This is a genomic window from Clostridium cylindrosporum DSM 605 (genome assembly GCF_001047375.1).
Taxonomy (GTDB): domain Bacteria; phylum Bacillota; class Clostridia; order Clostridiales; family Caloramatoraceae; genus Clostridium_AB; species Clostridium_AB cylindrosporum.
Genome location: NZ_LFVU01000028.1, coordinates 403700 through 461370, shown reverse-complemented (window position 1 = coordinate 461370; position 57671 = coordinate 403700). Strand labels below are relative to the sequence as shown.

General features: G+C 30.3%; 55 protein-coding genes and 4 riboswitches (2 of these 59 running past the window's edge). Of the genes, 40 read left to right on the top strand and 15 right to left on the bottom strand.

What is annotated here, in order from left to right; genetic code table 11:
- On the top strand, positions 1–71 hold the 3' portion of the coding sequence (locus CLCY_RS12980) for a histidinol phosphate phosphatase (RefSeq protein WP_200899986.1). It extends 730 nt beyond the left edge of the window; the window shows 71 of its 801 coding nt (coding positions 731–801); the start codon falls outside the window, past its left edge; the stop codon is at positions 69–71.
- 256 nt (positions 72–327) lie between these two features.
- Here the strand turns inward: CLCY_RS12980 and CLCY_RS12975 are convergent, their stop codons facing one another.
- A complete protein-coding gene (locus CLCY_RS12975) occupies positions 328–1329 on the bottom strand; it encodes a hypothetical protein (protein WP_048571558.1) in 1002 nt (333 codons plus the stop codon).
- Positions 1330–1544: 215 nt separating this feature from the next.
- On the opposite strand from CLCY_RS12975, the gene cdaA reads away from it, so the two are divergent.
- From cdaA to CLCY_RS12930, 9 genes are all read left to right on the top strand, one after another.
- Positions 1545–2378: a diadenylate cyclase CdaA gene (gene cdaA / locus CLCY_RS12970; RefSeq protein WP_082141829.1), complete on the top strand. Its 834-nt coding sequence runs from the start codon at positions 1545–1547 to the stop codon at positions 2376–2378.
- Positions 2351–3577 carry a CdaR family protein gene (locus CLCY_RS12965; RefSeq protein ID WP_048571557.1) on the top strand — a complete coding sequence of 409 codons (1227 nt, stop codon included), beginning with the start codon at positions 2351–2353 and terminating at the stop codon, positions 3575–3577. The genes cdaA and CLCY_RS12965 overlap by 28 nt, the downstream gene beginning before the upstream one ends.
- A 106-nt stretch (positions 3578–3683) precedes the next feature.
- A complete protein-coding gene (locus CLCY_RS12960; protein ID WP_048571556.1) occupies positions 3684–4349 on the top strand; it encodes a response regulator transcription factor in 666 nt (221 codons plus the stop codon).
- Positions 4342–5805, top strand: coding sequence for a HAMP domain-containing sensor histidine kinase (locus tag CLCY_RS12955; RefSeq protein WP_048571555.1), 1464 nt, complete (start codon positions 4342–4344; stop codon positions 5803–5805). Before CLCY_RS12960 ends, CLCY_RS12955 begins: the two co-directional genes overlap by 8 nt.
- An 85-nt stretch (positions 5806–5890) precedes the next feature.
- The gene (locus tag CLCY_RS12950; RefSeq protein WP_152668168.1) at positions 5891–7108 is read left to right on the top strand and encodes a S1C family serine protease; all 1218 of its coding nucleotides are present in this window, start codon (positions 5891–5893) and stop codon (positions 7106–7108) included.
- A 79-nt stretch (positions 7109–7187) separates the two neighbouring features.
- Positions 7188–7847 (top strand): carbonic anhydrase, encoded by a 660-nt coding sequence (locus tag CLCY_RS12945; RefSeq protein ID WP_242844982.1) that lies wholly within the window; start codon positions 7188–7190, stop codon positions 7845–7847.
- 110 nt (positions 7848–7957) lie between these two features.
- The gene (locus CLCY_RS12940; protein WP_048571554.1) at positions 7958–9556 is read left to right on the top strand and encodes an NAD(P)/FAD-dependent oxidoreductase; all 1599 of its coding nucleotides are present in this window, start codon (positions 7958–7960) and stop codon (positions 9554–9556) included.
- A gap of 27 nt (positions 9557–9583) precedes the next feature.
- Positions 9584–10726, top strand: a complete 1143-nt coding sequence (locus CLCY_RS12935; RefSeq protein ID WP_048571553.1) for an acyltransferase — start codon at positions 9584–9586, stop codon at positions 10724–10726.
- Between the two features lie 37 nt (positions 10727–10763).
- Positions 10764–11900, top strand: coding sequence for a (Fe-S)-binding protein (locus CLCY_RS12930; protein WP_048571552.1), 1137 nt, complete (start codon positions 10764–10766; stop codon positions 11898–11900).
- A 66-nt stretch (positions 11901–11966) separates the two neighbouring features.
- Here CLCY_RS12930 and CLCY_RS12925 read toward each other — a convergent pair whose 3' ends face one another.
- Positions 11967–12488, bottom strand: coding sequence for a peroxiredoxin (locus tag CLCY_RS12925; RefSeq protein ID WP_048571551.1), 522 nt, complete (start codon positions 12486–12488; stop codon positions 11967–11969).
- Between the two features lie 247 nt (positions 12489–12735).
- Here CLCY_RS12925 and CLCY_RS12920 point away from each other — a divergent pair, with 247 nt between their 5' ends.
- Positions 12736–13116 (top strand): GntR family transcriptional regulator, encoded by a 381-nt coding sequence (locus CLCY_RS12920; RefSeq protein ID WP_048571550.1) that lies wholly within the window; start codon positions 12736–12738, stop codon positions 13114–13116.
- Positions 13116–14579 (top strand): DUF5808 domain-containing protein, encoded by a 1464-nt coding sequence (locus tag CLCY_RS12915; protein WP_048571549.1) that lies wholly within the window; start codon positions 13116–13118, stop codon positions 14577–14579. Before CLCY_RS12920 ends, CLCY_RS12915 begins: the two co-directional genes overlap by 1 nt.
- Positions 14580–14619: 40 nt before the next feature.
- Here the strand turns inward: CLCY_RS12915 and CLCY_RS12910 are convergent, their stop codons facing one another.
- The 3 genes from CLCY_RS12910 to CLCY_RS12900 are packed head-to-tail and all read right to left on the bottom strand — an operon-like array spanning position 14620 to position 17166.
- Positions 14620–15456, bottom strand: coding sequence for a MetQ/NlpA family ABC transporter substrate-binding protein (locus CLCY_RS12910; protein WP_200899985.1), 837 nt, complete (start codon positions 15454–15456; stop codon positions 14620–14622).
- Positions 15457–15479: 23 nt separating this feature from the next.
- Positions 15480–16139, bottom strand: coding sequence for a methionine ABC transporter permease (locus tag CLCY_RS12905; protein WP_048571548.1), 660 nt, complete (start codon positions 16137–16139; stop codon positions 15480–15482).
- Between the two features lies 1 nt (position 16140).
- Positions 16141–17166, bottom strand: coding sequence for a methionine ABC transporter ATP-binding protein (locus tag CLCY_RS12900; RefSeq protein WP_048571547.1), 1026 nt, complete (start codon positions 17164–17166; stop codon positions 16141–16143).
- 81 nt (positions 17167–17247) lie between these two features.
- Positions 17248–17346: riboswitch (SAM riboswitch) on the bottom strand.
- Positions 17347–17408: 62 nt separating this feature from the next.
- Positions 17409–17510, bottom strand: a riboswitch (SAM riboswitch).
- Between the two features lie 251 nt (positions 17511–17761).
- On the opposite strand from CLCY_RS12900, the gene glmM reads away from it, so the two are divergent.
- The 5 genes from glmM (at position 17762) to CLCY_RS12875 (ending at position 24074) form a co-directional block, all read left to right on the top strand.
- Entirely contained in the window at positions 17762–19108 is a 1347-nt protein-coding gene (gene glmM / locus CLCY_RS12895; protein ID WP_048571546.1) for a phosphoglucosamine mutase, read from the top strand.
- 109 nt (positions 19109–19217) lie between these two features.
- Positions 19218–20153, top strand: coding sequence for an L-lactate dehydrogenase (locus tag CLCY_RS12890; RefSeq protein ID WP_048571545.1), 936 nt, complete (start codon positions 19218–19220; stop codon positions 20151–20153).
- 85 nt (positions 20154–20238) lie between these two features.
- Positions 20239–20982 carry an N-acetylmuramoyl-L-alanine amidase gene (locus tag CLCY_RS12885; protein WP_048571544.1) on the top strand — a complete coding sequence of 248 codons (744 nt, stop codon included), beginning with the start codon at positions 20239–20241 and terminating at the stop codon, positions 20980–20982.
- Positions 20983–21425: 443 nt separating this feature from the next.
- Positions 21426–23255 (top strand): glutamine--fructose-6-phosphate transaminase (isomerizing), encoded by a 1830-nt coding sequence (gene glmS / locus CLCY_RS12880; RefSeq protein ID WP_048571543.1) that lies wholly within the window; start codon positions 21426–21428, stop codon positions 23253–23255.
- A gap of 174 nt (positions 23256–23429) precedes the next feature.
- Entirely contained in the window at positions 23430–24074 is a 645-nt protein-coding gene (locus CLCY_RS12875) for a cupin domain-containing protein (protein WP_048571542.1), read from the top strand.
- 124 nt (positions 24075–24198) lie between these two features.
- Here CLCY_RS12875 and CLCY_RS12870 read toward each other — a convergent pair whose 3' ends face one another.
- Positions 24199–25380 (bottom strand): diguanylate cyclase domain-containing protein, encoded by a 1182-nt coding sequence (locus CLCY_RS12870; protein WP_048571541.1) that lies wholly within the window; start codon positions 25378–25380, stop codon positions 24199–24201.
- A gap of 302 nt (positions 25381–25682) precedes the next feature.
- On the opposite strand from CLCY_RS12870, the gene CLCY_RS12865 reads away from it, so the two are divergent.
- The 7 genes from CLCY_RS12865 to CLCY_RS12840 all read left to right on the top strand — a co-directional run bounded on the left by CLCY_RS12865 (position 25683) and on the right by CLCY_RS12840 (position 30932).
- Positions 25683–26894: an NAD(P)/FAD-dependent oxidoreductase gene (locus tag CLCY_RS12865; RefSeq protein ID WP_048571540.1), complete on the top strand. Its 1212-nt coding sequence runs from the start codon at positions 25683–25685 to the stop codon at positions 26892–26894.
- 19 nt (positions 26895–26913) lie between these two features.
- Positions 26914–27132 carry a YuzB family protein gene (locus CLCY_RS12860; RefSeq protein ID WP_048571539.1) on the top strand — a complete coding sequence of 73 codons (219 nt, stop codon included), beginning with the start codon at positions 26914–26916 and terminating at the stop codon, positions 27130–27132.
- A 121-nt stretch (positions 27133–27253) separates the two neighbouring features.
- Positions 27254–27670: a hemerythrin domain-containing protein gene (locus CLCY_RS12855; RefSeq protein ID WP_048571538.1), complete on the top strand. Its 417-nt coding sequence runs from the start codon at positions 27254–27256 to the stop codon at positions 27668–27670.
- A 54-nt stretch (positions 27671–27724) separates the two neighbouring features.
- Positions 27725–28423 (top strand): iron-sulfur cluster repair di-iron protein, encoded by a 699-nt coding sequence (ric, locus tag CLCY_RS12850; RefSeq protein ID WP_048571537.1) that lies wholly within the window; start codon positions 27725–27727, stop codon positions 28421–28423.
- Between the two features lie 14 nt (positions 28424–28437).
- Positions 28438–29628 (top strand): anaerobic nitric oxide reductase flavorubredoxin, encoded by a 1191-nt coding sequence (locus tag CLCY_RS12845; protein WP_048571536.1) that lies wholly within the window; start codon positions 28438–28440, stop codon positions 29626–29628.
- 65 nt (positions 29629–29693) lie between these two features.
- Positions 29694–29855: a rubredoxin gene (rd, locus tag CLCY_RS13545; RefSeq protein ID WP_082141824.1), complete on the top strand. Its 162-nt coding sequence runs from the start codon at positions 29694–29696 to the stop codon at positions 29853–29855.
- A gap of 231 nt (positions 29856–30086) precedes the next feature.
- Positions 30087–30932, top strand: coding sequence for an Mrp/NBP35 family ATP-binding protein (locus tag CLCY_RS12840; protein WP_048571535.1), 846 nt, complete (start codon positions 30087–30089; stop codon positions 30930–30932).
- A gap of 109 nt (positions 30933–31041) precedes the next feature.
- Here CLCY_RS12840 and CLCY_RS12835 read toward each other — a convergent pair whose 3' ends face one another.
- From CLCY_RS12835 to CLCY_RS12820, 4 genes are read right to left on the bottom strand one after another with little or no spacing between them, the layout of a single operon-like run.
- Positions 31042–32673, bottom strand: a complete 1632-nt coding sequence (locus CLCY_RS12835; RefSeq protein ID WP_048571534.1) for an amidohydrolase — start codon at positions 32671–32673, stop codon at positions 31042–31044.
- A 22-nt stretch (positions 32674–32695) separates the two neighbouring features.
- On the bottom strand, positions 32696–33487 hold the full coding sequence (locus CLCY_RS12830) for an ABC transporter ATP-binding protein (RefSeq protein WP_048571533.1): 792 nt from the start codon (positions 33485–33487) through the stop codon (positions 32696–32698).
- Between the two features lie 11 nt (positions 33488–33498).
- Positions 33499–34281, bottom strand: coding sequence for an ABC transporter permease (locus CLCY_RS12825; protein ID WP_048571532.1), 783 nt, complete (start codon positions 34279–34281; stop codon positions 33499–33501).
- Between the two features lie 27 nt (positions 34282–34308).
- Positions 34309–35310, bottom strand: a complete 1002-nt coding sequence (locus tag CLCY_RS12820) for an ABC transporter substrate-binding protein (protein ID WP_048571531.1) — start codon at positions 35308–35310, stop codon at positions 34309–34311.
- A gap of 262 nt (positions 35311–35572) precedes the next feature.
- Here CLCY_RS12820 and CLCY_RS12815 point away from each other — a divergent pair, with 262 nt between their 5' ends.
- The 7 genes from CLCY_RS12815 (at position 35573) to trhA (ending at position 42867) form a co-directional block, all read left to right on the top strand.
- On the top strand, positions 35573–36178 hold the full coding sequence (locus CLCY_RS12815; RefSeq protein ID WP_341372106.1) for a DUF1847 domain-containing protein: 606 nt from the start codon (positions 35573–35575) through the stop codon (positions 36176–36178).
- Between the two features lies 1 nt (position 36179).
- On the top strand, positions 36180–36923 hold the full coding sequence (locus CLCY_RS12810) for a DUF5714 domain-containing protein (RefSeq protein WP_152668167.1): 744 nt from the start codon (positions 36180–36182) through the stop codon (positions 36921–36923).
- 118 nt (positions 36924–37041) lie between these two features.
- Positions 37042–37806, top strand: a complete 765-nt coding sequence (locus tag CLCY_RS12805; RefSeq protein ID WP_048571530.1) for a SagB/ThcOx family dehydrogenase — start codon at positions 37042–37044, stop codon at positions 37804–37806.
- A 122-nt stretch (positions 37807–37928) separates the two neighbouring features.
- On the top strand, positions 37929–40229 hold the full coding sequence (helD, locus tag CLCY_RS12800) for an RNA polymerase recycling motor HelD (RefSeq protein ID WP_048571529.1): 2301 nt from the start codon (positions 37929–37931) through the stop codon (positions 40227–40229).
- Positions 40230–40413: 184 nt separating this feature from the next.
- Positions 40414–41154 (top strand): hypothetical protein, encoded by a 741-nt coding sequence (locus CLCY_RS12795; protein WP_048571528.1) that lies wholly within the window; start codon positions 40414–40416, stop codon positions 41152–41154.
- A 128-nt stretch (positions 41155–41282) separates the two neighbouring features.
- The gene (locus CLCY_RS12790) at positions 41283–42179 is read left to right on the top strand and encodes a DUF6612 family protein (RefSeq protein ID WP_048571527.1); all 897 of its coding nucleotides are present in this window, start codon (positions 41283–41285) and stop codon (positions 42177–42179) included.
- Between the two features lie 49 nt (positions 42180–42228).
- Entirely contained in the window at positions 42229–42867 is a 639-nt protein-coding gene (gene trhA, locus CLCY_RS12785) for a PAQR family membrane homeostasis protein TrhA (protein WP_048571526.1), read from the top strand.
- A gap of 51 nt (positions 42868–42918) precedes the next feature.
- On the opposite strand, the gene feoB is transcribed toward trhA, so the two are convergent.
- The 3 genes from feoB to CLCY_RS12770 form a co-directional block, all read right to left on the bottom strand.
- On the bottom strand, positions 42919–45027 hold the full coding sequence (gene feoB / locus CLCY_RS12780; RefSeq protein ID WP_048571525.1) for a ferrous iron transport protein B: 2109 nt from the start codon (positions 45025–45027) through the stop codon (positions 42919–42921).
- 27 nt (positions 45028–45054) lie between these two features.
- Positions 45055–45276: a FeoA family protein gene (locus CLCY_RS12775; protein ID WP_048571524.1), complete on the bottom strand. Its 222-nt coding sequence runs from the start codon at positions 45274–45276 to the stop codon at positions 45055–45057.
- Between the two features lie 275 nt (positions 45277–45551).
- A riboswitch (Lysine riboswitch) is annotated at positions 45552–45726 on the top strand.
- 448 nt (positions 45727–46174) lie between these two features.
- On the bottom strand, positions 46175–46402 hold the full coding sequence (locus CLCY_RS12770) for a hypothetical protein (protein ID WP_048571523.1): 228 nt from the start codon (positions 46400–46402) through the stop codon (positions 46175–46177).
- Positions 46403–46598: 196 nt separating this feature from the next.
- On the opposite strand from CLCY_RS12770, the gene CLCY_RS12765 reads away from it, so the two are divergent.
- Together CLCY_RS12765 and CLCY_RS12760 are read left to right on the top strand one after the other, a co-directional pair.
- Positions 46599–47153 (top strand): helix-turn-helix domain-containing protein, encoded by a 555-nt coding sequence (locus tag CLCY_RS12765; RefSeq protein ID WP_048571522.1) that lies wholly within the window; start codon positions 46599–46601, stop codon positions 47151–47153.
- A 194-nt stretch (positions 47154–47347) separates the two neighbouring features.
- On the top strand, positions 47348–48718 hold the full coding sequence (locus tag CLCY_RS12760) for an aldehyde dehydrogenase (RefSeq protein WP_048571521.1): 1371 nt from the start codon (positions 47348–47350) through the stop codon (positions 48716–48718).
- A gap of 47 nt (positions 48719–48765) precedes the next feature.
- Here the strand turns inward: CLCY_RS12760 and CLCY_RS12755 are convergent, their stop codons facing one another.
- Positions 48766–49791 carry a branched-chain amino acid aminotransferase gene (locus tag CLCY_RS12755; RefSeq protein WP_048571520.1) on the bottom strand — a complete coding sequence of 342 codons (1026 nt, stop codon included), beginning with the start codon at positions 49789–49791 and terminating at the stop codon, positions 48766–48768.
- A gap of 162 nt (positions 49792–49953) precedes the next feature.
- Between CLCY_RS12755 and CLCY_RS12750 the strand changes: the two genes are divergently transcribed.
- The 7 genes from CLCY_RS12750 (at position 49954) to CLCY_RS12720 (ending at position 56923) form a co-directional block, all read left to right on the top strand.
- On the top strand, positions 49954–50892 hold the full coding sequence (locus CLCY_RS12750; protein WP_048571519.1) for a dipeptidase: 939 nt from the start codon (positions 49954–49956) through the stop codon (positions 50890–50892).
- A 337-nt stretch (positions 50893–51229) separates the two neighbouring features.
- Complete coding sequence (lplA, locus tag CLCY_RS12745) at positions 51230–52216, top strand: lipoate--protein ligase (RefSeq protein ID WP_048571518.1); 987 nt, start codon at positions 51230–51232, stop codon at positions 52214–52216.
- A gap of 18 nt (positions 52217–52234) precedes the next feature.
- Positions 52235–53107 (top strand): lipoyl synthase, encoded by an 873-nt coding sequence (gene lipA / locus CLCY_RS12740; protein ID WP_242844981.1) that lies wholly within the window; start codon positions 52235–52237, stop codon positions 53105–53107.
- Between the two features lie 66 nt (positions 53108–53173).
- A riboswitch (SAM riboswitch) is annotated at positions 53174–53277 on the top strand.
- A gap of 240 nt (positions 53278–53517) precedes the next feature.
- Positions 53518–54435 carry a homoserine O-acetyltransferase MetA gene (metA, locus tag CLCY_RS12735; RefSeq protein ID WP_048571517.1) on the top strand — a complete coding sequence of 306 codons (918 nt, stop codon included), beginning with the start codon at positions 53518–53520 and terminating at the stop codon, positions 54433–54435.
- A 162-nt stretch (positions 54436–54597) separates the two neighbouring features.
- Positions 54598–55110 carry a phosphodiesterase gene (gene yfcE, locus CLCY_RS12730; RefSeq protein ID WP_048571516.1) on the top strand — a complete coding sequence of 171 codons (513 nt, stop codon included), beginning with the start codon at positions 54598–54600 and terminating at the stop codon, positions 55108–55110.
- A 13-nt stretch (positions 55111–55123) separates the two neighbouring features.
- On the top strand, positions 55124–56419 hold the full coding sequence (locus CLCY_RS12725) for a M18 family aminopeptidase (protein ID WP_048571515.1): 1296 nt from the start codon (positions 55124–55126) through the stop codon (positions 56417–56419).
- An 87-nt stretch (positions 56420–56506) separates the two neighbouring features.
- Entirely contained in the window at positions 56507–56923 is a 417-nt protein-coding gene (locus tag CLCY_RS12720) for a hypothetical protein (RefSeq protein WP_048571514.1), read from the top strand.
- Positions 56924–57182: 259 nt separating this feature from the next.
- On the opposite strand, the gene CLCY_RS12715 is transcribed toward CLCY_RS12720, so the two are convergent.
- On the bottom strand, positions 57183–57671 hold the final stretch of the coding sequence (locus CLCY_RS12715) for a hypothetical protein (protein ID WP_048571513.1). Its footprint extends 1041 nt past the window's final position; only the last 489 of its 1530 coding nucleotides appear in the window; its start codon lies off the right edge, out of view; its stop codon occupies positions 57183–57185.

The following is a 57671-nucleotide window of genomic DNA, read 5'->3' as shown; positions in this document are numbered from 1 at the left end:
AAATAGCAGAGCATGCAGAGCTTACTCCAGTGTATTTTAAGGAAAGAAAAATAAAACTATTAAATATATAAATTTTTCTCCGCTGTTATTTTATTAAAGAATTTAGAATATATCTATATATAGACATTTTCATAGTCTAATATGCAGTTAGGAGAGGGTAAAATGAAAAGATTTTTATTGTTACTAGTAATAGTAACTATGTGTATATTTGTTTTATTTGCAGGAAAAGCCACATTTATAGAAAGTGAAAGTGTTTTAAAATATATAGATAAGAAGTAAAAGGGAGCTAGTCTAGGTGTAATCTAGATTAGCTCTTTTGTGATATTGTTATCTAAATGAATCTTCCTTTTCGGTTATAAGTGATAATAGGTTATCTTCACTTGTTTTAAATAACTTAAGCTTTTCGCTACTGATATTAATACTTGAGTTAACTATTGATATATTATCTGTTTCTTTTGAGGATTCAATAGAAGACCTTAAGGTATTTAAGTAATCCTCATATAGAACACCAGTTGAAATGAAAAGAGTTTTAAGTTCATTTAAATCATTAGGTGAAGATAGATTATCAACTTTATCTATTACAGATGATAGGTCGTTTTTATTACTAGAAAGAGATATCATAAGCTGCTTTGTTGACATTTTTCTGTTTTTTGTAAGAGTGATATCCTTTTCTACATTTGAGCCTATAGAATTTATCATGTTTAGGTTTGTTTTAATATCATTAAGAAATACTATCTTAGCATTAGTTTCAGCAGAAAGTGTTGATTCATTTTTTCTAATATTACTTAGATAAATAGTTAGTTTATCAGGGTAATCCAAAAATTTCTTAGATAATAATATTTTATTTTTTTTAGCATTGAAGTTCTCATAATATCCTACTGTGGAAGAAAGGTATTTGTAAAGAGTGCTTGTAGATGAATTTATAGTATCAGAAGTATAGTTATCAAGTGATGCAATAGATTGAATATATAGTAATTTGTTTGAGTTAATTCCATTTAGCAAATTAGAATGTTTTAATTTTAATTTATCAGGTGGAGTGAGAGGTTTCACAATGTTAACTGCACTATCTAAGTCTTTTTTAGATGTTTCAAGAGCCTTTTTTATCTTGTCTAAACCTTCTTTACCATCTTCTATGTAACTGTATGTAGAAGTAGCTTTTTCATTACTATTATTTATAAGTGATATAGCTTTATTAACACTCCTATTATACTTAGCTTCACTTGAACCATACATAAGGTAATATATTACTCCGGTAATGATAATAATAAATAGGATAACAGACAGTATTATTTTATTTTTAAATGTAGGAAGTATATTTGAGTTTGACAAAGTAATCCCCTCCAATGAAAGTATATTATAGATAATTATATAGCCCCTCTATTCCTAAAACAAGAAAAAAAGGGATTTAGTAACTACTAATAGTAATATTATAATATATCCCTTTATTTTAAAAATTAATCCCTATATAGATGTTTTATATCGATATTTTTTGTTATATAATTAAAGCAATAAGCAGTTAAGGGGTGGAGATAGTGCTGGCAGATATGAAAAACATATTAACTATACTTCAGAATATAAGTATATGGAATGTAGTAGATATTCTGATTGTAGCTTATATATTTTATAAGCTATTTACACTAATAAAGGAAACAAGAGCAGAGCAGCTTATTAAGGGTCTTGTATTTATAGTAGTTATAATGAAGTTAAGTGATGTGTTAGGTCTTATGGCACTTAATTATCTACTACAAAGTACACTTACAGTTGGGTTAATTGCGTTAATTGTAATATTTCAGCCTGAACTTAGAAAAGCCCTTGAGAAATTAGGAAGAAGTAAAATAATAACAAGAAAGTTATTTGACACAGAAGAGGAAATAGAAGAGGTAACTAAGGAAATTTCAAAGGCTGTACAAAATCTATCAAATACAAAAACTGGTGCTCTGATAGTTATAGAAATGGAAACTGGACTTGTAGAGTATACTGAAAACTCTACAAAAATAGATGGACTTTTATCATCCCAATTATTGGAGAATATATTTGTCGAGAATACACCACTTCATGATGGAGCAGTTATAATTAGAAGAGATAGAATAATGGCGGCAGCGGCTGTACTTCCATTGACGCACCAACATGTTAATAGAAGTCTTGGAACTAGACATAGAGCAGCCCTTGGGGTAAGTGAGGCATCTGATGCTATTGCTATAGTTGTTTCAGAGGAAACAGGTAATATATCCCTTGCTGTCAACGGAAGGCTTACTAGAAACTACAATGAAGAAAAATTAATAAGCGTTCTTTCAAAGGTATTAAAACAAAATTCAAGTCCTAATACAACTATGTTTAAGAAGGTGAAGCTATGGTTCAAAAAGATAATCACAAGGTAATGGCCATAGGGATATCTATCTTTTTATCTCTAATGCTATGGATATATGTTATGGGTGAAAAAAACCCAGTACAAACAAGAGTAATTGATAATGTTAAGGTAAGTCTTGAAAATACGGATAATATTACTAGAAGTAATCTTGTGCTTCTGCCAAAGCAGGACTTTACGATTAGTATATCTATAACAGGAAGGGTAAAAGATCTTATAGGGGTTAGAAGTGAGGAATTGAACTTTATAGCTGATATGAGTGGATACCTTAAAAAAGGTGATAATGATATACCGGTTATTGTAAAGTCACTTCCAAATGGAATTAATATATCGGATAATGAACTTCCTAAGGTTAAGGTTAAATTAGATACATTATCTACAAGATTTGTTCCAGTTAGAATAATTTCAAAGGGAACGGCTAAAGTAGGATATGAACATATTAATCCCATTACAACTCCAACAGGGGTTATGATATCGGGACCTAAGTCCTATGTAGATGAAGTAGAAAAAGCAGTAGGTAGGATAAATATAGAAGGCTCACAAACTAAGTTCACAAAGACTATACCTGTAGAACCTATTAATAGTGAAGGAAAAATTGTTACAAACGTAAGTATAGAGCCAAAATTTGTAGATGTAACAGTAGACATTGCACCATCTAAGGAGGTACCTATTATAGTTAAAACAACAGGTACTCTCAGAGAAGGTCTTATTCTTGAACAAATAACTTCAAAGGTAAGCACTGTTAGAATAGTTGGAAGTAAAGAAGTTTTAAGCAAGATAAAAGCTATTGAAACAGAAAGCTTTAATTTAACTGATATTACAGAAACTGTTACCAAGGAAATAAAGCTACTTATACCAAGAGGAGTATCAATACAATCTGATATAGAATCAGTTGGAGTTGAAGTTAAAGTTAATAAAAAAGGTGAAAAAGATTTTGTAGTGCCTTTAAGTATAACTGGCAAGGTAGATGGATTTAAATATGAGATTAATACTAAAAATATAAATGTTAAAGTAAATGCAGTAGAGGATGCTTTAAAGAATATTAAAGAAGAGGATATATCCTGTGTACTTGATGTTAGTACTTTATCCGAAGGAGAAAATACGATTCAGGTTAAAGCTCTATTAAATAAACCAGGGGAAATATCAGGAATAACTCCAGATAAAATAGTAGTTAAAGTAATCAAAGTAACTGAGTCTAATGCTCAGGAGTAACTAATTGGCTTGTATAATAAGTTTTTATTATATGAGCCTTTATTTAATACAAAAACTTTACACTAAGTACACTTAAGTATTATATATTTATGCTAGGAGGGATAATATGAAAAACATTAATATATTAGTAGTTGAAGATGATATTGATATACAAGAGCTTATTAAGGAATTTCTTCTAAGTGAAGAATATAGTGTAGATACTGCAAGTGATGGACTTGAAGGAATTGAAAAATTCAATAAGGGAAATTACGAACTTGTTATATTAGACATAATGTTACCAAAGCTTGATGGTTATGGAGTATGTAAAATGATAAGGAGTAAGTCAAGTACTCCAATAATTATGCTTACAGCTTTAAATGAAGAAAGTGATGAGTTAAAGGGATTTGAACTTAAAGTAGATGATTATATAACAAAGCCATTTTCATTTAATATACTTATAAAAAGAGTTGAAGCAGTATTAAGACGTGTATACGGAAGTGAAAATGAAAATATAATTGAATTTAAAAATATAAAATTAAACTGTGACTCATATGAGGCCTATGTTGATGATGAATTAATTGAGCTTACAACTAAAGAATTTGAAATGCTTAAAATACTAATGAAAAATAGAGGCAATGTTATAAAAAGGGAAGTTTTTTTAGACAAGCTTTGGGGATATGACTTTTATGGTGATACAAGAGTTATAGACACACATATTAAAAACATACGAAAAAAAATCAAAACAGATTATATTAAAACAGTTAAAGGAGTAGGGTATAAAATTGATGATTAAGTTTAAAAATAAAAGCATAAGGCAAAAGCTTTTTATTATAACAAGTATATCCTTATTTCTATCCGCATTTGTAATATATTTAATAGTATATGCAGTATTACCTAGCTATTATTATAAATACAAAAGAAATACAATAGATAGTGAAATTCAAACTCTTATAGCTAAGGTAAGGAAAGAAGAATTTCAAAATGCAAAGTTATATATAGATAATTTTGCAAATAGAAATAACGTTTCTCTTAGTATTCATGATAATCTAGGACGCATTATATATATTCCAAGTAGTTATATAACTGTAATAGATAAGGATACTAATACTCAATTTATATTAGTTCCTGGTAAGTATAAAAATATAGAAAATACATTTGGATTTCCACAAATGAATTATTCATCAGGATTTTATACTTCCTCTCAAAGTATACAATTTAAAGATTCAGCATTTCCCCTTATTCTAACTGTTAGTGCTGCCCTTCAACCAATAGATGAGGCATCTAAAGTAATTTTAAATTTAGCACCTTATATATTATTTATTATTCTTGGAATATCATCAGTAGGTGCATATATATATTCAAGGTTTATAGCTGACCCACTTATAAAGGTACATAAAACAGCTAAAAAAATGGCGAAATTAGATTTTGAAACAATATGTATAGTAAAATCAGATGATGAAATAGGTGAACTTGCTAGTAGTCTAAATGAATTATCTAAGAACCTTAAAAAGACTATGGATGAACTTGAAAATACGAATAAACAGTTAAAAAGCGATATAGAAAGAGAAAGGGAAATAGAATCTAAAAGACGTGAGTTTGTAGCAACTATTTCCCATGAGTTAAAGTCTCCAATTGCAGCAGCTAAGGGGCAAATAGAAGGTATGATTAATAATATAGGAGTGTTTAAAGATAGGGAAAAATATCTTAGAAGATCTTATAGCATAATTAATAACATGGAAAAGTTAGTAAATGAAATATTGTATATGTCAAGAATTGAAAACTATGATTTTAGTCCAAAACTTGCAGAGGTTAATCTATCAAACTTGATTAAGAAAATTGTTGGATCAGAGGAGTATCTTAGTTTTTCAAAGAAGTTAACCCTAGAGGTTGATATTCAAGAGGGAATAATCATTTTAGCAGATGAAAAGCTTATCTTAAAAGCATTATCAAATATAATAAATAATGCTATGAAATACTCTCCAGAGGGAGAGAAGATTATTATAAACCTTAAACTAATTGATAATAATGCTAATTTTAGTGTTATAAATACTGGAGCGCAAATTGATGAAAATGATATTAAGGAAATATTTAAACCATTTTATAGAGTTGAAAAGTCTAGAAATAGAAGCACCGGTGGAAGTGGACTTGGACTTTATATTGTTAAAGGTATACTCGAAACCCACGGTGTTGAGTACAACTTAAAGAGCTATGATAACAAAGTTGAATTTACTGTAAAGTTTCACTTATAATACATTTTTGCTTCACATTAAATACACAAAAATAACTTAATATAACTATAAGTTATCAATAAGACAAAATAGGAGGTAAGCTTTAATGAATAATGATAATAATTCAAAGGATAATATAAATGAATCTAAGGAATATATAAATGATTTTGGAAATACTATGAATTTTAGAGTAAATGAACATGAAAAAGGTACTAGAAAAGAAAAATCTAAAAGATTACCTACACTAGGACTTGCTCTTATGATATTAGTATCATCAGTTATTGGTGGGGTTGTAGGAGCATATTCAATTAGTTATATATCCCCAAGGGAAAGTGCTAATCAAGGTATAACTAAAGATATTAACTTAAATAATAAAGTGATAACAACATCCCTACCTAAAAATTCTATAACTAGGGTTGCAGAGGAAGTAGGGCCAGCTATTGTTGGTATATCAACTACAAAAAGTAGTTGGCTTGATGCAACATCCTCTGAAAGTGCAGGTTCAGGTATAGTATTTGATAGCAATGGTTATATAGTAACAAATCAACATGTTATATCCGGTGGCACAAAAATAATGGTAAGTCTTCCAGGAGGGAAAAAGGTTCAAGCTAAAGTTATAGGTCAAGATGCTAAAACGGACATTGCTGTACTTAAAGTAGAAGAAAAAGGGCTTAAAGCAGCAAAGTTTGGTAGTTCAAAGGCTATTAGAGTAGGTGATAGTGTAATTGCTATAGGAAATCCACTTGGAGAAGAATTTGCAGGAAGCGTAACATCAGGAATCGTTAGTGCAAAGGAAAGAAATATGAGTATAAAAGAAGAGAGCTACAGTAGAACATATAATGTAATCCAAACTGATGCATCAATAAATCCAGGAAGTAGCGGAGGGGCACTACTAAATGAAGTAGGAGAGGTTATTGGTATTAATACTCTTAAAATTAGTTCCGCTGAAGGTATGGGATTTGCTATACCAATCGATGAAGTTAAAGTAATAATTAAAGAACTTATAAAATCAGGATATATTAAAAGACCATTTCTTGGAGTTGCAACTATATATTTAGATAATGAAACTGCTAAAATGTATGGTATACCAAGTGGTATGGGTGTTCAGCAGGTAGTTGCAGGTTCTGCAGCTGAGAAGGCAGGTATTGTTCCAGGAGATATTATAGTAGAGATTGAAGGTAAAAAAGTTGAAAAAGAAAATCAACTAACAGATCTAGTGAATGGTAAAAAAGTAGGAGACACTATAACCTTAAAAATTACTAAGGAAAATGGTAATACTAGAACAGTTAAGGCGACTTTAAGCGAAAGTAGAAATGAGCAATAGTAAAAAAGTTTTACTTGATAAAATAAATTTGTCTGTGATATTATAGAACTTATAATTAAAATTTGTAGGGGTGAATGGTATGAGCAAAATGATTAGCTTAGGCCAATTAACAAATCAATGTGGGAATAAATTAAGTAGAAATGATCAATCTTCTCACACTACAAAATGTTCACTTGGGTTAAATGAGGCAGTAAACAAAAATAAACTTACTATTGTTTTAAGTGAAGAGGATATTCCATCAAGATTTAAAAATACACCAATAGAACTTTTACTTAGATATCACAATTTAAGACAAACATTTGATAAGTACGATAAGGCAAAAATCTTAGTAGGAATGTGTATGGATAATAGAAAGCATCTACATATTCCTGATAACTTTGCTTATATAATTAGAAGTGCAGGCGGAAATCTAAGATATAGTGAGTTTAAGGTATCATACTCTATATCTGTAGGTGATGTTGAAGCAATAGTACTAATTGGACATAATAACTGTGGAATGACTAATCTAATATCCAAGGAACAAAAATTTGTTAATGGTCTAGTTCAAAAATGTGGATGGGAAGAAGAAACTGCAAAGCAGCATTTTAGAAGTTATCTTCCAATGTTCGAAATTGGAAATGAAATAGACTTTGTTATTGGTGAAGCAAAAAGACTTAGGGAAAAATATAAAAGTATGCTAGTAGTTCCTTTATTCTATAATGTAGAGGATAACCTATTATATATAGTAGAAGAAGACTAGTATAAAAGATCAGGAAATTATAGGTGCTTAATGTAAACATAGAATATACATTAGGCACCTGTTTTTGTGATATAATTTTATAATAAACAAAAGAACATAGGAGGGTATTTATGCCTATTAGAATAAATAATATAAAAATTGGACTTGATGATGATATAAATAAATTAAATAATGAAGTAGCTAAAAGACTAAAGATTTCAATTAATAGCTTAAAGGATATAAGAATACTTAAGGAATCAATCGATGCAAGAAAGGAAGATATAAAACTTTGTTATCATGTTGAGGTTGATGTAGAAAGTGAAGATAAAGTATTAAATAAGACAAAAACAAAGGATGTATTTAAAGTAGAAAAGTCAGAGGAATTAGTAGTTGACTATGGAGATGAAGTTTTAAGTTCAAGACCTATTGTTGTTGGTAGTGGACCATGTGGTATGTTTGCGGCACTGCTACTTGCGGAAAATGGATATAAGCCTATACTTCTAGAGCGAGGATGTGAGGCTAAAAAAAGAAAAGAAAAAATAGACTTCTTTTATAAAACAGGAGTACTTGATTTAGATTCAAATGTGCAGTTTGGTGAAGGTGGAGCAGGTACATTTTCAGATGGAAAACTTACAACTAGAATAAAGGACCCAAGATGTTCATTTGTACTAAAGGGATTTACTGAAAGTGGTGCACCATCTGAGATTATATACTCTGGAAAGCCTCATATCGGAACAGATATACTTATAAATGTAGTAGAGAATATTAGAAAAAGAATTATAGAACTTGGTGGCGAAGTTAGGTTCTCATCTAAGGTTACAGATATTATAGAAAAGGATGGAAGTGTTAAGGCACTTAAAATAAATAATAATGAAGAAATAGAGGCGGAAGTTGTAATACTAGCAATAGGTCATAGTGCAAGGGATACCTATGAAATGCTTCTAAAATCTGGAATTAATTTAAATCAAAAAGCATTTGCAATAGGAGCTAGAGTTGAGCACTTACAAAGTATGATAGATGAAAATCAATATGGAAAACAATGTACTCATCCAAAACTTAAGGCTGCTGACTATAGATTAACACATAGAAGTGAGATAACAGGAAGACCATGTTATAGCTTTTGTATGTGCCCAGGTGGAGTTGTTGTTGCAGCATCAAGTGAGGAAAATAGATTAGTTGTAAATGGAATGAGCGAATATAAAAGAGATGGAGAAAATGCTAATAGTGCTATAGTGGTTGGAGTATATCCAGAGGACTTTGAATCGAGTCATCCATTAGCTGGAATGGAATACCAAAGACACTATGAATCACTTGCATATAATCTAGGTGGAGGAAGCTATACTGCACCGGTTCAAAATACTAAGGATTTTATAGAGGGAAAAGTTAGTAAACACTTTAATGATGTTAAACCGAGTTATACAAGAGATACGGTATTTAAAGACCTTAATGAATGTCTTCCAGACTACGTTACAACTACTATGAGGGAGGCTCTTGTCTCATTTGATAGGAAAATTAAAGGGTTTTCACAAAATGGGATATTAACAGGTATTGAAACAAGAACATCAGCACCTGTAACCATGCCAAGAGGAGAGAATTTAGAATCTCACGATATAAAAGGTATATATCCAGCAGGTGAAGGAGCAGGTTATGCAGGGGGCATAATGTCAGCAGCTGTTGATGGACTTAAAGTAGCTGAAAAAATAATGGGTAAATATAAACCTTTAGATTAAAGCAAATTTATAAAAGAGGATAATTTTATGGGGAAAAAAAGAATATATGAAGTTGATATATTAAGGGGAATAGCCTTTTTAGCTGTAGTACTTCAACACTCACTTGCAGGGTTTATATATGATAGTAACCTTAAAGTATATGAAAGTATTACGTCTTCACTTCTTCTAAATATTATTAGGTTTGCAGTACCACTATTTGTGGTAATGACAGGATTTTCCCTTTATTATAGTGATAAGGGAAATGGATATTTAGAATTTATAAAAAAAAGGTTTAATCAAATAATACTGCCATATTTACTTTGGACTGTTGTCTATGATTTATTTATGTTCCTGATTACAGGAATGAAGGTAAAGGGACTATATGATACATTAATTGAGTATCTAAAATATGTATTTACAGGTACCGCATCATATCATCTATGGTATATGGTAATGATAATACAATTTTATCTAATATATCCTATATTTAAGAAGCTAATAAATAAAAACAATACTAAGAAAATTAATACTTTAGTTCTTGTAGCGTTTTTTGTAATACATGTTGGGTTGTTATATTGGTATAATTTTTATTCTGGAGGATTATATGAATCTCTAACTGGATTATTAAAGGATGTATTAGCCTATAGAGATAGATTATTTATAATGTGGATGTTTTACTTTGTTATAGGTGCATATTTTGCAATATATTTTGATGACATAAGGTGTCTACTTTGGAAAATAAGATATATAACTACTGCTTTATTTATTTTCTCATTAACATATGTAATGATGAATATGGTTGAATCAGGCAGCTTTAATCAAAGTGGAGGATATACAATAAATCACTTCTTAGGAAGCCCATTAAATACGTTAATGTTTCCTCTACTGTTTTTCTCAATACTTATTCTTTATCCATTAGCAGAGTATGTATTAAAAAAGCATGAGGGTTTAGGGGGGAGGCTTATTAAAGTAGGAAAGTACTCCTTTGGAGCATACCTAGTTCATCCTCTTGTGCTTCATTATGATAATATAATTATAAAAGCATTTATACCATGGTTTTATATTAGGATTTTACTATCATTTGTTATATGTTCAATCTTAAGTATATGGATAGCTAAATTATTACAAGTAGGAAGAAAGAATATTGATTTAAGACTAGCTAGTGGGAAAAAAGTTAAAACAGAAAAATAATGATTTGTTTATTTCTTAAATCTACTTTGGAGGAAATATGAAAAAAGTTAATTTATCAAAAAATATTATAGATGAGGTTTCTATAAATGAAGAAAAGTGTATAGGATGTAATTTATGCATGAAGGAATGTCCTATGTCTCAAGAGATACAAATATCTCCTAAGGATATAATGAAAAGTGTAAAAGATAATAATAATATTGATATATCTATACCATTTTCATGTACCTTTTGTAGTAGCTGTACATCAAAATGTCCAAGGGATATTGACCTTAGTAGTATGTATAATAAAATTAGAAAAGATGTATTTAAGAAAGACAAAAAAAGTGTTAATAATTTTGGATATGCTACTGTAAGGTTCCATCAAAAAAGTAGTTACTCTAGCATATTTACAGGTAGTAACATTCCAAATGGATGCACTTCGGTCTTTTTTCCTGGATGTAGTTTATCAGGATATAGTAAGGAGATAGTAGATAATACATTTAAATATCTAAGTAGTAAAATAGATAATCTAGGCTTATTATTAACCTGTTGTGGTAAGCCATCACTTGATATAGGAGATGAAAAAAGCTTTGAAAGTAATTTCCAAAGTATAATTGATATACTAGAAAAAAACGGTATAGAAGAAGTTATAGTAGCCTGTAGTAATTGTTTCAATACTATAAGAGATTATGGAAATGTTAAGGTTGTTTCTCTATGGGAGACTTTTAGAAATATTGGAGTGCCGGATAGGGTACATGGAATATATAAAAATTCTAATATAGATGTTGCGCTACATGACCCATGTCCAATAAGAAAAGAAAACGAAATACATGAAAGTGTTAGATTTATTTTAGATGAAATAGGATTAAAGTATAAAGAATTTAATAAAAGTAAGGAGAATACTCAGTGTTGTGGTGCTGGTGGTATGATGATGAGTACCAATAGAAATGTAGCGCTAAAACAAATGAAGTTAAGGGCAGAGTCTACAGAAGCAAGCCATATTATTTCATACTGTGAAAGTTGTGTGCAATCAATGATAACAGGAGGAAAAAAGAGCCTTCATATATTAGATTTTTTATTTAATGATGATGTAATAAATAGCAATATAGATACTCAAGGACCACGTGGAGTATTATCCCATTGGAGAGAAAGAAGAAAGGTTGCAACATACGCTCGGAAGTCTAGAAATATATAGAAAGTAATAAAATCCCCATTAAAGCTTAATGCTTTAATGGGGATTTAAAAATTTTAGTGGTCTAAATTAAAGGTTAGCATCTCCTTCAGCCCAGTCAATAGCACATAGTCCACCTGTTTTAAAGGCTTTAAGAACTCTAAGTGTTTCGTCAACACTTCTTCCTACATTAAGGTCGTGGACTACTGAATATCTAACTACTCCCTCAGGGTCAATAATAAATAGTCCTCTAAGTGATATTCCTTCTTCTTCAATTAGAATTCCATATTCATTAGAAACTTTCTTAGTAATATCTGAAGCAATTGGGAATTCAATCTTTCCAAGGTCGCCATTTATCCAAGCCTTATGTGAATGTTCACTATCACAGCTAACAGCAAGAAGTTCTGCATTTTCCTTTTTGAAATCTGCTATTCTCTTACTAAATCCAGTTATTTCTGTTGGACAAACAAAAGTAAAGTCTAAAGGATAAAAGAACATTACAAGCCATTTACCCTTATAATCATCAAGGTTAACCTTTACAAAATCACTTCCATCACCTTTTACTCCATTCATTTGAAATGAAGGTGCTTTTTTTCCTACTAATCTTTCCATTGTGTTTTCCTCCTTAGAAAAAATATTTTATAACCATTTCTATTGTTGCCATTTTCTTATTTCTATATGCCAGATTACTCGTATTAGTTGATAATAATTATTTGTTGCTTAAAGGATATATTACTTGAATTGAAAAGTGAATATTAATAGATAATAATTATTTGATGGTATTACTAGTAGAATTGCCTTGATAAATAAAGTTATATTTGTTATACTTCATATAGAACAGGTAGTTAAGGAGGTTATCGTGAATATTATAATTAATTTTGAAAGTGATGTTCCTATATATATTCAAATTAGAAATGAGATTGTTAAAGGTATAGCATCTGGTAATTTAGAAGATGGCTATTCTTTGCCCTCAGTTAGAGCATTTGCAGAGGATATAGGAATAAATATGCACACAGTAAACAAAGCATATAATATGCTAAAATCTGAGGGATATATAGTTCTTGATAGAAGACATGGTGCCTTTGTATCTGTTTCAAGAATAAGCGAAGAGGATGAAAAACGTTTTAATGATGAATTAAGAGTTATCGTTAGTAGTTGTCTTGCCAAGGGGATGAAAAAGGAAGATATAGTTTCTATAGTTCAAAGTATATGCAATGAAATGAGAGGGGAGAATGAGTAATGGATTTTCTTTATATTCTTACTGTTTTAATACCATTTTTAATATTAATGTTTTCATCGTTAAAAATAGTAAATTTTAATGATAAAACTCTTTTCTTTGGAGTAAGACTTCCAATAGATTTTCAAATAACTGATGAACTTCAAAGGGTAAAATATACCTATAAAAAAGATATACTTATCTCTTTTACAATACTTGCTATAATTATATCTATAGTTTATTTTTTAGTTCCTGAGGAATTTTCAATAAGTGTCTCAATAATAGGAATTCTACTTTTTATATTTGATAGTATGATAAGTTTCAAAATAGCAAATCAAAGAGCATCGCAAATTAAAAAAAGAGATAAATGGTCTGGCTATAGTAAAAATATAGTTGTAGTAGACCTTAACTACAGAAAGACTTCTATCTCAGAGAACAATATATCCAGTAAGTTGTTTTTTATTCCATTAGGAATTACAATTCTAACAGCTTTAATTGGAGTATATTCATATAATATAAGTAAAAATGAGATGATTCCTGGAGTATTTGGTGAGAGTGGTGTTATTAAAGGTTACGTTAAAAGAGGAGATATAATATCAATTTGGGATCACTTAACTCCTTTATTATTTCAAATCTTAATTCTTCTTATTATATATTTTAGCTATATTATGATAGTAAAAAGTAAGCAGATTATTAATGGTGGAGAAGTTGAGAAGCTTAAGATATATAACATAAAAGTGAAAAATGCAGGAATTTATTATACAGCTTTACTCGGAACAATTGTAAGTTTATTTTTAATGAGTTTCTATCTTGGAAGTGCTATAAATAGTAGCTTAGTGATAATTGCTTTTATAGTATGCAATATAGTAACTATAGTTATATATTCTATATACTACAATAAAGTAATTAAACGATACAAATTAGATTATGAAGTTAAAGATAATAAGATGGTAATCAATAGAGATGATGATAAAAACTATGTATGGGGAATGTTTTATAATAATCCTAGTGACCCATCGCTATTCATTCCTAAAAGGATAGGAGTAGGATATGATTTTAATTATGGAGATATTAAAATTAGAATAGGGGTTTCAATCTTTGCACTATTTATGACTATAGTTTTAGGGTTTGTAGCTTTTGTTTTACCATTTGATATGAAGGATAAAACTCCGGTTATTACTAAGGATACTATTACAATTAATAGTATGTACAAAGAAGTTATTAATAAAAAAGATATATCTGATATAAGTATAATAAAGTCTTTACCAGGTAATCTTATAAAAAGCAATGGAGGGGGTACTAAAACAAAGTTTTTAGGAAACTTTATTCAGGATAGAAAATATAAAGCAAAACTTTTTATAGGAAACTCTAATATAGAAGTCATAAAGATCCTTAAGAAAGATGCATCACTAGTATATATTAATCATACAAGTAAAATTAGTACTGAAAAGCTTTATAATACATTAAAAAGTTATATAGGTAAATAAATATAAAGGATGTTGATAAATATCAACATCCTTTAATATATTAGTTAGCTGGAATTACAGCTGAACCATATTTTTCTTTAAGCCATTTCTTAGCATCTTCTGATTTAAGAACATTAACAAGTTCCTTTAAAGCAGGGTTGTCCTTGTTATCTTCTCTTGAAACAACAACGTTTACATTCTTTTCTATAGCAGAAACGTCTTCAGCAAATAAAGTTGACTTAGTATCAAGTTTTGATTCAAGTGCATAGTTACCATTGATTATAGCAACATCAACATCTCCTAGAACTCTTGGAAGTTGAGCAGCTTCTACAGTTTTAACTTTAATATTCTTAGGGTTTTTAACTATATCCTTTTCTGTTTGGATAGCAGCATTAGCATCCTTAAGTTCAATTAATCCTTGCTTTTGAAGAAGCTTAAGAGCTCTTGTTCCATTTGAATTATCATTTGGAATAGCAATTATAGCTCCACTTTTTAGTTCTGATATGTTTTTTATTTTATTTGAATAAGCAGCTAGTGGCTCTGCATGTATTTTTCCTATTGGTACTAGAGTAGTTTTATTTTCCTTATTGTAGTCGTCTAAGTAAGGAATGTGTTGGAAGTAGTTAGCGTCAAGTTGTTTTTCAGCTACTGCCTTGTTTGGAATTACGTAATCAGTAAATTCTTTAACTTCAAGGTCTATTCCCTTTTCCTTTAGCTTAGCCTTTGCAAATCCATTTAGGAATTCAGCATGTGGTACTGGTGTTGCACCTACAACGATTTTTTTAGTTTCAGTTGTCTTTGGAGCTTCTTTTCCTGCATCCTTTGATGAGCATCCAGCAAGAATACCTACTGATAATACAGAAATAAGTCCTAATGATAATAGTTTTTTGATGTTCATTTAATAACCCCCTTAAAAATTATTTACCTCTTATCGAATTTTCTAGCTAGAAGATTTCCAAATTGTTGTATTACCTCAACAAGAATAATAAGTACAATAATAGTTAGTAATAAAACCTTATTATTATATCTTAAGTATCCTTCCCTAATTGCAAAATCTCCTATACCTTCTCCCCCTACGGCCCCCGCCATAGCAGAATATCCTAGAATATTTATTATGGTTAAGGTTATACCAAGTATTAATGATGATATTGCCTCTGGAAGCATAACCTTAAAAATAATCTGATAACTTGTAGCACCTGCAGCAAGTGAAGCTTCAATAAGTCCGTAGCTTACTTCTTTTAATGAGTTTTCTATAACTCTTGCAACAAATGGTGCAGCAGCAATTGAAAGTGCTACTGTGGCAGCGTTAGTTCCTATACTTGTCCCAATTAAAAGCTTTGATAATGGGAATAAAGCTATTAGCAGTATAATGAAAGGAACTGATCTAAACACATTAACAATAGTTCCTATAATGGTATTTATAATTCTATTTTCTAATATGTGACCTTTACTTGTAACTGTTAAGATAATCCCAAGTGGTAATCCTATTATAAGAGAAAATATTGTTGATAATGTAACCATATAAATAGTTTGTATAAGTGGGGTTTGCATTGCTGTAAGTATTTCTGCATATGAATCCATGTTATATCACCTCAACTTTTAGGTTAATGTCATTTAAGTAATCTATGGCATTTAATATTTTACCTTCATCACCTGTTACTTTAATTATAAGATTTCCAAGTTGGATTCCTTGAATAGTTTCAATATTTCCTGCTATTATACTAACATCAAGATCAAATGTCCTTGAAAGTCTTGAAACTATAGGTTCATTTGTTTGTTCTCCCTTAAAGAAAAGGCGAAGTAGTTTCTCGTTTACCTTTAAATTATCTAATACATCATTCGGCGCTTCAAGCACCATATCCTTCAAGAATTCTCTAGATGTTTTAGTTTGAGGCTCTGCGAAAACATCAACAACGTTGCCTTTTTCAACTACAATACCTCTCTCAAGCACTGCAACCTTATTACAAAGCTTCTTTATAACATCCATTTCATGGGTAATTACAACAACGGTAATGTTTAATTTTTTATTTATATCCTTTATAAGTGAAAGAATAGATTCTGTAGTAGTTGGGTCAAGTGCAGAGGTTGCTTCATCACAAAGTATAATCTCTGGATTGTTGGCAAGTGCCCTTGCAATACCGACTCTTTGCTTTTGTCCACCAGAAAGTTGAGAAGGGTACATATTTTTCTTATCAGATAGTCCAACTACTTCAAGAAGTTCATTTACTCTTTTGTCAATTTCTGATTTTGAAACCTTTGATAGCTTTAATGGGAATGCTATATTTTCATAAACTGTAGAGTTCATTAATAGATTAAAATGTTGAAATATCATTCCTATCTTTTTTCTAGCACGTCTAAGGTTACTTGGTGAAACTTTTGTAATGTCAAGAGATTTTGACGGGTCTATAAGACCATCTATAATTATTTCACCTGTACTTGGAACCTCAAGTAGATTAATACATCTAACAAGTGAAGATTTTCCAGCACCACTTAGTCCAATTATTCCATATATATCGCCCTTATCAATAGTAAGATTAATATTCTTTAGAGCCTCAACTGGTTGTCCACCAGACATATAAATCTTACTTAAATTTTTAATCTGAATCAAAGTATCATCTCCTTAAAATCTGCGTATAGAATTAAGTTTAAAAATAGACGTAAAAAAAGCCTCTTAGGGAGGCTATATATCCTCTCATTTTTCAGACAATGCTGCTGGACTTAGCACCTTAGCAAAAGCTTGGTTGCTGGGCGTCATAGGGCCAGTTCCCTCGGCCTCTCTTAATAAGAGCGGAGTATTAAATTTTCTATATAATTAAAAAAAGCCTCTTTAAATTTAAGAGGTTATGTATCCTCTCATCTTTCAGCATGAAAACGCTGCTGGATTTAGCACCTTAGCGATTGCCGGTTGCTGGGCGTCATAGGGCCAGTTCCCTCAGCCACTCTGAATAAGAGCCTTTTCTATGAACTTTTCTTAATGTTGATTATAAGGCTCATAACCTAGTATGTCAATAGGATAATTTTAAATAAATATCAAAATTTTATGCTATTATTTATTCAAATAATAGCATAAAAATATACCTATGCTGACATACGTTTTCATTATAACATAAAATTTATAATTATGTACTGTCAATTTGAAATGATAATAATATTATGGTATTATACAAGGTGTTAAAAAACTATAAACAATAGGAGAGTATGATATGGGTAGGATGTTTGGAACAGACGGAGTAAGAGGAATTGCAAATACTGAACTTACAGCAAATTTAGCATACAACTTAGGACGAGCAGGGGCCTTTGTTTTGTCAGACGCAAAGGAAAAGCCTACTATACTAGTCGGCAAGGACACTAGAATATCAGGTGATATGTTAGAGTCAGCACTTGTTGCTGGTATATGTTCAGTTGGTGCTCGAGCTATTTGCGTTGGAGTTGTACCTACACCTGCTATTGCGTATCTTACAAGATACTATAATGCAGATGCGGGAGTTGTAATATCGGCTTCACATAACCCTGTTGAATATAACGGAATAAAATTCTTTAATAAAGACGGATATAAATTACATGATAGTGTAGAGGATAAAATAGAAAATTTCCTTGAAAATAATCTAGAGGGGATTCCATACCCATCAGGTACAGAAATAGGAATAAGGGAACAAAAAATAGAGGCTATAGAAGACTATATAAATTATCTGAAGGAATCAATTAACGGAGATTTTTCTGGACTTAAAATAGCAATAGATTGTGCAGAGGGTGCTTCATTTTATAGTGCGCCAAAAATATTTAAGGACCTTGGAGCAGAGGTTTATGTAATTCATAATAATCCAGATGGAACAAATATTAATAAGAATTGTGGTTCAACTCATATGGGCGAGCTTAGAAGCTTTGTACAAAGTATGGGGTGTGATATAGGTTTCGCACTTGACGGTGATGCAGATAGATGTCTTGCTGTAGACGAAAATGGAGAAGACATTGATGGAGATCATATAATAGCTATACTTTCAAAGGCTCTTAAAGAAGAAGGAAAGCTTAAGGAAGATACTGCTGTTGTTACTGTAATGAGTAACATGGGACTTGATATAGCAAGTGAAAAAGAAGGTATAAAATTAGTGAAAACTAAGGTTGGAGATAGATACGTACTTGAAGAGATGCTTAAAGGTGGGTATAAAATAGGAGGAGAGCAGTCAGGACATGTTATTCTTCTAGATTATAACACAACAGGTGATGGGCTAATGACAGCTTTATCACTTTCAAAGGTTCTGAAAAGTTCAGGTCAAAAGTCATCAGAACTTAGAAAAACTATGACAGTACTGCCACAGGTTCTAATAAATGCAAAGGTTACAAATGATAAGAAAAACCTTCATGAAGTAGATGAAGAAGTTAAAGCTCTTATAGTAAGTGCTGAAGAGGAACTTAATGGTAGAGGAAGAGTACTAATTAGGGCATCAGGAACTGAACCTTTAATTAGAGTTATGCTTGAAGGTGAAGATTTTGAAAAAATTGAAGTTATAGCTAAAAATATAGCTTCACTTATAGAAAATAAAGCAAAGTAAAATGAAGCTGCTAACAATTGAATTGTTGGCAGCTTTTTTAGTCCTTTAAGCATTTTTATTTTATATCTGGATAAGATAAAGTAAAATATAGTTTTTCGGAGGTATTAAAATGAGCAAAGTAGCAATAATAGGATGTGGTTTTGTAGGTTCAACTATAGCATATACTTTAGCACATACTGGTTTAGCTAGGGAAATAGTTCTCATTGATATAAATAATGATAAAGCTGAGGGAGAGGCATTAGATATTGGTCATGGAATACCACTTATTAAGCCTGTTGAAATCTACTCAGGAAGTATTAAGGATGTTAAAGATGCAGATGTTATTGTAATAACCGCAGGAAAAAATAGAACACCAGGTAAGACTAGGTTAGAACTCGCTCTTGATAATGTAAATATATTTAAAGATTTAATACCAAAGTTAGTAGCAGAAAATAATAAAGCAATATACCTTATAGTAAGTAATCCAGTAGATGTATTAACCTATATAACATGTAAAATTTCAGGACTTCCTTCAAGTAAAGTCATAGGGTCAGGAACAATGCTGGATAGTTCTAGATTTAGATATCTTTTAAGTAATGAACTTGATATTGATGCTAGAAATATTCATGGATATATAATAGGAGAACATGGAGATTCTGAAGTTGCAACATGGAGTTCTACAAATATTTCAGGTATTGATATTGATGATTACTGCAAAATGGTAGGAATTAAGTTAGATGAAGATATAAAAGATAAAATAGAAAATAACATTAAAACAGCTGGTTCTGAAGTTATAAATAAAAAAGGAGCGACATACTATGCTATTTCACTAGCTGTTATTAGAATTATAGAATGCATAGTTAGAGACGAGAAAAGCATATTAGAAGTGTCCTCTTTAATACAAGGACAATATGGAATAGAAGATGTTTCATTAAGTCTTCCTACAATAATATCATCAAATGGAGTTGAAAGAGCACTTGAAATTAAACTTGATGATGAAGAGATGAAATCCTTCAGAGAATCAGCAGAAATAATGAAGAAAACAATTAAGGACGTAGGGTTTTAATATACAAAATAAGAAGAATTAGTAACCATGTCTAGGATCTTGAATATAATGATAATAAAGATTTTAGAAGGGTGATAATAAGACGATGGTTGATAAAAAGCGTTTAGTAATTGGAATAGACATGGGACATACTTTTAACCCTGCTAACTATGGAGGCGTAGGTATTAGAAATGAAGTAGAGGAAACTAGGAAGGTTGGAGAAAAACTTATAAGATACTTAGAGTGTATGGGGCATAGGATTGTTAATGTAACAGTTGATTATGCAGATACACAGGAAGAAAGTTTAAGCGAAAGGGTTAGAAGAGCAAATGCTCAAAGGCTTGATTTATTCGTTTCTTTACATTTCAATAAGTTTAATGGAGAAAGAAATGGAAGTGAAGTGTATACCTATAGAGGAAGAAGACTTCCAGCTGCAGTAAGGACTCTTAATAATCTAGGTAATCTTGGATTTAAGAAAACAGGTATTTTTGATGGCAGTAAATTATATTTAATAAAAAATACTAAGGCACCAGCTATGCTTGTGGAAATTGCATATATTGATAGTCCAATAGATATGGAAATTTACGATCCAGAACTTGTTGCAAGAGCTTTAGCTGAGGGAATTACAGGTCAAAAAATCCCTCAAGCATGCCCTAATAGAAGAGAAGAAAATAATAGTTCTCAATATAGATTTATAACAAAGGATGGAGAAATAGTTGATAGGGATTCAAAAAGAAATTCCCTATATAGAGTGTGTGTTGGAGGATGCCTTTCCTATGAAAAGGCAAGGGATATAACCCTTGAAATTAAGGAACTTGGCTATACAGTTGCAATGGAAGTTATAGAGTAAAGTTAATATTAGCTTGCCACTTAAGATAAAAGGTTAACCTTTTTTTATATAGCAAGAGGCACCAACCCTTTATAGGAAGGTGACCTCTTTTTTATTTATCATTATAAGCTATTATTAAAGTGAAATATGTATTTTTATGGAACAATAGGTATATTAATATAAAAAGCAAGACTTATTTTTAAAAATGTTATATAATATACTTTATATCAATTAACAACAACAAAACCCAGTAAATATTTATCAAGGAGGATAGAGTAAATATAATTAAGCGCCAGGACTTTTTTATGATTTAAAGTTGACGAGGTCAGAGTTTATCGAAATATCGGCGGATACTCTGCGTTTAACCAGCGTAAAAAACCTAACAAAGACTTAAAGTAATTTAAGGAACAAAAAGGTGTGGTTATGGGTTTTGACATGTTTCAATATGAAGGGAGAATACAAGCATGTGCGGAATCGTAGGATATGTAGGAAATAGAGAAGCATCACCATTACTAATAGAAGGACTTTCAAAGCTTGAGTATAGAGGATATGACTCAGCTGGTGTTGCTATATTAAATGATGGAAAAATTAAAATAGAAAAGTGTAAAGGTAGACTTAAAAACCTTGAAAATAAATTAGAAGAATTCCCTATAGAAGGTGGAGTTGGAATTGGACATACTAGATGGGCAACACATGGTGAACCATCAGATGTAAACTCACATCCTCATTTTAATAAGGACAAGTCAATAGCAGTAGTACACAATGGTATTATTGAAAACTATATTTATCTAAAAGAGTGGTTAGGAAGTCTTGGATATGAGTTTTTAACAGAAACTGATACTGAGGTTGTAGCTCACCTTGTAGATCACTTCTACAATGGAGATATAGTTAAAGCTGTTGCAGATGCTGTTGAGAAAATAGAAGGTTCATATGCTCTAGGAGTTGTTTCTAAAAATGAACCAGAAAAGTTAGTAGCTATAAGAAAGGATAGTCCACTTATAGTAGGTCTTGGAGAAGATGAAAACTTTATAGCATCAGATATTCCAGCAATCCTTAGCCAGACTAGAAAGGTATACCTACTTGAAGATAAAGAACTTGTAGTTCTAACGAAGGAAGGTGTTACTATAACAACACTTGAAGGAATGCCAGTTACAAAGGAAGTATTCAATGTAACTTGGGATGCAGAGGCTGCTGAAAAAGGTGGATATGAACACTTTATGATAAAGGAGATTCATGAGCAACCTAAGGCTATAAAGGATACTATGACATCAAGAATAATGGCTGATTCAGATGAAATTAAGCTAGATGATATAAATCTTACTAAGGAAGATCTAAAGAACATAGATAAGATATTTATAGTAGCATGTGGAACAGCTTACCATGCAGGTATGGTTGGAAAATATGTTATAGAAAAGCTTGCTAGAATACCAGTTGAAGTTGATATAGCTTCAGAATTTAGATATAGAAATCCAATACTAAATGAAAGAACACTAATGATAGTAGTTAGCCAATCAGGAGAAACTGCAGACACTATGGCTGCGCTTCGTGAAGCTAAAAAGCAAGGTTCAAGAGTTATAGCTGTAACTAATGTTGTTGGAAGTTCAGCTGCAAGAGAAGCAGATGATATTCTATACACTTGGGCAGGGCCTGAAATTGCAGTAGCTTCAACTAAAGCATACACAACTCAGCTAATTGCTATGTATATAATAGGACTTTATCTTGCAAGACTAAATGACAAAATGTCAGTAGAAGAATATAGAGTTATAAGAGATGAGATGCTTGCACTACCAGCTAAGGTTGAAACTCTTCTTGAAAATAAAGAAACTCTTCAAAGATTTGCAGATGCAAACAAAAATAATGATGATATCTTCTATCTAGGTCGTGGACTTGATAATGCAGTTGCACTTGAAGGAGCACTTAAACTTAAAGAAATATCATACATCCATGCTGAAGCATATGCTGCAGGAGAACTTAAACATGGACCTATTGCACTAATAGATGATGGAATACCAGTAATAGCGCTTGCAACTCAAGAGGAGCTATTTGATAAAATGGTAAGTAACATTAGAGAAGTAGTAACTAGAGGAGCAAAGGTTCTATCCATTGCATGTGAAGGCAGTACAGCAATAGAGACGGTATCAGATGCGGTAGAATATATTCCAAGAGCCATAGACCTATTAACACCTGTGCTTTCAGTAATACCACTACAACTTCTTTCATACTATGTATCAATAGCAAGAGGTTGTGATGTAGACAAGCCAAGAAATCTTGCGAAATCAGTAACAGTTGAATAAGATGTAATTTAAGACCATGTACTTATAGTACATGGTCTTTTATAAAATTAGTAACTTACAATAAGTATATAATTTTGTAGTTATATTAGTATAATGTTTATGACAAATTATAGAACGTTTTTACAATATGTAACATATTATAATCATGTAAATATTATTTAATGGAGCGAGAATATGTATAATAATTATAGGACAAATGAATGTCCTTATTGTTCACATGGACACAGTAGAAGTAATGAGTATAACGATTATCAATGCCCATATTTCTATGATGACTTAGTAGATAATGTTGAGTTTTCTAGGGAATTTGGTGATTATTACAATCCTTTTGATGATGAATATGATTATAATTTAAGACTCAATGCATTTAGGACTGATAATGTTAATCCTTCAATTGTAATGAAGGATTATGGACCTAGTCCATTTGTAGTTGATATTGACGAAGCAACTAAGAAAAATAATAATTTCCGTAGTGCATTATGGACAGGAAGCCATCTACAAGTTACCTTAATGAGTATAAATGTTGGAGATGATATAGGCTTAGAACTTCATAGTAATGTTGATCAGTTTATACGTGTAGAAGATGGCCAGGGAATTGTTAAAATGGGCAAGAATAAAGATAAGTTAGATTTTAGAGCAAATGTTAAAGATGGCTTTGCAATTATGATACCAGCTGGTACATGGCACAATATTATAAATACAGGAGATAAGCCTCTTAAAGTATATTCTATTTATGCACCGCCTCAACATCCAAGGGGGACAGTTCATGTGACAAAGGCAGATGCACAAGCAGGTGAAATGAATCACAGGTTTAATTAATATTCAATAAACAGTGCCTGATTCTTTATGATTTAGTTTCATGAAGTCAGGCACTGTTTATTATAGTTAAGTATTGTAGAATTAGTTTATTTATAGAGTTTTATCTTAAAGTAAATAATGTTTTTTAAATTAATAATTTTTTTCTTTGTTTATCTTTATACATATTTTTATCTGCAATATTTATAACTTCTCTTATTTTATCAACAGAGGTTTCAGAAAATGAATAACCAATAGACAAACTTATAGTTAAGGCTTTATTATATTTATTTTGCTCTTTTATTGAATTACATAGCATAGTGTAAAGGTCTTTGATTTCAGTGAAGCTTGAGTTTTTTATAATTATAATAAATTCGTCACCACCACTTCTTGCAATGATAGAATTTTTTTTAAAAGTCTTTAGTAATAAATTTGAAGTGTATTTTATTAGCTTGTCTCCAAATTCATGTCCAAAGGCATCGTTTGTTTTCTTTAAATTATCTAAGTCACAGAAGATTATACCTATAGAAGTATCCTCTTTTGTATTTAAAATATTAATTTGATTTTCAAGATATAACTTATTGTATAAGTTTGTTAAGCCATCATAATAACTTAAGTTTTCTAGTTTCTCTTCAAGTTCTTTTTTTTTAGTTATATTTCTACTAAATCCTTCAAGGGCAACTAGCTTACCCTTTGAGCTATATATGGGAATACAAAAATCCTCAAGCCAAACATATTTATCATTTTTATGTTTGAATCTAGTGGATATTGGTAATGTATAGTCAGTAGAATTATTAATTTTATCCATGAGAGTTTCACGGTCATCAGGATGAACTATTTCAAATGCAAGCTCAGAATTAGATATAAGTTCTTCAGCACTATATCCTAATAATTCTTTTATGGAAGGGCTTATATATGTAAATTGAAATTGTGGGATTAAATCGCATCTATATACTATATCTTTACAATTTTGAAACATTTTAAGTAGTTTTTTTTCATTATTATTAAATTTTATATATTTTGATATGTCTATTATAGATAGTCTTAAACCAGAAAAATCTATACTATTAATAGAAGTAATTTTAATATCAATGTCCATAAAACTACCAGTTTTTAATCTAATTGTACTTTGTATATTTATAGGTAAAATAATATTTTCAGGAATACCTGATATATAGTCTGTGATATTTTTATTTATTAGTTCTTGTTGAGTATAACCTAAGATATTATAGCAATTTTCACTTATAAATTTTATCAATTTATTATTATTTATTTCGATATATACTTCTCTTAAAAAATCGAGTTTATTACTAAAATAGGAATTCAACATATAAGTTCTCCTTTAATATTTGGTTTCTTTAATTTTGATGAATTAATATATTATAGAATCTAATACCATTTTATACAATAAATAGGATTTAATGCAACAGGTTGGTGTTTTTTACATACATATAAAGTGAAATAGCTTAATTTAAAATCTATAGGGATTATACATAGTAAATTTAAGAACATAGAAAGTATATCAATTTAACCAACGGGATAAAGTGCAGATAATGGAATAATTCAATGTGTAAAAGGGAATGGCTATATTTATACTATATTTAATAATTTAAATGAAATGTGGTGAGGTAAGTGGCAAGTAGAATCGTAATTATAGGTAATGGTATTGCATCAATAACAGCAATTAAAGCTATAAGAGAGGTAGATTTAGATTCAGAAATATACCTAATTGGAGAGGAAAAATTTTATCCATATAATAGAATAAGGTTATCAAAGGGTATGCTAGATGACATTGAAGAAAATAATATACTTCTTCAAAAAAAAGAGTGGTATGAAGAAAATAAGGTGAAAATTTATATTAATACTAAGGTAGTAAGTGTAGATATAGATAATAAAGAAGTTTTACTATCAGATGCCACTAGCATTAAGTATGATAAGTTACTTTTTGCAAATGGATCAAGTAATAGAGTACCTCCAATTGATGGTATAAATAAAGTAGGAGTACATACAATAAGAACCCTTGATAATGTTTTAGGTATAAAAGATAATCTTAACAAAGCAGAACAAATAATAATCATTGGCGGAGGAATACAGGGACTTGAAACTGCTTGGATATTACATAAAAGTGGTAAGAAGGTTATAGTGGTTGAATTACTATCAAGACTAATGCCTAGAGAATTAGACGATAAGGCATCAGAAATATTAAAGAAGATTATAATAGACCATGGAATACAGATATTAACTAGCTCATCTGTTAAACAAATATTAGGAGACTCAAAGGTAGAGGGAATTTTAGTAGATGAAAAGTCAGAAATAAAAGGTGATATCGTTATTTATTCAACAGGAATTAGTCCTAATATAGAATTAGTGAGTAATACGAAAATTAAAGCTAAAAGAGGGATAGTAGTAAATAATAAAATGGAAACGACTATAGAAAATATATATGCAGCAGGAGATGTTGCTGAATTCAATGATAAGGTAACTGGATTGTGGAATATTGCTATAGCTCAGGGAAAGGTTGCTGGCTATAACATTGTAGGAAAAGAAATTGCATATGAGGATATTACACCGGTAGTTACTTTAAATGCCTTTGATATTTCATTGTTTTCTATGGGTTGCATAGATGAAACTAATTCTACAAAAGTATTATTAGATGAAAATGTTAATAATACTGAATATAAAAAGATATTTATAAAAAATAATAAGATAGTCGGTGCAATTGTTATAGGCGATACTAGAAAATCACCATTAATTAAATCAGCTATAGAGAAAGAAATACTATTAGACGAATTTGATTTATCTAATGTCTCTGTAGATGAACTACTTAATAAACTAAAAAAATAACTATTTTGGAGGTAATACTATGTCAGAAATAAAATTTTGTGAAAATAACTTTAATTTTGGAACAGAGGATGTAATGAAAAAACTAAAAGAAAATTTTAGTGGGGCTAACGTATCATCGGAACCTTGTTTAGGGTACTGTGGTGACTGTTCCGTAGGTCCTTATGCTTTAGTAAATGATGAATTAATACAAGCTGATACATCTGAGGAATTGTATGAGAAAATAAAAAGTATGATATAGAACCAAGTGTATTCCCTTGTGTTTTAAATCACATACATTCATATGAAAATAATTATAATTAAATTATGCTACATGAAGATATATGTATATAAGTATTTAATAAACATTGGGGGAAGTTAATATGGTAAATATAAATAATTTGGAAAGACAACATGAAGAGATAAAGGAATTAGCATCTAAAATTAAGGTTAATATAAATTCAAATAACTTGGAAGAAAATATAGATGTTTTAGTAAAGGATTTAAATATACTTGCAGGAAAGTTAAGTATTCATATGAGTCTTGAGGATAAGTTTTTATATCCAGAACTTATTAATAGTAAGGAAGACAAGTTGAAAGAGATTGCAAAACAATATAGTTATGAAATGGGAAATATTAATTCAGGTTTCAAAAATTATAAAAGTAAGTTTAATACTAAAACTAAAATACTAAATAATATAGAAGAATTTTCAAAGGAAAGTAAAGAAATAATAAAATTATTAGAAAGTCGTATTTCTAAGGAAGATACTCATCTATATCCAAAGGTAAAATCTTTATAAATAAACTAAGATATGTAGTTATAATAGAATAGTTTAAGCTTTAGGAGGAATTGTATGATTAATAAGTTTAATTCATCAGATAATATAGGAGATATTGTTAGTATTTTTCCAGGTGCGAGTAATTTATTTTTAGAATACAGGATAGACTTTTGCTGTGGAGGCAATAGACCCTTAAAAGAGGCCATAAATGAAAAAAAACTTAATGAAAATGACATAGTTAACCTATTAAATGAAAGATATAAAGAATTTCTAGAAAGAAATGAAGAGTTTACAGATTGGGTAAATGAAGATCCAAGTAAGCTTGCAGATTATATAGAAGGAAAACATCATAGATACTTAAATGAAGAATTACCTAAATTAAGTGAACTTACATTGAAAATACTAAAGGTTCACGGGAAAAGTCACGACGAACTATATAAGGTACATAAACTATTTAATAGTCTAAAAACAGAACTTGAGGGACATTTAATAAAAGAAGAGACAATTTTATTTCCTAATATAAAGAAATACGAGAAAGATAAGAATAGTGACATAAAAAGGGATATATCAAATCTAATTGAAGAACTAGAAAGAGAACACGTAGGAGCAGGTGACATAATAAAAGAATTAAGAGAAGTAACAGGACACTATATTGCACCTAAAGATGGATGTAGAAGCTTCCAGTTAACCTATGAAAAGCTTCAAGAGTTAGAGGAGGATATATTTCAGCATATACATCTTGAGAATAATATTTTATTTAAAAAATATAGTTAAGAAAGGTGATACTTATGTCTTTTAAAATTAACAACACAGTTACCTGGGTTGGGAAAATGGATTGGGAACTAAGGAAGTTTCATGGTGAAGAGTACTCTACCCATAGAGGGTCTTCCTACAATTCATACTTAATTAAAGATGAAAAGACTGTACTTATCGATACGGTATGGCAAGCATTTACTAAGGAGTTTATTGCTAACTTAGAAAAGGAAATTGACTTAAAGAAAATAGATTTTATTGTTGCTAACCATTCAGAAATAGATCATAGTGGAGCATTACCTGAACTTATGAGATTAATACCGAATACTCCTATTTACTGTACGAAAACATGTGCAAAGCTATTAAAAGCTCATTATCATCAGGATTGGAATTTTGTTGAGGTTAAAACAGGAGACACATTGGAAATCGGGAAAAATAAATTAATGTTTATTGAAGCCAAAATGCTTCACTGGCCTGATAGTATGTTTACATATTTAACAGGGGAAAATATCTTATTCAGTAGTGATGCATTCGGGCAGCACTTTGCTTCAGAATTAATGTATAGTGATAAGGTTGATAGTGAAGGGTTATTATATGAGGCGATGAAGTATTATACTAATATATTGACTCCTTTTAATCCACTGGTAAAAAAGAAAATAGAAGAGCTATTAAGTCTTGGGCTACCAATAAACATGATTTGTCCAGGGCATGGTATTATATGGAGAGATAATCCAAGTGAAATTATAAAGACCTACTTAGAGTGGTCAAAAAACTATAAAGAAGATCAGGTTACAATTATATATGATACTATGTGGAATAGCACTAGAAGAATGGCTGAAACAATTGCAGAAGGATTAAAAGAAATTGAAGCGAATACTACTATAAAGATATTAAGCTCATCAAAATATGATAAAAATGATATTGTAACTGAGGTATTTAAGTCTAAAGCTATACTTATAGGATCTTCAACAATAAACAAAGGAATACTTTCCTCAACAGCTGCAATACTTGAGATGATAAAGGGACTTGGATTTAAGGAGAAAAAAGCGGCTGCATTTGGTAGTTATGGATGGAGTGGAGAATCAGTTAGGTTAATTACAGAAGAGCTTACTAAAGCAGGACTTGAAGTTGTAAATGAAGGCATAAGAGAAGAATGGATTCCAGGTGAGGCTGGATTAGATAGATGTAGAGATTTTGGAAGAAACTTTGGAGAAAAAATTAAGTAAGCTTTATAAAGATAAATTTTATTTATAAAGCCACTTAATAAAATAAATTTTAAGGAGAGATTATTATGGATAAATATGTATGTATAGTGTGTGATTATGTATACGACCCTGAATTTGGAGATCCAGATGGAGGAATAGCTCCAGGAACTAAGTTTGAAGATATTCCAGATGACTGGGTATGTCCTTTATGTGGAGTTATAAAGGATGACTTTAAAAAAGTTGAATAAAAAACTTATATTATAACAATTAATAAGAGAGACTGTATAAGAGTTGCAGTCTCTCTTATTAATTGTCTGTGTATAAATGATTCTATTTTCTTATTTGAGTAATTATTGTATAGCATTTTTGGTATATGTTAATAATTAAATTATAATGCCCTAATATACTAGGAGTATTTGATAATAAAATATAAGGGTATTAGAATTTAACCGGTATTATAAAAATAAGAGGTGAATATTATGTCAAATTGTAATTCATGCCCATCAAGTGGTGGATGTAGTAAGGATAGAGAAGAATGCACTATAAAAAATAATCCAATGAGTAATATCAAGAATGTCATAGGAGTTATGAGTGGTAAAGGGGGAGTAGGAAAGTCATCTATATCTGTTATGATTTCTAAACAATTAAGACAACTTGGTTTTAAGGTAGGAGTTTTAGACGCTGATATAACGGGACCTAGTATACCAAGACTACTTGGACTAAAAGATAAGAAGGCAGAAAATACAAAGGAGCATATATTACCTGTAGAAACAGAAGATGGAATAAAGGTAATATCATTAAATTTATTAATTGATGATGAAAATGAGCCTGTGATATGGAGAGGACCAGTAGTTGCTGGAGCGGTTAAGCAGTTCTGGACTGATGTATCATGGGGAGAATTAGATTATTTAATTATTGATATGCCACCGGGAACAGGAGATGTAGCTTTAACTGTAATGCAGAGTATTCCTATAAGTGGAATTGTTATGATATCTGTTCCACAGGATCTAGTTTCAATGATTGTTAATAAGGCTATAAATATGGCTAGATCAATGAAGATCAAGGTTTTAGGCGTTATAGAAAATATGAGCTATATAGAGTGTCCAGATTGTAGTAAGAAGATAAGATTATTTACTGGAGAAAATATAGAAAAGTTTTTAAATGAAAGTAAATTGAAGCTTCTTGGAGAATTACCAATGATAAGCAGTATTTCTAACTTATCAAATAATAGTTATGAAAGTTCAAAAGAAAGTTTAGATGAACTATTTAATCCTATAATTAAAAATATTTTAGGGTCATTAGATGAGGAAAACAAATTAGCATAGAACAGTACAACACACTTGATATGAAAAATTATACAAATTAAAAAAGCTCCTTAATAATATGTAAATGCAAAGGAGCTTTTTATATAAAGTAAGAGTAGTAGTTTAAGTTTTAAATTCTATATATTTCTTTTCCATCAATCCAAGTAGAGGAGATAACAATATCTTTAATATGATTGATTGGAACTTCAAGAGGGTTTTCTTCTAAAATTGTTAAGTCAGCACGTTTACCTACCTTTAAACTTCCAAGTTTATCCTCAAGGTGATATTGATATGCTGCGTAAATTGTAACTCCCTTTAATGCATCATATACACTTATCCTTTGGTCTTTACCAAGGATTTTATTACTAGAAGTTACTCTACTTGATGCATTCCAAACAAGTTTCAAAGGGTCAGGGTTTGTTACAGGAGCATCATTATGAAGAGAATATATTAATCCCTTATTAAGTGCTGAACCAACAGGGTTAATTCTACTACCCCTCTCATGTCCAAGGAAAGTATTATAATGTCTATCACCCCATACATAAATATGAGCAGGGAAAAAGGAAGGGTATAAGCCTATTTCCTTCATTTTATCTAACTGATCATCTCTAGCTGTTTGGCAGTGGATAATAAGGCTTCTTTTATCTCTTTTGTTTTCATCAAAGACCTCTTGATATATTTCAATAACATCATCTAAAGCAGCATCGCCATTACAATGAATAGCAAACTGTTTATTGATCTCTAGGACATTTTCTAGGCTTTTCTTAAGTTGCTCCTTTGTAAGTGTTGGGAATCCAAGATAATCAATTGGTTTAGGTCTTGTTGGATGTTGTTTTTCATATGGCTTAGATAAATAAGCTGTATAAGCTTGAATACTTCCATCCATAAAAAGTTTTATTGGGCCATCAATAATTTTTAATGAATCTTTATAGTTGATTTCAAATGGAGTGGAGCTAAGAGATTCAATGTGAGGACATAGAATAACCCTGTTTTTGATGATATCATTATCAACTGCATTTTCAAGAAGTAGGGAGGTTTTAAGGTTTGATTCTCCTTCACATACTGTTGTTATTCCCTTAGAAAGATAGTAGTTGGATGCATCTCTTAAATAGCCTAAGTCCCTTGTAAACTTTAAAGTGTTGAATAAAGTCTTTGAAAAAGGAGCCATTGCTGATGCTTCCTCAAAGATTCCAACCGCCTTTCCATTTTCATAGTAAACTCTACCACCTTCAGGATTAAAGCTATTATCTATAATTCCAGCCTCTTCTATAGCATAGGTATTAGCTGAGAGCATATGGGCTGAAACATGAAGTACAAACACAGGTCTTGTTGTACTAACTATATCGAGGTCTGAAGCTGTAGGCATTCTATATTCATCGATTAAAGTATCGTCAAATTCAATAGCAATAACTGGATCATTACTATTGTCATTTTTAACATAATCCTTTAATTTATTTTGTAAGTCAGAAATATTTTTAATATCACCAATAGGATAGCAACTTGCATTTATATAAGCTTTTCTTGAAACAGCTACAAATGAAAAGTGACCATGAGGATCAATTAGTCCAGGTAAAACAGTTTTTCCCTTTAGGTCAATTACTTCTGTATCCTGTGATATGTATTCATTTATTTTTTTATCTGAAGTTATTGCGATTATTGTATCATCTAGGATTGCAATAGACGTATTACTTGTACTTTCTTCCTCCATAGTAATTATATGACCATTTATTAAAACCTTACTTGCAATTATTTTATCATTCATTATATTATCTCCTTAAATTTAATTATAGGTAATAATCAATATCTACTTCATCTACATAGAAAAATTCCTTATAGATTTCTTTTCTAATTCTAATAAAATCAGCACTACTTCTATCACGGGGTCTTGGAAGGTCAACATTTACTATTTTTTTTATTGTCCCAGGTCTACTAGACATTACTACAACACGATCACCTAGGTAAATTGCTTCATCAATATCATGAGTTACTAGAACCATAGTATTTTTTTCATTATCCCATATACGAAGAAGTTCGTTTTGCATATTAATACGAGTAAGAGCATCTAAAGCACCAAAGGGTTCATCTAGGAGTAGCACCCCTGGTCTATTAACTAGGGTTCTTGCTATGCTAACTCGTTGCTGCATTCCCCCAGATAATTGATGAGGAAACGCTTTCTCAAACCCCTTTAAACCTACTAAATCTATATGATGTTCTATAACTTTTTTCTTTTCAGACCTTGAAATTTTTTTAGAAAAACCAAATTCAATATTTTCCTCAACTGTAAGCCAAGGAAATAGGCGAGATTCTTGAAAGATCATTCCGCATGATATGCTTGGCTTAGCTATTTTCTTATCATCTAAATAAATTTCTCCTTCAGTAGGTTTTTCTAGGGCTACAATCATTTTTAATAAAGTACTTTTTCCACAACCACTTGAGCCAACTATACTTACAAATTCACCTTCTTTAACCTGTAAGCTAGTTTTTGAAATTGCCTCTACCTCACCAGTACTTATTTGGAATTTTTTTATAACATTTTTAATATTTATAGCTTTTCCTAAGGTTAATTTATTTACCATATTAATCTCCTTTACCTTCCATGCTCAAAATTCCACTTTAAAACTCTACGTTGTAAATTTATTAGAACAACATCTATTAATAAACCAATAAATCCAATTGAAAATACACCAACAAGCATAATATCAGGTTGGGAAAGTTCTCTTGCAAACATAATTAAATATCCAATACCCTTTGATGCAGCAATCATTTCTGCACCAACTACACACATCCATGAAGTACTAACCCCTAGTCTAACTCCTGTAAATATAGCAGGAAGTGCGGCTGGAAATACAATCTTTGTTAATACTTCAATGTTACTTTTCTCAAGTATATAAGCAACTTCTAAGAGTTTTTTATCAGTACTTTTTATCCCATGAATTGTATTAATTAAAATAGGCCAAAAACTCCCAATTGCAATTACACTTACCTTTGAACCTTCATCAATACCCATCCATAAAATTAACATTGGTATCCATGCTATATTTGGAATAGGTCTTAAAATTCCTATGAGAAAGGTTGTTGCTGTATCAATTTTTTTGAATAATCCGATTAAAATACCAAAAATAATGCCAAGAGAAGCACCAACTGTAAAGCCTTTTATTACACGAACTGCACTAATTGCAAGATGTCCTTCAAGTTCACCAGTTTTAATCATTTCAATGAAATTTCTAAGGATTATTGAAGGAGCGGGCATTATAGATTGATTTATAATGCCCTTTGATGAAAGTATTTGCCATATAGCAACAAGGAGTATAGGGGTTGCAGAGGCTAGTATGAAGTTAAAGGTTTTAATGAGACTTTTATTTTTAAACATTTTTCATCATCCTTTTAAGTAAATTTATTATTTAATACCTGCTGCTTCAAGATATGAAGTATCAATAAAGTCATTAACATTTATATCAGTACGAATTATATTATTTTTCTTTAAATATTTTGCAGTTTGTTCAATTGAATCAATACGTTTTTTATCAAGGGGTAAATCTCTACTGAATTTTTTAAAACTTGCATCAAAAGCAGATTTATCAAGACCAGCTTCTTTAGCTATTATATCTATAGCCTCATCTGGATTTTTATCAGCCCAATCAACAGTTTTATTAAATACTTTTAAAATTCTAGCTGTAATATCTGGATTTTCCTTTAAAAATTTATTATTGCCTACAATAATGTTTACGTTATATTTATAGCCTGTACCATCTGCAATAATCTTAGCAGCACCGGAGGATACCGCTTTGGAGATATTTGGTTCCCAAGTGACAGCAGCATCTATATTCTTTGAAACAATAGATGTATAAATATCTCCAGGAGAAAGATTAACTAGCTTAATATCAGATTGCTTTAAACCTACAGATTCTAATTGTATTAGTATTAGTTGGTGTGCAACGCTACCAATAGTTACTCCTACTTTTTTACCTTTTAGGTCTTTGATTTTTTCCACTTTAGAGCCCTTAGCTGCAATTAGTGCATTGCCAGATTCTGTCGCACCATAGGATGCAATGGCTTTTAAATCTATGTTATTAGCTTTTCCCTGAAGGGCAGGTTGATCTCCAGTAAGTCCTAGATCAAGTTCTCCAGCGGCAAAAGCCTCAATTATAGGTGGACCAGCTGCAAATTCTTTTAATTCAATTTTAATATTGTCCTTTTCGAATTCCTCTTTAAAGTAGCCAAATTTTTCAGCGAGTATTGGTTGAAGATGACCAGGTTGATGACCAATACGTACAACTAAGTTTTTCTTCGTAGTTGTATTGGCATTAGTAGGTGAAGCTTTTTCTTCCTTCCCACATCCTACTAAACCTACGCTAAGTAAAGTAGTAATTGTTATGAATTTTAATAATTTCTTCTTCATAAATGATTCCTCCTAAAAATAATAAATAATTCCTAGTAAAGTTATAGGTATTATATGGAATGCTGTTGTGTTTAGTATAGTACTATAAAAATATCTTGTCAATATATGGTAAAAAGTATTTTTGTGCATATATATAGTAGGTGAAAGAGTTTTTGATTATAGATAAATTTTTATTTAAAGTACTATCTTAAAAGTCTGTATTGATAGTAAAAGTAAAATAATATACCATGGAAATATTAAGAAGATTAACAGGTGGAGGGTTATGACTATGTTTAATTGTGCTATATGTAAAGTTCAAGGATGTTCAAAGGGGGAAAAAGAGCAGTTACCCGGAATTTGTCCTACAAGGGAAGGTAAGATTCAAGAAAAGGCTAGAAATTTATATAAGGATGAGGATAAGTCTATAGCTTATAATGCAGCCTTAGTTACAGAAGAAGGTGGGGGAAATATCACAAGAATTCAAGAAACAATTGAATTTATCAAAAAATGTGATTATAAAAAAATAGGTCTTATTTTCTGTATAGGTTTAAGTAAGGAAGCAGAAATTATAGAGAAAATATTTGAATCAAATGATTTAGATGTAATTGGCGTTATGTGTAAAAATGGTGGTATTCCAAAAAGCGAAATAGGAATAGGTGAAGTAGTTAAGGAGAATATGACAAAGAAAGATATTATGTGTAATCCAATAGGTCAAGCTTTATACCTTAATGAAATGAAAACTGATTTTAATGTAATATTAGGGCTTTGTGTTGGTCATGATACATTAGCAATAAAGCATTCAAATGCACCTGTAACTGTTTTAGCTGTAAAGGACAGAGTACTAAAGCATAATCCCCTTGCTGCTATATACTTAAAGGAGAATAAATAGTATGGGATTAAATGATGAGGCTGTGGATAAGATAAATAAAAATAACTGCATACTTTGTGGTGAGCAGCTTGTGTATAGTGAGGAATATAAAGAATTAAATTGTGTATATTGTGGAAAAGTATTTAACAGTAATGTAGCATGTGGCGCGGAACATTATGTATGTGATGTTTGTCATAGTTTAAGTGGAGTAGACCTTATACTTTCATATTGTAAGTCTACTAAAAAAACAAATCCAATAGAAATGGCAAATGACATAATGAATAGCAAGGACTTTTTTATGCATGGACCTGAACATCACTATTTAGTTCCAGCTGTATTAATAGCATCCTACTATAATAGTATTGGAGAAAGTGAAGATTTTAAGGGAAGGAAACTATTAATAGCAAAAGAAAGAGCTGAAAATGTAAAGGGTGGTTTTTGTGGTTTTTATGGAAGTTGTGGTGCAGCTGTAGGTTGTGGAATATTTTTAAGCGTTATTACATCAACAACTCCTCTTACAAAGGATACATGGGGACTGGTAAATGAAGGTACAGGAAGGGTCCTTCTATCCCTTGCCAAAATAGGAGGTCCTAGATGCTGTAAAAAAGGAGTGTTTACATCTATAACTTTAGCTGCAAGGTTACTTGATGAAAATATGAATATAAAGATTTATGACTGGGAAAAGTCTATTCCTAAATGTAATTTTTCAAGGTTTAATAAGGAGTGCATAGGAAAGAATTGTCCATATAATGTCTCGAATTTTTAGACTTTTACATTTGGTGACTTTAGTAACATAAAATATTATGAAAAAGTAGTATTATATTAAGTAACTTAATGAAATAGATATCTTCATTAAAATTTTCTAGTATTAAGGGGCGATTAAATTGGATAGATATAAGGTGAATAGAGAGTTTTTAAAAGCAAATTTTAAGATTTTAGATGATATAAAAACAGACAAACAAAAAGGATTACCTGCTCCTCCTTTTATAAAGGAATATGATGAAAAAAAAGACTTAATAGAATTACCAAGTGTAAAAAAAGAGGATATAATTAAATATAATATATATGATTGTTTAAACGACAGAAGAAGTGTCAGAAAGTATTCAGAAGAATACATTACTTTAAACGAACTTTCTTATTTACTATGGTCAACACAGGAAATTCAAAGTATAAATAAATATACTAAAACAGCATTTAGAAGAGTACCATCAGGTGGAGCTTCTCATCCATTCGAAACATATTTAATAATAAATAGGGTTGAAAATTTAGAAGATGGAATATATAGATATCTTCCATTGGAACACAAACTTATGTATATGTATAAACTTGAAGATGCTAAGAGAAAAATTGATGAGGCAACTCCAAAACAGCCATTTGTACCTAATTTTGTTTCTAAAAGTGCGGTTATTTTTGCATGGAGTTGTATTCCGTATAGAGCAGAGCATAAATTTGATGTTACGGCTCACAAGAAAATTCTTATAGATGTAGGCCATGTATGTCAAAATCTATACATTTCATCAGAAAGCATAGAATGTGGAACATGTGCTATTGGAATTTATGATCAAGTTTTAGTAGATAAAATGCTAGGATTAGATGGTGAAAATGAATTTATAATCTACATGGCGGCTCTTGGGAAAAAGATTGAATAGTTAAAAATCTTTTTTCTAGACAAAGTTTTCTTGTAATGAATGTGATATTAGGTAATAATATATTAGGTATTAAAATGCCTAATATATTTTTTTGTTTTAAGGCCATATGAAAGGAAAATAATATGAACAGTAAAAGTCATAAGGATTATAAAATAGAAAAAGAAAGATTAGATTATACAAAGGAATACCTAGATAAAACTTTAAAGGCTATTGAAGAGTATAAATCTAATACATTTGTTAGCATGCAAGAGGACATGCTAGATACTGATATGTCTGAAAATAGTTCAGCATATATTGATATGATGCTAAAATCACAGGTTATGGATTTTGCAGAAAAGAATTACTATGCTTATAAAAGAGCTATGGATAAACCATATTTTGCAAGGATAGATTATACTGCAAAAGGGGAAGAAAAAGTTCAAAGGATATATATAGGAAAGACCTCACTTATGAAGGCTGAGGATAATGAGATGCTTATAGTAGATTGGAGAGCACCTGTTGCGTCTATTTACTATGATGGAAGACTTGGAGAAGTTGAGTATGAAACAGCGGATGGAATAGAAAATGGAAATCTTTCTTTAAAAAGACAGCTAAGTATAGAAAAAGGTGAGCTAAGCGAGGTTTTAGATATTGATATCACAGCCACAGATGCATTTTTGCAGGCATCACTTTCTGCTAATGCGGAAAGTAGGTTAAAGGATATTGCATCAACTATTCAAGCAGAACAAAATAAGGTTATTAGAGCGCCACTACACCAACCTATTATTATTCAGGGGGCAGCGGGTAGTGGAAAAACCACAATAGCACTGCATAGAATAGCTTATTTTATGTATACATATGAAAAGACCTTTGATCCAGATAATTTTTTAATTATTGCTCCTAACAATTTATTTATAAACTATATATCAGAGGTTTTACCGGAACTTGGAGTTGAAAATGTTAGACAAAGTACTTATGTAGATTTTATGAAGCTATTACTTGGAGCAAAGCCTAAGGTAAATAGCCGTGATGATTTCTTAGCTGAGATAATAGAGTCTAAGGATGATTCAACAGGGGAAGGTGTAAATGTAGCAAAGTTTAAAGGTTCTAAGGAATTTATAGACATAATAAATTCATACATAGATTCAATAGAAAAAGAGTTTTTACCTGAGGATGACTTTGTTGTTCGTGGAAAACTACTTATGGAAAATAGTGAAGTAAGAAAAATGTTTTTAGAAGACCTTACCATTTATTCCTTTGAAAAAAGAATAAAGGAAATAGAAAAGAGTCTAAAAAACAAGTTAAGCCTTGTTGATAAGGACATTATTAAAAAAATAGAGTTTAGCTATGACATGGCTATTAGTAAGGAAAGAAAGTCTTCAGGAGATCCTGAGGAGAGAAGAAAAAGAGTTGTAGCTTTAATAGAACAAAGAGATGAGAAGTTAAAGCTTGCAGAAAAAGAAATAAAAAATGCAGTTAAGGATTATTCGAAGAAGTTTAACATTAAAAAGCTTAATGATTATTATAAAGAAGTTTTAAGTGAAAAGTCTTTATATGAACATAGTAAGGGAATACTTTCTAAAAAGGAAGCGAAGGCTATCAGTAGATATTCTCTTGAAAGATTTAATGATAAGAAAATAGAACTTGAGGACTTGGCTCCACTTGTTTACCTTAAGCACAAAATATTCGGATTTGACAAGAAAATAAATGTTAGAAGTGTTGTTATAGATGAGGCACAGGACTTTAGTATATTTGAATTTTATGCACTTAAAGAGGCCCTTGGAACAACTATGTTCTCACTTCTTGGGGACATGTCACAGGGTATATACTCATATAGATCATTTGATAGTTGGCAAGATGTTATTGAATTAGTCTTTAAAAATGATAAGGCAAATTATATGACCTTGGTTCAAAGTTATAGAACAACAATAGAGGTTATGAATCTTGCAAATGAAGTTATTAAAGCACTAAATAACCCAGATACAGTAATTGCAAAGCCTGTTATTAGACATGGAGAAAAGCCAGAATATAGGGAGTTTGATAATAAGGATATTCTTATTGAAGGGCTTGAAGAGAAAATACTTAAGCGTCAAGGTGAGAATTATAAGTCTATAGCTATTTTATGCAAGACTCTTAAGGAGTGTAAAAGTCTTAAAAAGCTTCTAGACAAATCAGGCAAAATCCAAAGTGTTGTATTAAGTGATAAAAATATGGAATATGAAGCTGGAGTTATTCTAGTTCCATCCCATCTTGCTAAGGGGTTAGAGTTTGACAATGTATTTATAGTAAATATAGGTGAAGAATATGGTGATAGTGAGCTTGACATTAAACTTTTATATGTTGCAATTACAAGAACTCTTCATAGACTTCATATTTATTCTATTAAAGGAAAGACACCACTTCTTAATGATATAAAAGTTAAGGATTCTGATATTTTCAGTTAATATATATGGCTAAAATAAGAAGCTAGTATGTAAAACATAGCTTCTTATTTTAATGATGCTTTGTTAACCATAACAATGATTTTGTAAAGTAAAATATTTTGGGTATTAATTATATTTTTATTATATATACTAATTAGGATTACAAATATAGATTATATAAATTTGACATTAGGGAGAGAAAGATATGCTAAAGTTTTCAAACACTAGAGATACTGCAAAGGCGGTAGTTAATGAATTAAATTATTTCAAAAAGCAGTATTCTGCGAAGCCCTCTGAAAGAATTAAGATGGATAGAGCACTTTGGAGTATTTCAAAGGGAGGAGAGAGTATATCATTTAGATATGGTAAGTATGCTCTTATGCAAGATACAAATAACATATATTGTGGTATTAGCGTAGAGAAGGGATTATGTAAGGAATTATCAGAGTATTATCCCAAAGCCCTTATAATGACAGATGAGTGGTTCTTTTATAACTTTATAGCTAAGCTTAGAATAGGTGAGATTAAAAAGGTTCTACAGGATATAAGTGGTTCTATAAAAAAACCTGTATACATAGAAATTATAGGGAGTACACCAGGGGTAAAAAGTGACCAGGGAGGAACATATACGAAGTTCCAATTTACAGATGAAGGACTAAGTCTTTTGGAACAACTTCCAAGTATTTCAGATAAAATAGATACTAAGGAATTAGAAAAGAGCCCTAATCTACATCTAAATAAAAAGTTAAGTAGTTGTACTACATTAGGTGAAGTAGCAGATGTTGTTAATTCTATGGAAAAGTCTGGAGAGTTAAACTTTATTTTATTAGACTTTTTTATTTGGATACCATTTAGCAAACAGGATAGTAGCTTAGAAGGTATAGGGCTTTCAGAGAAGGAAATTATAGATTTAGTATTTAAACCACTTAACAAATGCATTAGTTAACAATAATGGATCAGGCAATATATATTGTTCTGATCCTTTTATATAAATGAGTTGTTAAAAAGATTTGTAAGAGTTAATATATAATAAAGGTGTTTTTTACATTTTTGTTTGAATAAAGGAGGGATAAAATGACTAAAATTAAAATATCAATTATTACAGCTATAACGATAATATTTTCCTTAACACTTATTGGGTGTTCATCATCACCGGAAAAAGTATTATCAGATGCGCTAACTAAGAATAAGGGTATAACTTATTCTAAGCAAGACACTGACATAAGTATAGGGTTAGCAGGAATGGGCGTTGATATAAAGGCTAAAGGGGAAATAGACAGTAAATCTCAAAAATCATCTATGAAGGTTAGTGCAAAATCTCCACTACTTCAAGGAAAAGACATATCAATAGATATATATTCTGATAAGAATATAATTTATGTAAAGGATCCTGAGTCAGATCAGTATCTAAAAATGAATTCTAATAATGGAGAAAAATCTATTACAGAGATAGGATCTACAATGGCATCAGGTTTAGCCTCAGTATTAAAGGATGATACTAAGGTTAAAGAATCTTTAAAGCTTAAAAATGGAGATAATTCAGATAAAGTTGTAAGTGCAGAAATTAGTGGTGAGACTGTGACAAAGCTAATTGATAAGGCAATAGCTTCTCAAAGTGTCTTTACTGCAATGGAGTCTGCAGTAGAATCACAACTTATTTCTATGGCTGAGACGCAAGGAGTAGGAAGTGTAAATAAAGAAGAAATTCAAAAGTCTGCAAAGGAAGAGGCTAAGAAAGCAGTAGAGGAATATAAAACTTTAATTAAGAATTTAAAATTCCAAAATGTTAAGTATACTGGTAAGATTAATAAGGATGGGTACCTATATGGAGAAGAGCTATCCTTCAATGTTAGTGAAGCTTCATCAGGAATGACTTTAAACATAAAGATAATAACTAAGTTAAGTGACATTAACAGCGGTAAATCAGTAAATATACCAAGTATTCCAGCAGACAAAATTACGAATCTATAAGGATGATTTTAACGCCTTGCTTCTAATTTGTTTATAAGGAGAAGATAGAATGGAAAATTTAAAGTTTTATACTAAAGGGGAAGAAATAGCTAATGCAATTACCCACGGTATAGGTTTGCTTCTAGCTATAGCTGCCTTGGTATTACTAATTGTTTGTGGTGTTAACTATGGTGATGTGTGGTATATGGTAAGTTCCATAATATATGGAGTTACTTTAATAGTTTTATATATGGGTTCAACACTTTATCATAGTATACCTAATATTAATGTAAAGAAGATTCTAAGAATAGTTGACCATTCATCTATATTTTTATTAATTGCTGGAACATACACTCCCTTTACATTAACTATTTTAAGGGGTTCACTTGGATGGACAATATTTGGAGTAGTATGGGGATGCACTTTGTTTGGGATTTTTATGAAGATATTCTTCCTTGAAAAGTTTGAAAAGATTTCAACATTTATGTATATAGGAATGGGATGGTTCATTGTAATTGCTTTAAAAGATATTATTATGGCACTATCTACAGGAGGATTAGTTTTATTAGTTCTAGGAGGACTATCATACACTGTAGGGTGTATATTCTATGCTAAGGATAAATGGCCATATAATCATGCGGTTTGGCACCTATTTGTTTTAGCAGGAAGTGTATTCCATTTCTTAACTATACTTTTATATGTAAGATAATTATTAAAGGCTAACTTAAAGTAATAATTTACTTTGGTTAGCCTTTTTACATTAGAAAATAAGTCTATATAAAGTTGTTGTAACAAAACAAAGAGCAATTCCTATAATAGTAGGAAGAAGGAAGGCAATAACAGTCCATTTAATACTTCCTGTTTCCTGCTTTATAGTCCAAAGAGTAGTTGAACATGGCCAATGAAGTAGACAAAATAACATTGTATTAAATGCAGTAAGTGCAGTCCATCCATTATTAGTAAGAACCTTTGCAAGTGATTCTAGGCTATCAAATTCAATCATATGACCAGTTGATAAATAGGACATTATCAAAATAGGTAAAACGATTTCATTAGCTGGAAGACCAAAAATAAATGCCATTAGTATAACTCCATCAAGTCCGATAACCTTGGCAAATGGATCTAAAAACTGTGATATGTGCTGAATAATACTTAAATCACCAATATAGACATTTGCACATATCCATGTTATAAGCCCTGCAGGTGCAGCAAAGAGAACTGCTCTTTTAAGAACAAATATAGTTCTATCTATAAGGGAAGTATAAAGAACCCTACCTATCTTTGGAACTCTATATGGAGGAAGCTCTAGTGTAAAGCTTGAAGTCACTCCTTTTAGTAATGTTTTTGAAAGAAGGTATGAACAGGCTAAAGTTATCATTATCCCAAGTATAATAAAAAGAGTTACTGTAATTGCTGGGAAAATAGAGCCTTTAGATAGTACTGTACCTGAAAAGAAAATAGTAGCAATAGCAATTAGTGTTGGAAAGCGGCCATTACATGGGACGAAGTTATTTGTGACAATTGCTATTATCCTCTCACGTGGAGACTCAATAATTCTACACCCAACAACACCAGCAGCATTACATCCAAATCCCATACACATAGTTAAGCATTGTTTACCATGTGCACATGCTTTTTTAAACATATGATCCATATTAAATGCAACTCTTGGAAGATAACCAAGGTCCTCAAGTAAGGTGAACATTGGGAAGAATATTGCCATAGGTGGAAGCATAACAGATACTACCCAAGCAAGTGTTCTATAAAGTCCAAGTACTAGTGAACCATGTAGCCAATCAGGAGCATTTAAATACACAAAAAGATCTGTAATCTTAGCTTCTATTCCAAATAAAAAGTTACTTAGTATTTCCGATGGTATGTTAGCACCTGTTACTGTTATCCACAAAACACATGCAAGTAGAAGCATCATAAGAGGAATACCAAATATTTTAGATGTTATTACATCATCTATTTTCTTATCACGTAAAAGTTTTAAATCATCTTCTTTAACATATTTTAACTTGATTTTCTCGGAAAGTTTATAGCTCTCCTCCATTATCATTTCACGAAATTCTGCTTTATTTGGTGAATTTATTTTATCTCTAAGATCTATTATTTTAGAGAAGGTTTCATCATTAATGTACTGCTTCATAGAACTGAAAATAGAATCATCGCTATCAAGTAGTCTAAGGGAAAGCCATCTAGAATTAAGTCCAGTATCAGCTTTTTCAACTAATGATTTTATTGATTGTACTTTAAGTTCTATGTCCTCAGAAAATTCTAATGTTTTCTTTTTGTTTTTCCATTTTCCACAGATTACATCATAAACCCTATCTTTTAATTCATCTAGACCAAAATTATCTCTAGCTGAGGTAAATACCACAGGTACTCCAAGTTCCTTTTCTATAGCTTTTCTGTCTATAGAAATGTTTTTTTTCTTAGCTTCATCAATAAGATTAATACAAAAAACTATATCATCTGTAATTTCCATTACCTGAAATAATAATAAAAGGTTTCTCTCAAGACAAGTAGCATCAGCAACAACTATAACTGCATCATGATTTGCATAGCAAATAAAATCTCTAGCTACGGTTTCCTCAACTGAGGAGGAGAAAATAGAATAGGTTCCTGGTAAGTCAATAAGTGAGTAATTTTTATCTTTATGTGAAAATTCCCCCCTAGCATTTACTACGGTTTTACCAGGCCAGTTACCAGTGTGTTGATGAAGTCCTGTTAGAGAGTTAAATACTGTACTTTTACCTGTGTTTGGATTACCAGCAAGTCCTATAATATATTGTCCCTCTTCTTTTTCAATGTTAAACATATCTTTAAAAGAGGATCTTTCAACTGATTTATAGGTTAATCCCATTAATATACTCCTTTCATAGTGCTTCCTCTAATGTATATATATAAGGCTAGATTCTTCTTTTCTAAGGGCAATCATGGCACCACGAATTCTAAACACAGTAAGGTTATCCTGTGGCCCTTTTCTTAAAACCTCTAGCTTAGCTCCCTTTGTAACCCCTAATGCAAGGAGTCTCTCTTTTAATTCGTTTTCAGCAAAAAGACTGTTAACTATTACTTTTTCTCCTATTACAGCATTGTGTAAATTTCTCATATAATCACACTCCTAATTAAATATAGAGGTTTACAAGTATACTCGGTAAAAAGTGTAGATACCCAGTTTACTAAACCTATTTTATACTATGATTAAATTACATAATGTGGCACAGGTTTTTGAAAAATATATTTATTTTTTCCTGATTGAAGGTAATACATTTTTAATGTTTATTTTTAAATTTTAATAAAATTAACATAATTTTAGGGTGAATAGACACATTGCTATTGACTTACATCTTTAAATGGTGTATAAGTAGTAGTGTAGAAACTAAATATTTTGGTAGAGGAGCGGTCCTTAAGAGTAGCAATGTGGAGCTAAGCACTATGAAGCATTGAGAAAGGAAGTACCGCCGAAGTATATAGCTGATGCTTTAAGGCTATGTAACTGGTTTTATGCATAATATGTATAAAATTGTCACAAAGAAATTTGTGGAGGGCTATCTTTTTAACACTTTAGATAATTTAAGGTCTTAGAATATGCTCTAGGACCTTTTCTGTTATTTATAGAAGAGAGTGAATCCTTTGAGCGCAAATTTCAAAGGGTTTTTTATTTTAGTTTCTCTCAAAGACTTTTGATAGAAATTAGCATATAGCTAATAAATATATATATCTATATTAAAATAAAAACAATATAGAGAGATTTTTGCACTTTAGGATTGGATTTCAATCCTATTTTTTTATGAAAATTTAAATTTAATGAAACAATTTAATCTTCTTTATATTGTAGATTAGGATTAATTAAGTAACATAAAAATAAAGAAAAAGTTTACATATTTCAATAAAATTAATGTTATTCAACTTTATAGGATTAATTACAAAAAGTAGTAGAAATATGTAAAAAAATATATTATATTAATATTAAAGGGTATACAATAATTTATTGCATACCCTTTAATTTAAAACTTTATAGGAAGTTCATATTCTATACAAAACTTTTTATAATCCTTTTTAAGTTTTTCAAGTTCCTTGTCAATGAGCTGAGGTTTAAAACCACTTTGTTTTAATGCCTCACGAAAATCTTTCTCGCCTAATTTATACTTGTCTAAGATAAATTCTTCAAAGGTCATTGAATCTATTTGTATAAGTTTAGTTTTTCCATCTATAACAACAGATTTGATAAGCATATTGTCCTCCTTATAAAAGAAAAAGTATTATACCATTAAGATATTATATAACTAATAATTAGTAAAGAGAGACAGTGTTTAAAATTTACTTTAACTAAGAATTTTTGGGTTTTTTTATTTTATTTTTATTGTAGTATTCTAATTTAAGCATTTAAAGTTAGAATATTTTTAAATTTTTTTTATAGAAGGTGATAAAGTGGATATTGGAAAAGCAGTAAGGACCCAAAGAATAATGAAAAATTTATCCGTAAGAGATCTTGCATCAATTACTGGGCTTTCACCAGGGGCAATTAGCAAAATAGAAAATGGTAAAACTATTCCGAATGTCTTAACTATGAAAAATATTGCAACTGCTATGGATGTGTCGGTATCTTATTTTTTTATAGATTCAGAGGAGGAGCATATACAGGTTTTTAGGAAAAAAGATAGAAGAGCTCTTATAAGAAATATTGGGGAGGAAGGAGTAGTGCATGAAGAGATGTTAACTAGAGGAAAAGATCTTAGAATGCAGCCTGATATAATAACCTTTAGTCCAGGTAGTAACTCAGGACCCCCATTAAATCATAAGGGGGAAGAATTTATTTATGTTTTAAGTGGGAAATTAAAATGTATTTTAGAAGACATTGGAGATTATGAACTTGAAGAGGGGGATAGTATTTATTATCCTAGCAGTATGTTACATAGATGGGAGAATGTCTTACAGGATGAGGAAACTAGAATGATTGTTGTAGCATCCCCAGCATCATTTTAATAAAGTATTATAGTATAATCATATATATAATTTTTAAAATAAATAGGTATACAAAAATAACCTACTAAGTATTTAGTAGGTTATTTTTATATACTAGAATATAATACATATAGGAATGTTGAAACAAGTAATCTAAAGTAGTATTCTATACTATGTAGGCACTGATTGCATTTTATTACTATTGGAGGAATTATATGTATAAAATTGGTGAGATAATTAAATCTCAAGATGAATTTTTTAAACTTGGAAGAACAAGGGATATAGACTTTAGAATATCATCTTTAATTAAACTTAAAAATGGGATATGTAGATATGAAGATGCAATATTTGATGCTTTAAAAAGGGATCTTGGTAAAAGCAAAGCCGAAAGTTATATGACTGAAATAGGTTTTGTTTTAGATGAAATAAACTTTGTAATAAAAAATCTAAGAAAGTGGTCAAAACCAAAAAGGGTTAAAACATCTATTTCCCAAATTCCAGGGAAAAGTTATATATATAGAGAACCCTACGGAAAGGTTCTTATAATGTCTCCTTGGAATTATCCCTTTCAGCTAAGTATTGCACCTTTAATTGGCGCAATAGCAGGAGGGAACTGTGCTGTAATAAAGCCATCAGAATATTCTACTTATACATCTAGTTTACTAAAAAGTCTTATTGAAGAGGTATTTGAAAGTGAATATGTGAAGGTTATAGAAGGTGGAAGGGAAATAAATCAAAGAATACTTAAAGAAAAGTTTGATTATATATTTTTTACAGGAAGTGTAGAGGTGGGAAAAATAGTTATGCAGGCAGCATCTAGTAGCCTAACCCCTTTAACACTAGAGCTTGGTGGAAAAAGTCCTTGTATAGTAGATAGAGAATGTAATATATCCACTGCTGCTAAAAAAATAGCATGGGGAAAATTTATAAATTCAGGCCAAACTTGTGTAGCGCCTGATTACCTTGTAATACATAAAGATGTAAAAAGTAAGTTTATAGAGTGTTTTAAGGAAAATATTAAGAAGTTTTATGGAGATAATCCAATAAAAAGTAGTGACTATTCTAAGATAATTAACATTAAGCATTTTGAAAGGCTAGAGAGTTATTTAAATACAGGGAATATATTAGTTGGAGGAGAGCTAGATGTAAAAAACAGAAAAATATCACCTACATTAATTGATAATATATCAATGGAAGATAATATAATGAAAGAAGAAATTTTTGGACCAATATTACCAATAATAGAATATGAGGATGTTAATGAGGCTATATCATTTATAATAGAGATGCCAAAGCCACTAGCCTTATATTTATTTACAGATAATAAATCCATTGAAAAAAAGATTCTAAATGAAGTATCATTTGGAGGGGGATGTGTAAATGATACGATAATTCACTTAGCTTCTTCACATATGCCATTTGGAGGAGTTGGTAATAGTGGTATTGGTAGTTATCATGGAAAATTTAGCTATGATACCTTTACTCACTCTAAAAGTATATTAAAAAAGTATAATTTTTTTGATACAAATCTAAGATATCCTCCATATAAAGGAAAGTTAGAAAAAATAAAAAAGATATTAAAATAGAAAAGTAAAGGATACTTACCTTGAATAGGAAGTATCCTTTAAATATGTTACTTTACTTCATATATCCATCCTTCAGGTGCCTCAACATCTCCAAATTGGATTCCACAAAGTGTTTCATAAAGTTTTTTAGTTACAGGACCAACTTCAGTTTCACTATAGAATACATGAAGGTTTCCTTGATGCTGTATACCACCAATTGGTGTTATTACAGCAGCAGTTCCACATGCTCCTGTTTCAGAGAATATATCCATATTATCTATTGGTACATCAGCTTCTTCAACTTCAAGTCCTAGATATTCCTTTGCGATGTGCATTAATGAATATTTAGTTATACTAGGAAGTATTGAAGGTGATTTTGGAGTTATAAATTTATTATCCTTTGTTATACCAAAAAAGTTTGCAGAACCAACTTCCTCAATCTTTGTATGAGTTGCAGGATCAAGGTATATACAATCAGAAAAACCTTTTTCAGCAGCTTTTTCATGTGAAAGTAAACTTGCTGCATAATTTCCTCCAACCTTAGCAGCTCCTGTACCATATGGTGCAGCTCTGTCATAATCAGAAGTTATAAAGTTTACTGGTGCTAAACCATTTTTAAAGTATGGTCCAACAGGCACACAAAATACACTAAATATATATTCAGGAGCAGCTTTTACTCCAATATTATCTCCAACCCCTATAACAAATGGTCTTAAATAAAGTGTTGCTCCACTTTCATATGGTGGAACAAAGTGTGAATTTGCTTTTACAACCTGCATACATGCATCTATAAATTTTTCAACAGGTACTTCAGGCATTAGTAGCCTATCACAGCTTTTTTTCATACGCTTTGCATTTTCATCTGGTCTAAATAATTGGATTTTACCGTCCTTTGTTCTATATGCCTTAAGGCCTTCAAAACATTGTTGTCCATAGTGAAGTGCTGTTGAAGCCTCACTTATTGTAAGAGTATTATCTTCAGTTAATTTACCATCATCCCATTTACCATCTTTCCAAATTGAAACATAACGATAGTCTGTTTTAATATAACTAAAACCTAGATTATTCCAGTCAATATTAGCTAATTTACTCACGGCCCATAACCTCCCTTGTCTAATGTGATAAAATAATATGAGTAAGTTTATAAATATAATTTTATCATAAAATTTGCTAAGTAAAACATAGTATGTGTATAAAATTAAAATTTTTTTATATATATAACGTCAATATTCAGAATTTTTAGGGGGAATTATATAATGAGATTAATTGATATGCATTGTGATACCATTTATGAGCTTTTTAATAATAATGAAAAAGAATTTTATAATGGAGATTTAAGTGTAAATATTGAAAAAATGAAGGTCGGAGGATATACAGCTCAATTTTTTGCTACATTTTTCGAGCTTGATAAGATAAAATCTCCATATGAAACCGCAAACCTAATGATAGATAAATTTCTAACTGAAATTGAGAAAAATGATGATCTGTCTATAGCATTATGCTATAAAGATATATTAAAAAATAATGAAAATGAAAAAATATCGGCTATATTAACTATCGAAGAAGGGGAAGCGATTGAAGGGAACTTAAGTAATATAGAGCATTTTTATAAAAGGGGGGTAAGGCTTATTGGTCTTACATGGAACTTTGAAAATTCTAATGGATATCCACATTGTCATTGTGAAAATTTACCTCTTAAAGATTTTGGAAAAAAGGCTGTTGAATCTATGAATCATCTTGGTATAATTGTTGATGTATCGCATCTTTCTGATAGAGGATTTAATGATGTATATGAAATATGTAAGCTAGATAAGAAACCATTTGTAGCATCACATTCTAATTCAAGAGAGTTAACTAATCATTCAAGAAATTTAACAGATGATATGATTAGAAAAATTGGAGAATTAGGTGGAGTTATAGGTTTGAACTTTGCATCTGACTTTTTAGGAAAAAGTGATATAGCAAGGGTAGAGGATATGATTCTTCATTTAAAGCACATAAAAAATAAAGGTGGAATAGAAGTTTTAGCTTTAGGGAGCGATTTTGATGGAATACCAAATGAAGTTGAAATAAAAGATGCATCATATATGCAGTATTTAGAGGCAATACTTTCAAAAAATGATTTTTCCCATAATGAAATTGAAAAGATAATGTATAAGAACTCCTTAAGGATTATAAAAGATGTAATAGGATAAATTTATAACAAAGTAACATCTTTTTTATAGTAAAATATAGTATAATGTTGAAAAAGAACTAATATTGTTACTAGTATAAATATACAATCATATTACTATATATAGCATGAATAACTACCTTTAAATGCTAGAAAAGTCCTTATATATGTATATTTTAGGGCATTATACAGGTAAATGTATAGTGATATAATTATATAAAATTTAAATATTATACCTATATATCTATTGTTATATTTTAAATTAAAATAGAAATGAAATTATAACTTTGCTATAATGAAGAAAATTGCAACGGTTTTAAGTAAATATTGCAAAATCTTTAATAGGCTAGGTGATTTTTTTGCTAATAGTAAAACATGATTATATGAATCCATATTTTAACCATGCAGCTGAAGATTATTTGATGGAAAATTTTAACCAAGAATGTTTTATACTTTGGAGAAATACAAAGTCAATTCTTGTTGGAAAAAACCAAAACACATTGTCTGAAATAAATTTAGACTATGTAAAGGAAAAAGATATAACTATTGTTAGAAGAATGTCTGGAGGGGGAGCGGTTTTCTGCGATGAAGGAAATTTATGCTTTACTTTTATATCTAACATAGATGAAAGTAAGTTTGCAGACTTTGAAAGTTTTGCAAGACCTATTATTTCATCATTAATAAATCTTGGAATTAAAGATGTTGAGTTTTCAGGAAGAAATGATATTACCATTGATGGAAAGAAGATATCAGGAAATGCACAGTACAGACATAAAGGAAGAATTCTTCATCATGGAACATTACTTTATTCAGCAGATTTAAGTGAACTTATAGGAGGGTTAAATGTTAGACCTGTAAAGTTCAAAGATAAGGCAGTGAAATCTGTAAAGGGTAGAGTTACAAATATAGTGAATCATATGGAAAATCCTCTTTCAGTTGAAGACTTTAAAGAATATGTAATAAATCATGTAGTAAGTAACTTAGAAGATGCTAAGATTTATGAATTTACAGAACATGATATTAGTGAAATACAAAAGATTATAGATAATAAGTATTCAACTTGGGAATGGAATTTTGGAAATTCTCCTAAATATGATTTTCATAGTGAGGACAAGTTTGCATCAGGTGTTGTAGAAGTATTTGTTAATGTTGAAAAAGGTCTTATAAAAGAAATTAAATTCTGTGGAGACTTTTTCGGTAAAAAGGATATAGGTGAATTTGAGTCATATTTTATTGGGAAAAAACATGATGAAGAAGAAATAAAAAATATATTATCTGAAATTGATGCTACGAGTTATATAAATAATATAAAAACAGAAGAGATTATAAGTTTATTATTTAACTAAGGTTAAGGAGTGAGTGTATTGGAAACTGTAAAAATAGGAAGAAAGCCAGAATGGCTTAGAATTAAAGTTCAAGGGGATCAAAAAGCTAATGAAGTATATAAAGCACTAGATAGTCTTGCTTTAAACACAGTATGTAAGGAAGCAAATTGTCCAAACAAAATGGAGTGTTATAATAGAAAAACAGCTACGTTTATGATTCTTGGTAATGTATGTACAAGAAATTGTACTTTCTGTAACGTAACAAAGGGACGTACTGAAGAAGTTAATCCTGAGGAACCAAAAAACATTGCAGTAGCAGTAGAGAAATTAGGTCTTCGTCACGTTGTTATAACAACAGTAACAAGAGATGATCTAAAAGATGGTGGAGCTGCACATTTTGCAGAATGTATTAAGGAAATTAGAAAACTAAATAAAAATGTAACTATAGAAGTTTTAATATCAGACCTTAGAGGGAACTGGGATGCTTTAAAGGTTATTGTTGATGCAAAGCCTGATGTTTTAAATCATAATGTAGAAACTGTAAAATCACTATATAAAAATGTTAGACCAATGGCTATTTATGAGCGTTCAATGGAACTACTTAAAAGAGTTAAGGAAATAGATAGTTCAATACTTACAAAGTCAGGTATAATGGTAGGACTTGGAGAAACTAAGGAACAAGTTTTTGAATTATTTGGTGATTTAGTTAGCCAAGGCTGTGATATATTAACAGTAGGACAATACCTAAGACCATCACTTAAGCATCATCCTGTTATTGAATATGTTCACCCAACAGTTTTTGATGAATATAGAGATAAGGCTAAGGAAGCTGGTATTAAGTTTGTAATGTCAGGACCACTTGTTAGAAGTTCTTACAAAGCTGATATGCCTTTTAGTGGTGAAGAAGAATAAAAACATATTGACAATGATATAACCTTTGGTGTATCATCTTTCTAGCAAACAATAAAATTATATTAATTCTTATCAAGAGCGGTGGAGGGACTGGCCCTATGAAACCCGGCAACAGCTAGTTAATTCTAGTAATGTGCTAAATCCAGCAGGTGTTCCCTGGGAGATAAGATAACGATGCAACTTAGTCGCTTCTTATTTCAAAGGAAGCGGCTTTTTTATGTTAAAGGGGTTATAGGTTTTATATATGGGTTTTTGTAGGCAAAATGGCAAGTTTAAATTATTTATAAAAGATGAATTATAATCGTAGGTATTAACTAACCATACAAAAATATCTGCTAGCATAGAAGATATGCAGTTTATTACTAATGACTTTAATGAGGCATTAAGTACTATATAAGGGGGGACTGAAAATGCCAATTATTATACCTAAGAATTTACCTGCAAAGGAAGTATTAGAAAACGAAAATATATTTGTTATGTGTGAGGGAAGAGCACATACTCAAGATATACGACCTATTAAAATAGCAATACTTAATCTAATGCCTAAAAAGATTCAAACAGAAATACAACTTTTGAGGTTATTAAGTAATATACCAATACAAACCGAAATAACTCTACTTCATATGGCAAGCCATGAATCAAAAAATACATCTAAGGAACATTTATTTAGTTTTTATAAGACCTTCGATGATATAAAGAATGAAAGATTTGATGGAATGATTATTACAGGTGCACCTGTTGAGACACTTGATTTTGAAGATGTAACATATTGGGAAGAGTTAAAAAAGATAATGGATTATACGAAGATAAATGTGTTTTCAACATTCCATATATGTTGGGGATCACAAGCAGGGCTATATTATCACTATGGTGTACCAAAATATAATCTAGATGAAAAATGTTTTGGGGTATTTGAGCATAATGTTTTAAATAACAATAGTAAGTTAGTTAGAGGATTTGATGATATATTCTACGTACCTCATTCAAGACATACAGAGGTTAGAAGAGAGGATATAGATAAAATTCCACAGCTTGAGATTCTTTCAGAATCCCCTGATTCAGGTGTATATATAGTTGCATCAAGAGATGGAAAGCAAATATTTGTTTCAGGTCATGCTGAATATGATCCATGCTCACTAAAAATTGAGTATGATAGGGACGTTGCAAAGGGAATGGATATAAAGCTTCCTAAAAATTACTTTAGAAACGATGATCCAAATGAAGAGCCAATTGTTAGATGGAAATCCCATGCTACTTTATTATTTACTAATTGGCTAAATTATTTTGTATATCAAGAAACGCCATTTGACTATGTATTTGATATATAATTATAAATATTTATATAGCTTGATAATTTTGTGCCATTGACAAGATAAATTGTCCATGGCACTTTTTATTATTAATTATTGTTTATAAAATATAATGTGGCATTATAAGGGTATAATGGAAGGGGTTTTTGATTTATACTATTGTAAAAGGAGGGGTTAGGAATGAAGATAGGAATTATTAGCGATATTCATGGATATCCACATATATTTGAGAAGGCTATGGAAAAATTTAAAGGATGTAGCATGATTCTATGTGCAGGAGATGTGCTGTATCATGGACCTAGAAATCCAATTCTCGATGGGTATAATCCATCAAAGCTTTCAGAGCTTATAAAGATAAGTGATATACCTATTCTTATTGCTAAGGGAAATTGTGATAGTGATGTAGATTCTACTATTATAGGACTTCCTATTTTAGAGTATGTATTTTATGAAGTTAATGGTATAAGGTTTATTGTAAATCATGGTGATAAAAAGTCTAAGGAAGAACTTATCGACTTAGCTAAATATTATAAAGCAAATGTAATTATAAGAGGTCATACTCACATAAGAGAAAATGAGATAATAGATGGCGTGCATTATATAAACCCATCAAGTGCATCTTTGCCTAAGGATTCAAAGCCAGGGAGTGCTGTTATATACACTGATGGTAAAGTAGAATTTATAGATATTTAAAGGAGATGTTTATATGAACAAGTATGATTTAGCAAAGGATCTAATAGATTTTATTGATAGGAGCCCTTCAGCTTTTCAGGCAGTAGAAAATATTAAAGAAAGGCTAACAAAGGAAGGATTTACTCCTCTTTCCTATGAGGAATCATGGAAGTTATCAAAGGGTGGAAAATATTTTGTTGAGAAAAATGATTCAGCTATTATTGCATTTGTAGTTGGTGAAGGTGAGATAGAGGAGCATGGATTTAAGATAATTTCATCTCATACAGACTCACCAGGATTTAAGGTTAAGCCAAGTCCTTATATAAAATCAAATGGATATCTTAAGCTTAATACGGAAAGTTATGGTGGACCAATTTTAAATACATGGTTAGACAGACCCTTATCCCTAGCAGGAAGAGTAACCCTAAAATCAGGTAATCCTTTAAAGCCTAAAAATAAAGTAGTAGACCTAAAAAAACCAATACTTATAATTCCGAACTTAGCAATTCATTTAAATAAAAACGTAAACTCAGGAATTGAACTTAATAAACAAATAGATACCTTGCCTCTTTTAGGAATTATTGAAGATAGTTTAAATAATAATGATTATATAATAAATGAGATAAGTAGCATACTAGGTGTTAAAAATGATGAAATTTTAGACTTTGAATTATTTTTATATGCTGTAGAAAAAGGCTCCATAATAGGAATGAACAACGAATTTATATCAGCATCAAGACTTGATGATTTAGCTATGGCACATGCATCATTAGAAGCAATTATAAATTCTAGTATTTGTAGTGCAACTAAGGTATTTGTATGTTTTGATAATGAAGAAATAGGTAGTGCAACTAAGCAAGGTGGAGATTCAAAGCTTCTATCTAATACACTAGAGAGAATAGCCCTATCTTTAAATAAAACAAGGGAGGATTTTCTAAGAAGTATTTCACATTCTTTCATGATATCAGCAGACCTTGCACATGCAGTTCATCCAAACAGAAGTGAAAAACATGATCCAATATTAAGACCTATTATTAATAAAGGGCCTGTTATTAAAGTGTCTTCTAGTGGAAGTTATACTACAGATAGTTTTTCTAGTGCGGTTTATGAAGAAATTTGTAAAGGTGCAAGGGTTCCATTTCAAAAATTCTGTAATAGGTCAGATGAAAGAGGTGGATCAACACTTGGACCTATTTCATCTACACAATTAGAAATAAATACAGTAGATATGGGATCTCCAGTTCTTGCTATGCATTCAATAAGGGAGCTTGCAGGAGTAGATGATCATGAATATGTACTAAAAAGCTTTTCATATTTTTATAGCATATAATTTTTAATCAAGATTAAAATGATAAATTAAGTAAAGTAATCTCAGGTTTAGGCATATTATGTAATATAGTAATTTAAGGAGTAGAATATGAACTCGAATTTAACTAGGAAAATGTTATTTGTAGGAATAAGTTTATTAGATATTTTAGGGATTATTTGTTGCATTTTTATATATAGCTCCATTTTCACAGTTATCCCTTGGCATGAAAGCATTTCTTTAAGAATGATATTTCCTATAATATTTGTATTTTTACTAACTGGATTTGGATTCTATTTCATATCGAATTATATTCCTATTGCCGAAAAAAGAATAATTATGTCAGTAATAGAGGTATTAGTAGTTTTTATTTCTTTTATGTTACTTGAGATATTTGCATATCCATACTCATTAGTATTGATTATAGCTATAGCAAATCTAGCATTTAATGTAATTATACTTTGTGAGGTTTTAATTTATCTAATCCAAGGATACAAAATCCTAAAAATAAGTATAAACATAAAATAAAATTTATTGAAAAAAATGTTGTATATTGTTGAAAAATTGTAGAAATGTGATATAATAATATGGTAATTATAAAACTAGTAATCCTAAAGTAATTGAATTAATTTTTATTATCAATAATATTTGGTTCCCCAACCATTATTTATGATAATAAAGAACAACCCTAGGTTCGGTCTAGGGTTATTCTGTTTTTTGTACTAATACAATATAATGATGCTTATAAGATTAATATATAAAATAGAATAGGGCTACAATTTTAGCCCTATTTCTTTAATGTTTTTGATGGATTATAGGATTTCATAAAGTTGTTCCATGAGTTAACATATTCCCCTCCAGCCCATTCGGACATAATAACACTTTCACCATCTTTAAGTTTTATTTTTGCTAAAGGAGTCTTAGCTATTTCCATAGTAGCAAAAGGAGTTTCTTTAATGCTATATACATATAAGTAATTTTCAGTTTGGATTAATGCCATACTATTATCAGGTGAAGAAAAAGCATCTTTAGCATAAGGGATAGACTCTTTGACTTCATGAAGCGGTGCGTATAAATTATCATAAAAAACTATATTTGAGGGAGGTATTACACTTAAGTTATAATCTAGTGTTCTGAATTTATTATTAATGAAATAACCAATTCTTCCTGTAAATAACCAGTGAGAGTCTCGTCTAGTTATACCGATGTTTTGACTTTGTTCATCAGCATTTATAAATGAGATGTTTGATCCATTTATGGTCTTTAATGCTGAGAA

What these genes read in the sequence shown, in the direction of transcription:
- metA (WP_048571517.1), top strand. Translation starts at nt 53,518, where the DNA reads ATGCCAATTATTATACCTAAGAATTTACCTGCAAAGGAAGTATTAGAA.
- CLCY_RS12945 (WP_242844982.1), top strand. Translation starts at nt 7,188, where the DNA reads ATGAGCAAAATGATTAGCTTAGGCCAATTAACAAATCAATGTGGGAAT.
- CLCY_RS12795 (WP_048571528.1), top strand. Translation starts at nt 40,414, where the DNA reads ATGCTAAAGTTTTCAAACACTAGAGATACTGCAAAGGCGGTAGTTAAT.
- CLCY_RS12815 (WP_341372106.1), top strand. Translation starts at nt 35,573, where the DNA reads ATGACTATGTTTAATTGTGCTATATGTAAAGTTCAAGGATGTTCAAAG.
- CLCY_RS12940 (WP_048571554.1), top strand. Translation starts at nt 7,958, where the DNA reads ATGCCTATTAGAATAAATAATATAAAAATTGGACTTGATGATGATATA.
- CLCY_RS12775 (WP_048571524.1), bottom strand. Translation starts at nt 45,276, where the DNA reads ATGAGAAATTTACACAATGCTGTAATAGGAGAAAAAGTAATAGTTAAC.
- CLCY_RS12905 (WP_048571548.1), bottom strand. Translation starts at nt 16,139, where the DNA reads ATGGATTCATATGCAGAAATACTTACAGCAATGCAAACCCCACTTATA.
- CLCY_RS12725 (WP_048571515.1), top strand. Translation starts at nt 55,124, where the DNA reads ATGAACAAGTATGATTTAGCAAAGGATCTAATAGATTTTATTGATAGG.
- CLCY_RS12820 (WP_048571531.1), bottom strand. Translation starts at nt 35,310, where the DNA reads ATGAAGAAGAAATTATTAAAATTCATAACAATTACTACTTTACTTAGC.
- CLCY_RS12835 (WP_048571534.1), bottom strand. Translation starts at nt 32,673, where the DNA reads ATGAATGATAAAATAATTGCAAGTAAGGTTTTAATAAATGGTCATATA.
- CLCY_RS12960 (WP_048571556.1), top strand. Translation starts at nt 3,684, where the DNA reads ATGAAAAACATTAATATATTAGTAGTTGAAGATGATATTGATATACAA.
- CLCY_RS12825 (WP_048571532.1), bottom strand. Translation starts at nt 34,281, where the DNA reads ATGTTTAAAAATAAAAGTCTCATTAAAACCTTTAACTTCATACTAGCC.
- CLCY_RS12860 (WP_048571539.1), top strand. Translation starts at nt 26,914, where the DNA reads ATGTCAGAAATAAAATTTTGTGAAAATAACTTTAATTTTGGAACAGAG.
- ric (WP_048571537.1), top strand. Translation starts at nt 27,725, where the DNA reads ATGATTAATAAGTTTAATTCATCAGATAATATAGGAGATATTGTTAGT.
- CLCY_RS12810 (WP_152668167.1), top strand. Translation starts at nt 36,180, where the DNA reads ATGGGATTAAATGATGAGGCTGTGGATAAGATAAATAAAAATAACTGC.
- CLCY_RS12855 (WP_048571538.1), top strand. Translation starts at nt 27,254, where the DNA reads ATGGTAAATATAAATAATTTGGAAAGACAACATGAAGAGATAAAGGAA.
- CLCY_RS12770 (WP_048571523.1), bottom strand. Translation starts at nt 46,402, where the DNA reads ATGCTTATCAAATCTGTTGTTATAGATGGAAAAACTAAACTTATACAA.
- glmM (WP_048571546.1), top strand. Translation starts at nt 17,762, where the DNA reads ATGGGTAGGATGTTTGGAACAGACGGAGTAAGAGGAATTGCAAATACT.
- CLCY_RS12830 (WP_048571533.1), bottom strand. Translation starts at nt 33,487, where the DNA reads ATGGTAAATAAATTAACCTTAGGAAAAGCTATAAATATTAAAAATGTT.
- CLCY_RS12910 (WP_200899985.1), bottom strand. Translation starts at nt 15,456, where the DNA reads ATGAACATCAAAAAACTATTATCATTAGGACTTATTTCTGTATTATCA.
- CLCY_RS12845 (WP_048571536.1), top strand. Translation starts at nt 28,438, where the DNA reads ATGTCTTTTAAAATTAACAACACAGTTACCTGGGTTGGGAAAATGGAT.
- CLCY_RS12870 (WP_048571541.1), bottom strand. Translation starts at nt 25,380, where the DNA reads ATGTTGAATTCCTATTTTAGTAATAAACTCGATTTTTTAAGAGAAGTA.
- helD (WP_048571529.1), top strand. Translation starts at nt 37,929, where the DNA reads ATGAACAGTAAAAGTCATAAGGATTATAAAATAGAAAAAGAAAGATTA.
- yfcE (WP_048571516.1), top strand. Translation starts at nt 54,598, where the DNA reads ATGAAGATAGGAATTATTAGCGATATTCATGGATATCCACATATATTT.
- cdaA (WP_082141829.1), top strand. Translation starts at nt 1,545, where the DNA reads ATGAAAAACATATTAACTATACTTCAGAATATAAGTATATGGAATGTA.
- CLCY_RS12720 (WP_048571514.1), top strand. Translation starts at nt 56,507, where the DNA reads ATGAACTCGAATTTAACTAGGAAAATGTTATTTGTAGGAATAAGTTTA.
- CLCY_RS12760 (WP_048571521.1), top strand. Translation starts at nt 47,348, where the DNA reads ATGTATAAAATTGGTGAGATAATTAAATCTCAAGATGAATTTTTTAAA.
- CLCY_RS12790 (WP_048571527.1), top strand. Translation starts at nt 41,283, where the DNA reads ATGACTAAAATTAAAATATCAATTATTACAGCTATAACGATAATATTT.
- CLCY_RS12915 (WP_048571549.1), top strand. Translation starts at nt 13,116, where the DNA reads ATGGATTTTCTTTATATTCTTACTGTTTTAATACCATTTTTAATATTA.
- CLCY_RS12890 (WP_048571545.1), top strand. Translation starts at nt 19,218, where the DNA reads ATGAGCAAAGTAGCAATAATAGGATGTGGTTTTGTAGGTTCAACTATA.
- CLCY_RS12955 (WP_048571555.1), top strand. Translation starts at nt 4,342, where the DNA reads ATGATTAAGTTTAAAAATAAAAGCATAAGGCAAAAGCTTTTTATTATA.
- CLCY_RS12935 (WP_048571553.1), top strand. Translation starts at nt 9,584, where the DNA reads ATGGGGAAAAAAAGAATATATGAAGTTGATATATTAAGGGGAATAGCC.
- CLCY_RS12875 (WP_048571542.1), top strand. Translation starts at nt 23,430, where the DNA reads ATGTATAATAATTATAGGACAAATGAATGTCCTTATTGTTCACATGGA.
- feoB (WP_048571525.1), bottom strand. Translation starts at nt 45,027, where the DNA reads ATGGGATTAACCTATAAATCAGTTGAAAGATCCTCTTTTAAAGATATG.
- rd (WP_082141824.1), top strand. Translation starts at nt 29,694, where the DNA reads ATGGATAAATATGTATGTATAGTGTGTGATTATGTATACGACCCTGAA.
- CLCY_RS12930 (WP_048571552.1), top strand. Translation starts at nt 10,764, where the DNA reads ATGAAAAAAGTTAATTTATCAAAAAATATTATAGATGAGGTTTCTATA.
- trhA (WP_048571526.1), top strand. Translation starts at nt 42,229, where the DNA reads ATGGAAAATTTAAAGTTTTATACTAAAGGGGAAGAAATAGCTAATGCA.
- CLCY_RS12950 (WP_152668168.1), top strand. Translation starts at nt 5,891, where the DNA reads ATGAATAATGATAATAATTCAAAGGATAATATAAATGAATCTAAGGAA.
- CLCY_RS12840 (WP_048571535.1), top strand. Translation starts at nt 30,087, where the DNA reads ATGTCAAATTGTAATTCATGCCCATCAAGTGGTGGATGTAGTAAGGAT.
- glmS (WP_048571543.1), top strand. Translation starts at nt 21,426, where the DNA reads ATGTGCGGAATCGTAGGATATGTAGGAAATAGAGAAGCATCACCATTA.
- CLCY_RS12750 (WP_048571519.1), top strand. Translation starts at nt 49,954, where the DNA reads ATGAGATTAATTGATATGCATTGTGATACCATTTATGAGCTTTTTAAT.
- CLCY_RS12965 (WP_048571557.1), top strand. Translation starts at nt 2,351, where the DNA reads ATGGTTCAAAAAGATAATCACAAGGTAATGGCCATAGGGATATCTATC.
- CLCY_RS12925 (WP_048571551.1), bottom strand. Translation starts at nt 12,488, where the DNA reads ATGGAAAGATTAGTAGGAAAAAAAGCACCTTCATTTCAAATGAATGGA.
- CLCY_RS12885 (WP_048571544.1), top strand. Translation starts at nt 20,239, where the DNA reads ATGGTTGATAAAAAGCGTTTAGTAATTGGAATAGACATGGGACATACT.